Source organism: Pseudidiomarina tainanensis, from assembly GCF_900115255.1.
GTDB classification, from domain to species: Bacteria; Pseudomonadota; Gammaproteobacteria; order Enterobacterales; family Alteromonadaceae; genus Pseudidiomarina; species Pseudidiomarina tainanensis.
The window spans coordinates 288,358-346,028 of the sequence record NZ_FOYU01000002.1; the positions used below are offsets into that span (position 1 = coordinate 288,358).

54 protein-coding genes and 1 pseudogene (2 of these 55 only partly in view) are annotated in these 57,671 nt (G+C 49.1%); 32 read left to right on the forward strand and 23 right to left on the reverse strand.

Going from position 1 to position 57,671, the window contains the following annotated elements; all coding sequences use genetic code 11:
- The 8 genes from BM292_RS08190 to BM292_RS08225 all read left to right on the forward strand — a co-directional run.
- Positions 1-95: the end of a type IV pilus secretin PilQ gene (locus BM292_RS08190; RefSeq protein ID WP_245751889.1), read on the forward strand. The gene continues 2,086 nt to the left of window position 1, outside the view; 95 of the gene's 2,181 nt are visible here — the last part of the coding sequence; the start codon falls outside the window, past its left edge; its stop codon occupies positions 93-95.
- 124 nt (positions 96-219) lie between these two features.
- Complete coding sequence (gene aroK, locus BM292_RS08195) at positions 220-738, forward strand: shikimate kinase AroK (RefSeq protein WP_092857446.1); 519 nt, start codon at positions 220-222, stop codon at positions 736-738.
- 30 nt (positions 739-768) lie between these two features.
- Positions 769-1,872, forward strand: coding sequence for a 3-dehydroquinate synthase (gene aroB, locus BM292_RS08200; RefSeq protein ID WP_092857448.1), 1,104 nt, complete (start codon positions 769-771; stop codon positions 1,870-1,872).
- A 7-nt stretch (positions 1,873-1,879) separates the two neighbouring features.
- Positions 1,880-2,752: a Dam family site-specific DNA-(adenine-N6)-methyltransferase gene (locus BM292_RS08205; RefSeq protein WP_177203821.1), complete on the forward strand. Its 873-nt coding sequence runs from the start codon at positions 1,880-1,882 to the stop codon at positions 2,750-2,752.
- The gene (locus tag BM292_RS08210) at positions 2,749-3,195 is read left to right on the forward strand and encodes a GNAT family N-acetyltransferase (protein WP_092857452.1); all 447 of its coding nucleotides are present in this window, start codon (positions 2,749-2,751) and stop codon (positions 3,193-3,195) included. Before BM292_RS08205 ends, BM292_RS08210 begins: the two co-directional genes overlap by 4 nt.
- Positions 3,192-3,872: a class I SAM-dependent methyltransferase gene (locus BM292_RS08215; RefSeq protein WP_092857454.1), complete on the forward strand. Its 681-nt coding sequence runs from the start codon at positions 3,192-3,194 to the stop codon at positions 3,870-3,872. The genes BM292_RS08210 and BM292_RS08215 overlap by 4 nt, the downstream gene beginning before the upstream one ends.
- Positions 3,865-4,347 carry a peroxiredoxin gene (locus BM292_RS08220; RefSeq protein WP_092857456.1) on the forward strand — a complete coding sequence of 161 codons (483 nt, stop codon included), beginning with the start codon at positions 3,865-3,867 and terminating at the stop codon, positions 4,345-4,347. The genes BM292_RS08215 and BM292_RS08220 overlap by 8 nt, the downstream gene beginning before the upstream one ends.
- Before the next feature lie 4 nt (positions 4,348-4,351).
- Complete coding sequence (locus tag BM292_RS08225) at positions 4,352-5,542, forward strand: BaiN/RdsA family NAD(P)/FAD-dependent oxidoreductase (protein ID WP_092857458.1); 1,191 nt, start codon at positions 4,352-4,354, stop codon at positions 5,540-5,542.
- On the opposite strand, the gene dbpA is transcribed toward BM292_RS08225, so the two are convergent.
- The 7 genes from dbpA to BM292_RS08260 form a co-directional block, all read right to left on the reverse strand.
- Positions 5,539-6,930, reverse strand: coding sequence for an ATP-dependent RNA helicase DbpA (gene dbpA, locus BM292_RS08230; RefSeq protein WP_092857460.1), 1,392 nt, complete (start codon positions 6,928-6,930; stop codon positions 5,539-5,541). The genes BM292_RS08225 and dbpA overlap by 4 nt on opposite strands.
- A 191-nt stretch (positions 6,931-7,121) precedes the next feature.
- The gene (locus tag BM292_RS08235) at positions 7,122-7,850 is read right to left on the reverse strand and encodes a DsbA family protein (protein WP_177203822.1); all 729 of its coding nucleotides are present in this window, start codon (positions 7,848-7,850) and stop codon (positions 7,122-7,124) included.
- The gene (locus tag BM292_RS08240; protein WP_092857464.1) at positions 7,847-8,356 is read right to left on the reverse strand and encodes a protein disulfide oxidoreductase; all 510 of its coding nucleotides are present in this window, start codon (positions 8,354-8,356) and stop codon (positions 7,847-7,849) included. The genes BM292_RS08235 and BM292_RS08240 overlap by 4 nt, the downstream gene beginning before the upstream one ends.
- Entirely contained in the window at positions 8,356-10,425 is a 2,070-nt protein-coding gene (locus BM292_RS08245; protein WP_092857466.1) for a protein-disulfide reductase DsbD family protein, read from the reverse strand. The genes BM292_RS08240 and BM292_RS08245 overlap by 1 nt, the downstream gene beginning before the upstream one ends.
- 78 nt (positions 10,426-10,503) lie before the next feature.
- Positions 10,504-10,863, reverse strand: coding sequence for a hypothetical protein (locus BM292_RS08250; protein ID WP_092857468.1), 360 nt, complete (start codon positions 10,861-10,863; stop codon positions 10,504-10,506).
- A gap of 51 nt (positions 10,864-10,914) precedes the next feature.
- Complete coding sequence (locus tag BM292_RS08255; protein ID WP_092857470.1) at positions 10,915-11,685, reverse strand: SDR family NAD(P)-dependent oxidoreductase; 771 nt, start codon at positions 11,683-11,685, stop codon at positions 10,915-10,917.
- Positions 11,686-11,782: 97 nt separating this feature from the next.
- Positions 11,783-12,340 carry a TMEM165/GDT1 family protein gene (locus BM292_RS08260; RefSeq protein WP_092857472.1) on the reverse strand — a complete coding sequence of 186 codons (558 nt, stop codon included), beginning with the start codon at positions 12,338-12,340 and terminating at the stop codon, positions 11,783-11,785.
- A 161-nt stretch (positions 12,341-12,501) separates the two neighbouring features.
- Between BM292_RS08260 and BM292_RS08265 the strand changes: the two genes are divergently transcribed.
- Positions 12,502-13,092, forward strand: coding sequence for a hypothetical protein (locus BM292_RS08265; protein WP_092857474.1), 591 nt, complete (start codon positions 12,502-12,504; stop codon positions 13,090-13,092).
- 77 nt (positions 13,093-13,169) lie between these two features.
- On the forward strand, positions 13,170-14,084 hold the full coding sequence (locus BM292_RS08270) for a surface lipoprotein assembly modifier (protein ID WP_092857476.1): 915 nt from the start codon (positions 13,170-13,172) through the stop codon (positions 14,082-14,084).
- Positions 14,085-14,107: 23 nt separating this feature from the next.
- Here the strand turns inward: BM292_RS08270 and BM292_RS08275 are convergent, their stop codons facing one another.
- Entirely contained in the window at positions 14,108-15,460 is a 1,353-nt protein-coding gene (locus BM292_RS08275; protein ID WP_092857478.1) for a S8 family serine peptidase, read from the reverse strand.
- A 154-nt stretch (positions 15,461-15,614) separates the two neighbouring features.
- On the opposite strand from BM292_RS08275, the gene BM292_RS08280 reads away from it, so the two are divergent.
- The 4 genes from BM292_RS08280 (at position 15,615) to fnr (ending at position 18,240) form a co-directional block, all read left to right on the forward strand.
- Entirely contained in the window at positions 15,615-16,151 is a 537-nt protein-coding gene (locus tag BM292_RS08280; protein ID WP_092857480.1) for an RNA polymerase sigma factor, read from the forward strand.
- Positions 16,141-16,875: a hypothetical protein gene (locus BM292_RS08285; protein WP_092857483.1), complete on the forward strand. Its 735-nt coding sequence runs from the start codon at positions 16,141-16,143 to the stop codon at positions 16,873-16,875. The genes BM292_RS08280 and BM292_RS08285 overlap by 11 nt, the downstream gene beginning before the upstream one ends.
- A gap of 18 nt (positions 16,876-16,893) precedes the next feature.
- Entirely contained in the window at positions 16,894-17,415 is a 522-nt protein-coding gene (locus tag BM292_RS08290) for a CC0125/CC1285 family lipoprotein (protein ID WP_092857485.1), read from the forward strand.
- A 120-nt stretch (positions 17,416-17,535) separates the two neighbouring features.
- Positions 17,536-18,240, forward strand: coding sequence for a fumarate/nitrate reduction transcriptional regulator Fnr (gene fnr / locus BM292_RS08295; protein WP_233340246.1), 705 nt, complete (start codon positions 17,536-17,538; stop codon positions 18,238-18,240).
- Positions 18,241-18,250: 10 nt separating this feature from the next.
- On the opposite strand, the gene BM292_RS08300 is transcribed toward fnr, so the two are convergent.
- Positions 18,251-18,790 carry a hemerythrin domain-containing protein gene (locus tag BM292_RS08300; RefSeq protein WP_233340247.1) on the reverse strand — a complete coding sequence of 180 codons (540 nt, stop codon included), beginning with the start codon at positions 18,788-18,790 and terminating at the stop codon, positions 18,251-18,253.
- Positions 18,791-18,969: 179 nt separating this feature from the next.
- Between BM292_RS08300 and norR the strand changes: the two genes are divergently transcribed.
- Both norR and BM292_RS08310 read left to right on the forward strand, forming a co-directional pair.
- On the forward strand, positions 18,970-20,526 hold the full coding sequence (gene norR / locus BM292_RS08305; protein ID WP_092857487.1) for a nitric oxide reductase transcriptional regulator NorR: 1,557 nt from the start codon (positions 18,970-18,972) through the stop codon (positions 20,524-20,526).
- A 46-nt stretch (positions 20,527-20,572) separates the two neighbouring features.
- A complete protein-coding gene (locus tag BM292_RS08310) occupies positions 20,573-20,968 on the forward strand; it encodes a YbaN family protein (protein WP_092857489.1) in 396 nt (131 codons plus the stop codon).
- Here the strand turns inward: BM292_RS08310 and BM292_RS08315 are convergent.
- Genes BM292_RS08315 through ubiU form a run of 3 tightly spaced genes read right to left on the reverse strand, consistent with a single transcriptional unit; the run spans position 20,965 to position 24,085 of the window.
- The gene (locus BM292_RS08315) at positions 20,965-22,173 is read right to left on the reverse strand and encodes an NnrS family protein (RefSeq protein WP_092857491.1); all 1,209 of its coding nucleotides are present in this window, start codon (positions 22,171-22,173) and stop codon (positions 20,965-20,967) included. The genes BM292_RS08310 and BM292_RS08315 overlap by 4 nt on opposite strands.
- A gap of 35 nt (positions 22,174-22,208) precedes the next feature.
- Positions 22,209-23,087 carry a U32 family peptidase gene (locus tag BM292_RS08320; protein ID WP_092857493.1) on the reverse strand — a complete coding sequence of 293 codons (879 nt, stop codon included), beginning with the start codon at positions 23,085-23,087 and terminating at the stop codon, positions 22,209-22,211.
- 2 nt (positions 23,088-23,089) lie between these two features.
- Complete coding sequence (gene ubiU, locus BM292_RS08325) at positions 23,090-24,085, reverse strand: ubiquinone anaerobic biosynthesis protein UbiU (protein ID WP_092857495.1); 996 nt, start codon at positions 24,083-24,085, stop codon at positions 23,090-23,092.
- A 126-nt stretch (positions 24,086-24,211) separates the two neighbouring features.
- On the opposite strand from ubiU, the gene ubiT reads away from it, so the two are divergent.
- Positions 24,212-24,679 (forward strand): ubiquinone anaerobic biosynthesis accessory factor UbiT, encoded by a 468-nt coding sequence (gene ubiT / locus BM292_RS08330; protein ID WP_165383921.1) that lies wholly within the window; start codon positions 24,212-24,214, stop codon positions 24,677-24,679.
- A gap of 116 nt (positions 24,680-24,795) precedes the next feature.
- Positions 24,796-26,175: an oxygen-independent coproporphyrinogen III oxidase gene (hemN, locus tag BM292_RS08335; protein WP_092857499.1), complete on the forward strand. Its 1,380-nt coding sequence runs from the start codon at positions 24,796-24,798 to the stop codon at positions 26,173-26,175.
- A 35-nt stretch (positions 26,176-26,210) separates the two neighbouring features.
- Here hemN and nrdD read toward each other — a convergent pair whose 3' ends face one another.
- Both nrdD and nrdG read right to left on the reverse strand, forming a co-directional pair.
- The gene (nrdD, locus tag BM292_RS08340) at positions 26,211-28,046 is read right to left on the reverse strand and encodes an anaerobic ribonucleoside-triphosphate reductase (protein WP_092857501.1); all 1,836 of its coding nucleotides are present in this window, start codon (positions 28,044-28,046) and stop codon (positions 26,211-26,213) included.
- A gap of 33 nt (positions 28,047-28,079) precedes the next feature.
- Entirely contained in the window at positions 28,080-28,532 is a 453-nt protein-coding gene (gene nrdG / locus BM292_RS08345) for an anaerobic ribonucleoside-triphosphate reductase activating protein (RefSeq protein WP_092857503.1), read from the reverse strand.
- A gap of 402 nt (positions 28,533-28,934) precedes the next feature.
- Here nrdG and BM292_RS08350 point away from each other — a divergent pair, with 402 nt between their 5' ends.
- Positions 28,935-31,211: a nitric-oxide reductase large subunit gene (locus BM292_RS08350; RefSeq protein ID WP_092857505.1), complete on the forward strand. Its 2,277-nt coding sequence runs from the start codon at positions 28,935-28,937 to the stop codon at positions 31,209-31,211.
- Between the two features lie 83 nt (positions 31,212-31,294).
- Here the strand turns inward: BM292_RS08350 and tmpT are convergent, their stop codons facing one another.
- Positions 31,295-31,939: a thiopurine S-methyltransferase gene (gene tmpT, locus BM292_RS08355; RefSeq protein ID WP_092857507.1), complete on the reverse strand. Its 645-nt coding sequence runs from the start codon at positions 31,937-31,939 to the stop codon at positions 31,295-31,297.
- Positions 31,940-32,020: 81 nt separating this feature from the next.
- Between tmpT and BM292_RS08360 the strand changes: the two genes are divergently transcribed.
- Entirely contained in the window at positions 32,021-33,826 is a 1,806-nt protein-coding gene (locus BM292_RS08360; RefSeq protein ID WP_092857509.1) for an ATP-binding protein, read from the forward strand.
- Between the two features lie 2 nt (positions 33,827-33,828).
- On the opposite strand, the gene BM292_RS08365 is transcribed toward BM292_RS08360, so the two are convergent.
- The gene (locus BM292_RS08365; protein WP_092857511.1) at positions 33,829-35,139 is read right to left on the reverse strand and encodes an MFS transporter; all 1,311 of its coding nucleotides are present in this window, start codon (positions 35,137-35,139) and stop codon (positions 33,829-33,831) included.
- A gap of 223 nt (positions 35,140-35,362) precedes the next feature.
- Between BM292_RS08365 and narL the strand changes: the two genes are divergently transcribed.
- The 5 genes and pseudogenes from narL to BM292_RS08390 all read left to right on the forward strand — a co-directional run bounded on the left by narL (position 35,363) and on the right by BM292_RS08390 (position 39,942).
- The gene (gene narL, locus BM292_RS08370; RefSeq protein WP_092857513.1) at positions 35,363-36,007 is read left to right on the forward strand and encodes a two-component system response regulator NarL; all 645 of its coding nucleotides are present in this window, start codon (positions 35,363-35,365) and stop codon (positions 36,005-36,007) included.
- 78 nt (positions 36,008-36,085) lie between these two features.
- Entirely contained in the window at positions 36,086-37,675 is a 1,590-nt protein-coding gene (locus tag BM292_RS08375; protein WP_092857515.1) for a thiamine pyrophosphate-binding protein, read from the forward strand.
- A gap of 65 nt (positions 37,676-37,740) precedes the next feature.
- On the forward strand, positions 37,741-39,084 hold the full coding sequence (gene trhP / locus BM292_RS08380) for a prephenate-dependent tRNA uridine(34) hydroxylase TrhP (RefSeq protein WP_092857517.1): 1,344 nt from the start codon (positions 37,741-37,743) through the stop codon (positions 39,082-39,084).
- A pseudogene (locus tag BM292_RS08385) lies at positions 39,068-39,244 on the forward strand (YfhL family 4Fe-4S dicluster ferredoxin); the annotation flags it as partial. The gene trhP and the pseudogene BM292_RS08385, both read left to right, overlap by 17 nt.
- Before the next feature lie 113 nt (positions 39,245-39,357).
- On the forward strand, positions 39,358-39,942 hold the full coding sequence (locus BM292_RS08390; protein ID WP_092857521.1) for a hypothetical protein: 585 nt from the start codon (positions 39,358-39,360) through the stop codon (positions 39,940-39,942).
- 344 nt (positions 39,943-40,286) lie between these two features.
- Here the strand turns inward: BM292_RS08390 and BM292_RS08395 are convergent, their stop codons facing one another.
- Entirely contained in the window at positions 40,287-40,553 is a 267-nt protein-coding gene (locus BM292_RS08395) for a hypothetical protein (protein ID WP_092857523.1), read from the reverse strand.
- Between the two features lie 208 nt (positions 40,554-40,761).
- Here BM292_RS08395 and katG point away from each other — a divergent pair, with 208 nt between their 5' ends.
- Both katG and BM292_RS08405 read left to right on the forward strand, forming a co-directional pair.
- Positions 40,762-42,918: a catalase/peroxidase HPI gene (gene katG / locus BM292_RS08400; protein ID WP_092857525.1), complete on the forward strand. Its 2,157-nt coding sequence runs from the start codon at positions 40,762-40,764 to the stop codon at positions 42,916-42,918.
- Between the two features lie 117 nt (positions 42,919-43,035).
- Entirely contained in the window at positions 43,036-44,166 is a 1,131-nt protein-coding gene (locus BM292_RS08405) for a GGDEF domain-containing protein (RefSeq protein ID WP_092857527.1), read from the forward strand.
- A 20-nt stretch (positions 44,167-44,186) separates the two neighbouring features.
- On the opposite strand, the gene BM292_RS08410 is transcribed toward BM292_RS08405, so the two are convergent.
- A complete protein-coding gene (locus BM292_RS08410; protein WP_092857529.1) occupies positions 44,187-45,023 on the reverse strand; it encodes a LysR family transcriptional regulator in 837 nt (278 codons plus the stop codon).
- A 207-nt stretch (positions 45,024-45,230) separates the two neighbouring features.
- On the opposite strand from BM292_RS08410, the gene BM292_RS08415 reads away from it, so the two are divergent.
- The 3 genes from BM292_RS08415 to BM292_RS08425 are packed head-to-tail and all read left to right on the forward strand — an operon-like array spanning position 45,231 to position 49,675.
- Positions 45,231-46,406 carry an acyl-CoA dehydrogenase gene (locus BM292_RS08415; protein ID WP_092857531.1) on the forward strand — a complete coding sequence of 392 codons (1,176 nt, stop codon included), beginning with the start codon at positions 45,231-45,233 and terminating at the stop codon, positions 46,404-46,406.
- A 27-nt stretch (positions 46,407-46,433) separates the two neighbouring features.
- Positions 46,434-48,629 (forward strand): thiamine pyrophosphate-dependent enzyme, encoded by a 2,196-nt coding sequence (locus BM292_RS08420; RefSeq protein WP_092857533.1) that lies wholly within the window; start codon positions 46,434-46,436, stop codon positions 48,627-48,629.
- Complete coding sequence (locus BM292_RS08425; RefSeq protein ID WP_092857535.1) at positions 48,629-49,675, forward strand: malonyl CoA-ACP transacylase; 1,047 nt, start codon at positions 48,629-48,631, stop codon at positions 49,673-49,675. The genes BM292_RS08420 and BM292_RS08425 overlap by 1 nt, the downstream gene beginning before the upstream one ends.
- Here BM292_RS08425 and BM292_RS08430 read toward each other — a convergent pair.
- From BM292_RS08430 to BM292_RS08440, 3 genes are read right to left on the reverse strand one after another with little or no spacing between them, the layout of a single operon-like run.
- Positions 49,635-50,450, reverse strand: a complete 816-nt coding sequence (locus BM292_RS08430) for a mechanosensitive ion channel family protein (protein ID WP_092857537.1) — start codon at positions 50,448-50,450, stop codon at positions 49,635-49,637. The two genes, BM292_RS08425 and BM292_RS08430, sit on opposite strands and share 41 nt — an antisense overlap.
- Positions 50,451-50,478: 28 nt before the next feature.
- Positions 50,479-51,462, reverse strand: a complete 984-nt coding sequence (locus BM292_RS08435; RefSeq protein ID WP_092857539.1) for a hypothetical protein — start codon at positions 51,460-51,462, stop codon at positions 50,479-50,481.
- A 29-nt stretch (positions 51,463-51,491) separates the two neighbouring features.
- Positions 51,492-52,469: a Vgb family protein gene (locus tag BM292_RS08440; protein ID WP_092857541.1), complete on the reverse strand. Its 978-nt coding sequence runs from the start codon at positions 52,467-52,469 to the stop codon at positions 51,492-51,494.
- Positions 52,470-52,622: 153 nt separating this feature from the next.
- Between BM292_RS08440 and BM292_RS08445 the strand changes: the two genes are divergently transcribed.
- Complete coding sequence (locus BM292_RS08445) at positions 52,623-53,249, forward strand: LysE family translocator (protein WP_092857543.1); 627 nt, start codon at positions 52,623-52,625, stop codon at positions 53,247-53,249.
- On the opposite strand, the gene recQ is transcribed toward BM292_RS08445, so the two are convergent.
- Positions 53,246-55,099, reverse strand: a complete 1,854-nt coding sequence (recQ, locus tag BM292_RS08450) for a DNA helicase RecQ (protein WP_407681430.1) — start codon at positions 55,097-55,099, stop codon at positions 53,246-53,248. The two genes, BM292_RS08445 and recQ, sit on opposite strands and share 4 nt — an antisense overlap.
- 108 nt (positions 55,100-55,207) lie before the next feature.
- Between recQ and rarD the strand changes: the two genes are divergently transcribed.
- Complete coding sequence (rarD, locus tag BM292_RS08455; protein ID WP_092857608.1) at positions 55,208-56,107, forward strand: EamA family transporter RarD; 900 nt, start codon at positions 55,208-55,210, stop codon at positions 56,105-56,107.
- Here the strand turns inward: rarD and uvrD are convergent.
- On the reverse strand, positions 56,083-57,671 hold the 3' portion of the coding sequence (uvrD, locus tag BM292_RS08460; RefSeq protein ID WP_092857545.1) for a DNA helicase II. It continues 607 nt past the right edge of the window; only the last 1,589 of its 2,196 coding nucleotides appear in the window; its start codon lies beyond the right edge, outside the window — the gene reads right to left on this strand; the stop codon is at positions 56,083-56,085. The two genes, rarD and uvrD, sit on opposite strands and share 25 nt — an antisense overlap.

Consider the following 57,671-nt stretch of genomic DNA (forward strand, 5'->3'; position numbering starts at 1 on the left):
ACGTTGGCGTTTTGTTCCGTACTGATAGCCAAGTTAACGAAAAGCGTGAACTGTTAATTTTCGTCACACCACGAATTGTAACGAATACGCCGTAAACCTTGCTTATGGAGCTGTGACTTGCGATAATCGCGCATCTTTTTGGTTGGGTTAAGGAAGGTCTTGAGACACTCCGGATTCCGTGAGTCACAGCTAGTTAAATAAGTGAAGTAACACATCAATATGGCTGAAAAACGTAACATTTTCTTAGTGGGCCCTATGGGCGCTGGTAAAAGCACAATCGGGCGACAATTAGCCCGCCAACTTCATCTCGAATTTTTTGATTCTGACACCGAAATCGAACGCCGCACTGGCGCCGATATTGCTTGGGTGTTCGAGTTAGAAGGCGAAGAAGGTTTTCGCTTACGCGAAGAAAAAGTTATTGAAGAACTGACTGAAAATACCGGTATTGTACTCGCGACCGGTGGTGGCTCTATCTTGAGCAAAGAAAGCCGCAACCGCTTATCCGCTCGCGGTGTGGTTGTGTATTTACAAACCACTATCGAAAAGCAACTGGCCCGCACCCAGCGTGACAAGCGTCGGCCATTAATTGCCGAAGCGGACAACCCACGCGAAGTGCTCGAGAACCTCGCTGAGTTACGTAATCCACTGTATGAAGAAATTGCTGATATTGTCGTGCGCACAGACGAACAAAGTACCAAGTTAGTGATTGATCAAATTATTGAAAAAGTTGGTTTATAAACTACTCGACGATTAAATCCGGAGGCGCTCATGCAGAACACCACACAGCAAATCATCGTGGGTTTAGATGAGCGCAGCTATCCGATTGATATTGGCGCTGGCTTGCTCGCACGTACGCCATTATTCGAACATCTACCGCAACAAATTTTACTCCTCTCGAATACCGTTGTTGACCCATTGTATGGCGACCAAGTGCGCGCTCAATTAAGGCACCACACCGTGGTGACACATCTGATTGAAGACGGTGAGATCGCTAAAAGTTTTGCCAATTATGCAGCCGTTATGGACACTTTGATTAGGCATAATTTTAATCGCGACTGCGCGATTATTGCGCTTGGCGGCGGTGTGGTTGGTGATCTTGCTGGATTCGTAGCAGCAACCTATCAACGTGGTGTTGGGTTTTACCAAATCCCGACCACTTTATTGGCACAAGTCGACTCATCCGTCGGCGGCAAAACGGCTATCAATCATCCTGGCGGCAAGAACCTCATTGGCGCGTTTTATCAGCCGCAAGCGGTGTTAATTGACACCCACTGCTTGAGTACACTGAACGACCGTGATTATGCCTGTGGCTTAGCCGAGGTGGTGAAGTACGGTATTATCGCCGACGCTGATTTTTTTGCTTGGTTAGAAGCGCATCAAAGAGAACTGAACCAGCGCGATGCCGCAGCCCTAACGTACGCCATTCAACGCAGCTGCGAAATCAAAGCTGACGTTGTTGCCGCCGATGAACGTGAGCAATCCGTGCGAGCATTACTCAATCTTGGTCACACCTTTGGACATGCTATTGAAGCGGCACACTTCGAGAACTGGAAGCATGGTGAAGCAGTGGCAGCCGGCACCGTGATTGCCGCCTATTTCATGCATCAACAGAATCGGCTGAGCAGTCACGATTTTACCCGTATCGAAACCCTATTAAGACAACTCAACTTACCTGTGCGCGCACCAGAAATGCCATTAGAGCGCTGGCAGACGTTTATGCAACGTGATAAAAAAGTACAAGCGGGTGTGGTTCGGTTAGTGTTACCTACAGCTATCGGAAAAGCCTGCCTTGAGCCGTGGTCAGACTGGCAAGCTATCGGCAAAGCAATTGCCGCGATGAGCCATTCTGACGCACGTAGCCCTTTATTATAATGAGCCAATGAGCATGACGAAGCAGCGCGCCTTTCTGAAGTGGGCAGGCGGTAAATATAATCTGATTGAATCAATTACCGCGGTACTGCCAGACGGTAATAAGCTGATTGAGCCCTTTGTTGGTGCTGGTTCGGTGTTCCTGAATACCGACTACCCAAAGTACTTGCTCAACGATGTGAATCCCGACTTAATTACGTTGTTTAAGTTTGTGAAACGTCGTCCGAAACGTTTTATTGAAGATGCTCGCAAGCTCTTCAGTGTCGCGAATAATTCACCTGAAGCCTACTATGCGCTGCGGCAGCAATTTAATAGTAGTAGTGACCCGTACGAGCGTTCATTATTGTTTTTATACCTGAATCGACATGGTTATAACGGACTGTGTCGCTACAATTTTTCCGGGCAATTTAACGTTCCATTTGGGCAATATCAGCGTCCTTACTTTCCGCAAGCCGAAATTGAGTTCTTTGCCGAAAAGGCGCAGCAAGCCACCTTCACCTGCATGAGCTTCGAGCAAGTATTTCGACGCGCACGCAAAGGCGACGTGGTGTATTGCGATCCACCCTATGCACCGCTGAGTTTAACCGCTAATTTCACAAGTTATGCCTGTGGTGGCTTTGGTATTGATGATCAGACCGAATTAGCACGCCGCGCCGAACATACAGCCAGAAAGCGTGGCATACCTGTGGTCATCAGCAACCATGACACTGAATTTACCCGCCTGTTATATAAAAAAGCTGAACTAGAGAGCTTACAAGTGGCGCGATTTATCAGCCCGAAAGGCGATAGCCGCGGCAAGGTTGCTGAACTACTCGCGCTGTATGACAACAAGCGTAATAACGTTGTCACATTGACCCCTGAACTACGGAAGCGGTTACGATGAATTGGCATTTAAAAGCATTTGCTAAGCTCAACACCACCGAGCTGTACGACATCATGCAACGGCGTGAACAGGTGTTTGTGGTTGAACAGACCTGCCCCTATTTAGATGCCGACGGCAGTGATAGCCACGCGCTGCATTTGTGGGCCAATGACGGTCAACAAACCGTTGTAGCTTATGCGCGTATTTTCTTGGGTAAAGACGGCGATGGTTATTCGCGCATTGGCCGCGTGCTCACTGCGCAATCCGTGCGTCGCTCAGGGCTTGGTCGTGAACTCATGCAACGCGCTCTCGAAGTCTGCCATACCTACACGCCAAACTTATCGATTCGCTTGGGGGCGCAAGTGTATTTGCGCGCGTTCTACGAAAGTTTCGGTTTTGTCGCGATTAGCGATGAGTACTTAGAAGACGATATTCCCCATATTGATATGGAACGTCAGCCATGAGCGTAGGCTCATCCGACAACGCTTTTGTGCTTGAACAAAGTGCGGACGGGTTACAACTGCGCTGGCTCGAACAGCCGAAAATGCATCCGTTACGAATTGATTTTTTGGCTGGTAAAGCGGCCTTTCGGGCGGCGCAAGCACGCATTAAAGACGAAGCAATTGCGCGCGCATGCGGCTTGCACAAAATTAAAAATCCAAGCATCTTAGACGCAACCGCGGGACTAGGTCGTGATGCTCAGGTATTAGCTCAATTAGGCGCAACCGTGGGCTTAAATGAACGTCATCCGATAGTGAAGCAGTTACTTGCAGATGCCTTAAACCGACTGCATCAAGCCATACCAGAGTGGCGGCATCGACTATACTTGGTAGACGTGAGTAGCTTAGATGAGATTGCAGACGACAGCTTTGACGTGGTTTATTTAGACCCGATGTACCCCAAAGGTGATCGCAAAGCCAAAGCAGCCGTAAAGAAAGACATGCAAATGTTTCAACAATTAGTTGGCGCCGACGAAGACGCCGATGCGTTGTTGCAACCTGCGCTACGAATAGCTCGTCAGCGAGTGGTGGTGAAGCGACCGCAACACGCTGATTTTCTCGCCGGTGTTTCACCGCATGCCCAAGTGGTCAGCAAGAAACACCGCTTTGATTTATATTTCCCGGAGCAACATCATGATTAAAACCAATGACCGAATTCCTGCAGGCACGTTAACCGCACTTGGCGAAGTGGGTATGCAACAATTCAATCCAGCTGAGTTGTTTGCCAAAGGCACACACATTTTATTTGCGGTACCCGGCGCATTTACTCCAACCTGCTCGGAAAAGCACTTACCAAGCTTTGTCAAACACGCGAATGATTTGCGCGCACAAGGCGTACAAACCATCGCTTGTGTTGCGGTAAACGATGCTTTTGTCATGAAAGCTTGGGGTAAAGCCCTGAACGTTGATGACAGCGTGATGCTACTGGCTGATGGCGATGCGTCTTATCACCAGCAATTGGGCCTTATCAAAGAAACTGGTAGTTTCGGCGGCACCCGCGCGGAGCGTTATGCGATGGTTATTACCGACGGTGTGATCACACATTTGTTCGTTGAAGACGAGAAAACTTACGGCGTGAGTAGCGCTGAACACGTACTCGAAGCACTGCAAGGTTAATGCCGTGTCGCAGTCTGCCGTACATGATGTGATTGTGATTGGGGCCGGTGCTGCTGGCCTGCATTGTGCGGCAACTGCAGCAAAGCGTGGTCGACGGGTTCTGGTGCTCGATCACGCCAAGCAAGCTGGTAAAAAAATATTAATCTCCGGCGGCGGGCGCTGCAATTTCACCAATATGTACGCTAGCCCCGAAAACTACCTCTCGGAAAATCCGCACTTTTGTAAATCGGCACTCAGCCGTTATACCCAATGGGATTTTATTGGCTTAGTTAACGATTATGGCATTGCCTACCACGAGAAAACGCTCGGCCAACTTTTTTGTGACGATAGCGCCAAAGATATCGTCAATATGCTGGTGAAAGAGTGCAGCAAAAATGGCGCACATGTGCAATTACGCACCGAAGTTCTGAGTGTTGAACACACCGCTGATGGCTATGTGGTGAAAACTTCCCAAGGGCTGCTGCAAGCCGAAAAAATCGTTGTGGCTTGCGGTGGATTATCGATGCCTAAGCTAGGCGCTACCCCGCTCGGTTATCAACTGGCGGAACAATTTGGTCACCGCGTAGTGCCGGTGCGTGCTGGGCTCGTGCCGTTTACCCTGCATGATGCTGATAAACAACGCTATGCTGAACTTTCTGGGCTCAGTGTTGATGTGGTTGCGAGTAATGACCGAGCCAGCTTCAAAGAAGCGATGTTGTTTACTCATCGCGGAGTGTCCGGCCCATCCATGCTACAAATTTCATCCTACTGGCTACCCGGCGAAAGTATTGCCGTGAATTTATTGCCGCAAGACGATGTATTTACTGCCCTGAGCGAACTGCGCCAAAGCCGTCCACGCATGAGTTTACGCACCGCTATTCAAGAGTGGTTCCCGAAGCGCTTAGCTTTAACTCTCTGTGAGCAATATCAGTGGCCGGATAAAAACCTCGCCGATTGCAATAATGCGCTCCTACAAAGTGTTGCCGATACCCTTCACCAATGGCCCTTGAAGCCAAATGGCACGGAGGGCTACCGTACTGCTGAGGTCACTCTCGGTGGCGTTGATACCAACGAAGTGAGCTCGAAAACCATGGAGAGCCGCTTACAACCTGGCCTATTTTTCATTGGTGAAGTGCTCGACGTCACTGGCTGGTTGGGCGGCTATAACTTCCAATGGGCGTGGTCAAGCGGCTGGGTTTGCGGCGAGAGCGTTTAAAGTGCGCGAGCGCGAAAGCGTTTGCCTTTGATTTTGTCGTTGTTGATCAGGTTCAAAGCGTGCTTTGCGGCACTGCTTGCGACGGTTACAAATGCCCAACTGCTTTGTACCTTGATCTTGCCGATTTGCTGAACAGTTAATTTGTTGTCACGAGTCAGTGCACCAACGATATCGCCTGGGCGCAATTTATCTTTTTTGCCGCCGCTGAGTTGCAAGGTCACCCAGTCCGATTGCAGTGGTTTACTGCTTGATGGTGCGGTGGGTAGCGCTTGCAAACGAATCGGCTCGGCGAAATCATCTTCCAACAGACGTAACTTGTAATCATCTTGCGCACCCACAAGCGTTACTGCAAGCCCTTCAGCGCCAGCACGACCGGTACGGCCAATGCGATGCGTGTGAGTGTCGAGATCATGGGCGATGTTGACGCTGATCACCATATCCAACTCGGCAATATCGAGCCCACGCGCGGCAACATCGGTTGCCACTAAAACACGTGCGCTACCATGACTAAATTGCACCATGGTTTGATCGCGGTCTTTTTGTTCCAAATCACCATGTAACGCGAGGGCGCTAAACCCTTTCCCGATTAATTTATCGGTAATACGCTGGGCTTCCGCTTTGGTATTACAAAAAACGATGCAGTTTTGCGGCTGTTGGCTCAGCAGAATTTGCTGCACGGCATAAGCCGAATCGGTGTCATCCAGTTGATAAAACACTTGGCTGATTTTTGCCTGCGTTGGGGTTTCAGCAACTTTCAGTAACTGCGCCTGCTTGCTCACTTGTTGTGTCAGTTGAACGATGCTGTTGGGATAGGTTGCACTAAACAGTAAATTTTGACGCGTCGACGGCGTTTTCGCCACAATCGCTCGGAGTTCATCCTGAAAACCCATCTCGAGCATTCTATCGGCTTCATCAAGCACTAATGTTTGTAACTTGGCAAAGTTCAGTCGATTCTGGTTGAGATGATCAAGAACACGCCCTGGCGTGCCGACTAAAATGTGCGCGCCATGCTCTAGCGAGGCGATTTGGAAGCGGGTTGGAACTCCGCCACACAATGTCAGAACTTTCACGTTCGCCATGTTCTTTGCCAATTTACGAATGGACTCCGCCACCTGCTCTGCCAGCTCACGCGTCGGGCACAACACTAATGCTTGCGGAGCAAATTCGGTGACGTCTAATTTTGCGAGTATTGCTAAGGCAAAAGCAGCAGTCTTTCCCGAACCGGTTTGCGCCTGCACCACCACGTCATCGCCGCCTAGCATGAGCGGTAAGCTGCTTGCTTGCACCGGTGTCATTTGTTCGTAGCCGGCTTCGTTTAAACTTTTAAGCAACGCTTCAGCAAGGCCTACTTCGGCAAAATTTGATGCGGCTGGTAAGGATTTCGACATGGTGGGGTTCTTCTTCATTGGAGAGCGAGGCGCAAGTATAACAGAGATGTGGGCTGACCATTGCTAGATTTCTTGAATTGCCTCCGCAGCTTCGGGTAGCCGCAGTGTATTTTTGCGAACTTGGCGCCCCTGCCATATCAACAAGGGCGCCAACACGATTAACGACAGTTTCTGTAGCATAAATCTCAACGTTATTGTGCGAGTGTTTGCTGCACAATCTGCTTCAGCTCACTATATTCAATGTAGCCTGGAATGGTTTGTCCACCCACCATGATGGCTGGCGTACCACGCAATTGGAAATCAGCGAAGGCACGATAGTTGCGTTCAATCACCGTCGGTGTCGCTTTTGGGCTATCTAACTGCGAACGTGTACCGGTTTTTCGCGCAATTTGCTCCAACGATTTGCCGGTATGTAAGCCATTCTTTTTATAAAGAAGGTCATGTACTTCGGCAAATTGCTCCGGTTGGTTCTGCCACACATTTAAAGCAAAGTTAGCTGGATTTAAATTGCCGCCTTGCACGCTTTGTTGACGCAGTGGCACCAGCACGTTGATCACTTTCACTTGCGGAAATTCTTCCACGAGCTTCTGCAAATGTGGTTCTAAGCGTTTGCAATATGGACAATCATAGTCGGTAAAGACAATCACCGGTACGGTGCCATTTTCGTTACCAAACCATGGGTGTGCGTCATCATTATCAAGTAACCATTGCCCATGATCACGTTGCGCTTGTTCAGCAGTTTTTTTACTCGAAATATATTGCTGCAAACTATTCAACACGCTTGGGATCACTTCTGGATTTTGCTCAAGCAGTTCATTAATTTGATCCAGTTGCTGCGCTTGAGTCGATGGTTGTTGTGCGTTGCTCGCAGCACTCACAATCAAAAACAACGACAAAATAGTGCTTAAAAGGTACTTCATAACTTCTCCAATTTTTGCATCCATTGCGCCCAAGTTAGACGCAACCATAAACCGACTGGCGTCGAAGCACCAGTGGTGTAAGAAACAATTTCGCCATTAGCAATGATAACAACCGTCGGGGTCGCATTAATTTGCCAACGACGCGCTAATTCACCCGTGTTGTCATTCACGGTTTCAAATTGATAGTCATGGTGTTGCAAATAGCTAGTTAGCCGCGCGTCATTGCCCGAGCGAATGGCCACGCTCAACACGGCATGATCGTCCGCAAGCCAGTTAATGGACGGTGATACCCAATCACATACTGGGCACCAGATGGCCCAGAAGTACAGCATCACCGGCTGCTCATAACTACGAGCCAGAACATCGTGTTGCTGTTGCTCAATAGTCACGACACTGAGCGCATCAATCGGACCTGACGGCAGACCACGACTACGCCAACTATCCACTGCAAAACTGATGGCAATGAATATGGCGAGATAAATAGCGAGTTGCTTGAGAAATTTCATCAACGGGCCTGCTCAATTGCTGCTAACACAGCGTTATCTGTGAGTATCACTGGCAACGCTATGCCGTTCGGTGCGCCTGGTCCATAAACTTGATTAAACGGCACACCATAACGGTTATAGCTACGCAGATAATCCGTGATTTGCTCACTAGGGCGAGTCCAATCGCCTTGCATGAGTAAGACATCGTCGGCGCGTAACGCACTAGCAACCGGCTCTTGCAACAACACCCCTATTTTGTTGGCCTTACAGGTTACACACCAATCAGCTGTCACATCCACAAACACCACTTGTCCTTGAGCGACTGCACGCGCAATTGCATTTGGCTCAAGCGGTTGCCACGCATGCTCTTGTAGCTGCGTTGGCTGACTTGTCCAACTGCTGATGAGCAAACCAAACCCGCTCAGTAACATAGCGCCAGCGATAGCACCGATGACACCAGCTCGCCCAAAACGACGATAGGCTAACATCAACGCCAATAACACCAAGGCGGCGACAATGAATGTAAACGTGGTGGCACTGACATGATTGCCAAGCAAACTAATTAACCATGCGGTGGTGAGCAACAGCAACAACGCAAAAATCCGATTGACCCACTTCAACCAAGGCCCCGGTTTCGGTAGTTTCATCGCGACGCTTGGCCATAGTGCAACCGCCAACCACGGTAGGGCCATACCAACACCTAATGCGATAAAAATCATCAATAGTTGTAAGTTAGATGTGGCCAGGGCAAAGGCAACGGCTGTGCCGAGAAATGGTGCAGTGCAGGGTGTCGCCAGTAAGGTTGCGAACATACCTTGAATGAAATGTCCCAATGTGGATTGATCACCGCGGGTGGCGACCCATTGTTGCATGCCTTGCGGAAGCTGAATTGTCCATAAACCGCTCACTGACAACGCAAACAAGCCGATGACGATTGCCATACCACCAATAAAATAAGGGTTCTGGAACTGGATGCCCCAGCCAATCGCGTGACCACCAAGCTTTAATAACATCAACATGATAGCCAGAAGCACAAATGACGTGATGATACCAAGCGCCGAGGCAATAAATTGACGGCGAACCTGACTTCGTTCACGCTCGGCAACCATCACCGACTGTAGCTTTAAGCCCAGTACTGGCAACACGCATGGCATGATATTCAAAATTAGCCCGCCCAGTAACGCCAGCGGAACCATCAACCACCAGCCTGTGGCGGTTGTTGATGAGCTGACGCTGCCGGCATGCGCCGTTGCACTAAGTTCTGCCCGAATTAGCTCATCGGCGATTGTCACCTGTAGCGGCTCACCGGCTAGTTCGGGCTGTTCCAGCCAATGCGAAATTGCAAACCGCGCGGTCAGCTCATTGCCCTGATGGTGTTGCTCTAATAACTCGATGGTTAGATCCGCATAATCCTCGCGCAAACTATCCACAAAAATCCGCGGCTGTCGCCATTGCGCGGTATTTTTAACGGTAACCGCTAATTGCTGTTGCGACGCCGACCAGACCATGTCAGCGACACTGAGCTGCGGGTGATCTCGATGCGGCAGGGCACTTTGCGCCTGCTCGTAAGCAAACATCGCATCCATATCAGCAGTAAGCTCACTTGGCGTGAAGTTTAATGCCAAAGGGAAGTCCGAGATCACGCAAATATTAGTACAGCTGGCTAAGGTTAGGAGCCCTTGCAGCGCAACGGGTTGTTGCCAATTTTCCACACTAATTTGCAATGGAAAGTTGATATCACCTTGATAGCCGACGGTTTCGATTTCTTGCACATCAAAACGCTCAGGTACCGGGAAGCGCCAAGCAATGTCGGTGATATTGACGGAATCGTTCTGCCAAGCCAACTGCGGTGGCACACCGCCCTCGCCTGGCGTACGCCAATAGGTTTTCCAATTCTCGGCAAGCCGCACCTGCAGCAGTGCCGCAACTTGACGTTGTTCCGGATCGGTTTTGCCTGATATTAGCAAGCGCACTTGAACAGGAGGATGTTCTTCGAGTTGAATCCAGTCGGTCGCCACTTGGGCCTGAGCACTACTACTCAGTAACCAGAGCAACAGTGTCGCCAACCAGATTTTTAAATTATTTATCATAAACTTATCTCATGTATTCATGATTATTTATCACACATTCAGCAATGTGCAATCACACAGTTTTAAACCATGCCGGTGTTACTCATTGAATACACAAAATAGAAGGTGGGGTCGGCGTCGCCGATAACTGGGCGGCGCCTGCGCAAATCCAACAAATAGCTGACGAATAATAACCAGTAAAATCACGCCCACAAACAGCGAAAGCGCCGTGCCGCCATCTAATATATTGAGATGCGCCTGTTGCAGTAATTGCGAGGAGCTATCGCACTCAGCAACCACCACCGTATCGCCAGCAGCACTGATTTGGGTGTCATGTTGAGCTTGTGGACACCCTGCAGGGACCCAGCTACTTTGTTGACCCCAACACAAAAACAGCACGCAAAACACCGCCATTAAGGCGGCATAAGCACGTTTTTTGTCAGCACCAAATCTCAACATAACTGTATTTTCTAATATCCAATATCTAAGAGCTAATATCGTCTTGGCTTTTTAACTGGCGCCCATGCCGCCGTCGACGCGATATTGGCAACCCGTAATAAAACTACTGTCATCAGACGCCAAAAACAACACTAAGTTCGCCACGTCCATCGGTTCGCCATAATGCTGCATTGGAATGATTTGTTCAAATTGGCTTTGCACTTCTTTACCATGGCCAGGGTTCATGGTTTCTTCAATAGCTCGCATCATTCGTGTATGAATGGGCGATGGATGCACGGAGTTAACGCGCACGCCAAATGGTCCAGCTTCTAATGCGGCTGACTTGGTCAAACCAACCACGGCATGTTTTGACGCCACATACGGACTCATATTGCCAAAGCCATCGAGACCCGCTACCGACGACATATTAATAATACTGCCAGACTTCGCTTTGAGCATATGCGGCAAAGCGTACTTCATGCCAAGAAATACGCCGCGAGCATTCACTGCCATCACGCGGTCAAAATGTTCGGTTGCTTGCTCATGCACAGCAGCGGGTTTGCATTCAATGCCGGCGTTATTGACCAGAACATCAATGCGCGAGAAATGCGCTAGGGTTGCTTGGATAAACTTCTGTACGTCGGATTCATTCGATACATCAGCGGCGACGCTAAACACACGGTCGGCATGACCCAGCTCTTTTTCCGCGACATCTAGGTCAGACTGCTTTAAGTCGACAAGGCAAACTTTCGCACCTTCGCGCAAAAATAATGCCGCAGTCGCAAGACCTATGCCTGCGGCACCACCAGTAATAATGGCAACTTTATCTTCAAGACGGGGCATCGCACACCTCCAATTTTCTTTCAATGTGCGATCAACTATAGATTAAATCTTGGTCAGTTTTGTGATCATGGTTAAGTTTTTTTACAACCGTAGTGAATCACCAAAACAGAGCAACGATACCGAGAAGAATGAACACCGCTGAAGCGATATAGCGAGCGAGATCAAGCGGCAGTTTCTGCATGAGTTTTCCACCGAGCAATACAATCGGCACATTTGCAACCATCATGCCCAAGGTGGTTCCCATGGTAACCGCCATCACACTGGTGTATTGCGCGCCAAGGACAATGGTTGCCACCTGGGTTTTGTCGCCAATTTCAGCAATAAAAAACAATATCGTGGTAGCGATAAATGCCCCATATTTACGCACCTCATTGTGTTCATCGTTGTCTGGCTTATCAGGAATTAGCACCCACAAACCCACGGCAATAAAACAGGCCGCAACAATGTAAGTCGCAATATTTTCAGGCAATACACCAACAATCCAACTGCCGAACCAAGCCGATACAAAGTGATTCAAAACGGTGGCCACAAAGATTCCCGCAATAATCGACCATTTGTGACGATAGCGCGCGGCTAAAAACAGGCTGAGTAATTGCGTTTTATCGCCAATTTCAGCAAGAGCGACGGTCACCGTCGAAGTAAGAAATGCGTCCAAAATATGCTCCTTGTAGGCAGGGGCGCATTTTATCGGTAACGAGAAATATCATCAACACAACATTTGCTGGCGCTTTGCACTGCCTTTACAAAAGACTACGGAATAATGCGCGGTCTCCTGCCGTTATCGAAGTGTCATTACGACATAACGGAGGAATCATTATGAAAACCGTATTTAACTTAAACGTAATCGCTTTATCACTCGCTTTAACTTCAGGTGCGGCTTTCGCACAAGATGCCTCGCTCAGCGCAAATGCTTCTGTTGCTGCGCAGCAATCAACTTCGGTAGAGGCTGAAAACAATCGCGCAGAGGCCGATACTCAAGTTTCTGCCAATGCAAACGCAAATGCTTCGGCGCAAATGCCACAACCTGCTATGGATAGCGACTCGTCAACCGAAGAAGAACAACCGGATGACGAGCAAACGGAAGAAGCTTCTGAAACCAGTGGTGAATTGCTAGCTGAAAGTGAACAAGACCTATCAAGTCAAGCCGATGCATCACTTGAAACTGTTAATGGCTTGCAATCTGACGTTGTTAACACAGTCGATGCAACTGCAAACGTTGCACAACAGACGGCTGGCGCTGTCACTGCAACGGTTAATGACACAGTTTCATCAACTGTTTCAGGTGCAATCGAGACAGCTTCTGAAGCTGCCGTTACCGATAGCGTGAATGACACCATTAACAGCTCTGTGGAATCGACTGTTGATGCTGCGGTACGCAATACCATTCGCGGCAACATTGGTAACTAATATAGGTAAACCTGATTGACCCTGAAGACATGGAGCTAGCCCCGCGCTAGCTCCATATTTTACTCGGAGGAATCACCATGAAAACATCAACGTTTGTTTTTAGCCTTGCCGCCGCGGGCTTACTGCCAAGTACTGGGCTCGCCGAAGAGCCAGATTTTAGCTGGCAGGGTAAGCTCGAAGCGGGGTATTTATACGATAGTAACGTCACGGTGCGTGAACTCGATACTGCAACCAATAAATCCGACCAAGCAGCCCAACTCAACGGCAGTCTCTCGCTGAAATGGAATCCGTGGGCCAGCTTAAACGTTAATACCGGCATTACCCACAGCGAAACGCTCTATCAATCGCAAGATGAATTTGATTTGGCCATCACCACCATTTCTGGCGATTTGTCATATGACTTCAACGCACTCACCGTGGGCGTAAGTCGTCATGATGCTCAGGCTGATCTGGCTGAGCAGGCGTTTATGGATTATCAGCAAGACGCACTTTATCTTGCTCGATTGTGGGGAACGCGTTGGTATACCCGCATTGCATTACAAGACATCGACAAGTCATTTAATCAGGTGCCCGATCGCAATGCGACCGCTCAGGCTATGACCGGCGATGTGTATTGGTTCACGCCTTCGGCCAAGACTTTCGTGATGTTCGGTTATACCTACCATGATGAAACAGCCACCAACCCTGAGCTCAGTTACCAAGAGCCGCAGTACCGACTGACTTGGCAATCACAAGCCGCAGGCTGGGGTGGCGAACATACCTGGCAAGTTCATCTGCAGTGGCAACAACGTGACTACGTGGCCCCAATGCAGCTGCTTGATGGTGCTGCACGTGAGGAGCAACGTTTGACCGTGCGCGCGAAGTGGGATATTCCGCTGGTTTCGGCATTTAAGCTAACGCCAACCATTGAGTATGTTGATAACCAATCTAACTTCGCCGATGTGGACTATAACGAGACCCTCGCTGAGTTGAAGTTGAGCTATGCGTTCTAATTCAACTTTTGTATTTGGACGTTTCATTCGGCAGTTAAGAGCCCGAAACCGAACACTGAATCACGACCTTTAGTACCAAGATCAATCACCCGTTGCTGAAGTGCCTGTCGCACTTCAGCGACATTTTGCAGTTTATTTTCATGCCAAATACACGCAGCCGCTGCGCTCACCGCTGGCGCGGCCATCGAGGTGCCCGTTTCATAGCCAACCTGACCATCACGTCGCGCTGTCTTAACCTGCACACCACGTGCCGCAAACTCAACAAACTCACCTTGATTCGCCCACCGATAAATGGCGCCGTGACCATCAACTGCAGTCACCGCGATCACCTCGTCATAAGCGGCCGGATAGCTCGCAGGTGCTGCAGGTCCATCATTACCCGCTGCCGCAACGAGCAATATATTTTGTTCAGAAAGACGCTTTACCGCCTGCTCTAACAAAGGGTTGCCGGGCCCCGTCAATGACATGTTGATCACACGAACCTGTTGTTCAGCCAACCAGTTCAACGCTTCTAACAACGGTAACAACGCAGCGCCTTGTTGCAAGGCATTATGGCGATGAAAAATGGCTGCGCTATAAAGTTTCGCCTGAGGCACTAAGCTCATGTAGTCTTCATGTGAACCAACAAGTAAGCCGGCTACAGCAGTGCCATGTGCAGTAGGCTGCGCAATACCATTCGCTAGAAAATCCTTTTGCACAATGGTATGGCTCGCAAAGGCCGGATGCGCGGTGTCGACGGCCGTATCAATCATACCAATCGTCACCGGGGTTTCACACCAGCGCTGCTGAGCAGCTTGCTCAGTGTCTGCCGTAGCAGCCGAGCCTTGGGTGTCATAAACATAATGGCGCGCTAACGATGCCGCTTCGGCATCGGGTAATTCACGACGCAACAGCTCTTCATCATTGAACTCCGCCGGCACTTTAAACCGCAATACCGTCATGCCAACTGCGCCGAGTTCTTGCTTTGCAAGCAGCTCAGAACCCAATTTTTGAAGTACTTGCTCGGCTTCTGCTGAGGCTACGACGAGCCATTCGCGCTCCAACACACGCGTGCCATCGTCGAGTGTGACCTCAGTAAATAACTCTTGGTTGTTGGCGCCAAGTACCGGTAGTCGATTCATGGTGTCATTGGCGACTGTCACGACCCCTTGATGAAGGTTTTGCAGCGTTTCAGGTAAGCGCTGCTGCACATTATCTTGAACGCGCTGTTGCACTTGGTTACGCACACGATCGGTTGTGCGTTGAACATCCTGAAGTACCGGCTGTACTGGATTATCAAGCACTTGTGAAAACCCCGTCGTTGGTAAAATCAACGTTAACAAGGTAAAGAGAAGGCTTCGTTTGGTGAAATGACGTGCTAGTTTAATAGTCATCATGTTGTACCTCGTGCTGCGTAACAAGTGTGTACACCATTAACGGTTTCTAGCAAAAAAAATTCCGTTCTCATGGAATAAATGTGCGACATGGCTCGTTACCAAATTAACACAGAATGAAACGAACGTTTTCAATTCAGTCAACTTGGATAGAACGATGACAACAGCAAACTTGAAACAACAAATCAGTTCAATATTGCCAGCTTTACGGCGCTTTGCCCTGTCGTTATGTGGCAATGTTGCCGACGCCGACGATTTACTCCAAACCACCGTTGAACGCCTACTAACACGTTCGGTCCCGGAGGATGCTGAGCTCATCGCATGGGCATTTAAAGTATGCCGTAATGCGTGGATTGATGAGCATCGTGCACGTAAAGTTCGTGAAAATGCCGTGCATCATGAGCAATTGCAGGAATCATCAAGCACGGACGACGCACAACGTATTCATGCTCAACTTGAATTACATCAAGTCGATGCGGCGTTAGAACAACTTCCGAACGAGCAACGTGAGGCCATTGCTTTGGTTGCCATACAAGGTTTGAGTTATCGCGAAGCCGCTGACATTCTTGAAGTACCTACCGGCACCATTATGAGTCGTTTGGCGCGCGCGCGCAGTAAATTAGCTGAATTATTGCAACACACACACGTCGATGACAGCGCTACTCGTCAAGGGGGAGCTCCATATGTTCATTAATGACGAGACGCTATCAGCATTCTTAGACAATGAACTCGACTCGGCTGAGGCAGAGGTTGTACGGGAACAGCTCGAACATGACGAAAAACTTGCTGAGCGCTTAGCGGCTCTCGCTATGACCGACTTACACGTTCGCGAACGAGTTGATGCACTGAATACTCAACCCATACCAGAGCGAATTTATAAATTGCTTGAAGAAACGAATGAGCCAACCAATGTCGTCTCATTGAGCCGCTGGAACGTGTTAAAAAACGCCGTGCAAGAGCATGTTGCCGTTGCCGCTAGCGTTGCTTTAATGATTGGTTTTGGCTTAGGTGTATGGACATTGACACCCACAACGGGCACACCCGATACGGCAATTGCCGCGGCTCTCGAGACACAGCCAAGTGGTAAACCCTATGCACTGGCTACCGACACGACGTTTACCGGTCAGCTCACCTTTGTCGATAACCAAGGTGATTATTGCCGTCAGTATGAAGTGACCCAGCAAACGACCAAAACTACCGGGATCCAGTGCCGCCGTAATGGCACTTGGCAACAAATAGCGAGTCTCGAAGTCGCCACTGATACACAGTCGGGCGGCTATCAGACAGCAACCAACAAACACATGCTGGACCCAGTTTTAGACCAAATAATGCGCTCGGCACCGTTAACGCCAGCGCAAGAACAAGAGACACTTAACGCTGCTTGGAACTCGAATTTAAAAAACGACCCGCAGCATTAAAACCAAAGGAGAACGACCATGAAAACACTCACTGTTATGTTGTTCACATTAGCAAGCCTTGTCCTTGTTGGTTGTAGTTCACAGCCTGATTACCGCAAAGCGGAGGGTTCTGGCTACGGATACCAAGAAACTAAAATTTCGGATACACAGTATCGCGTGAGTTTTAAAGCTCGCGGTTCCGATAAAACCAAAGCCATGGACTATGCTTTACTCCGCGCCGCTGAAGTGACCTTGGAGAATGGCTATGACTGGTTTGTGGTGACACACCGCGAAACACTCATTGACCGCGAGCGTGTGAGCCCTGAATCAAGTATTGGCTATACCAGTTCACACGATATGGTCACGCGCTGCGGTTTAATCTCGTGCACTACCACGCATTATCCACGCGACACGTACAGTGCCGGTATTCATATCGGTGGTCGTGAGTCGAGTGATATCGAGAGCATTGTTGAAATCAAACTGGGTAAAGGAACACGCCCAGATACCGATTACAGCTTCAATGCACTCGAAGTGAAGGAAAATCTCAGCCCTAAAAATTAGCCCGATCTACCCCTTGAGAGGGATCTCGAGGGTACTCCTTCAGCGCAAGGTTAATTCGCAACCAGACTGCGTATACTGCATGCATTGAAAATTGATTTTGATCTGCATCAGGAAAACGTTATGGCGAATATGACTTCACACATTCATTGTCAAAATTGCAGCATGGCAGCGTTATGTTTGCCATATCAACTCGACCAAGAAGGGATGGCACGCCTTGATACCATTATTCAGCGCCACAAACCGTTACATAAACGCGATGTGTTAGTAAACGCCGGCGCGCCACTGAAGTTTTTATATGCGGTTCGGAGTGGTTCACTAAAATCATACACGATTGATGATAATGGCGTTGAGCAAATCATTGACTTCCATTTACCGGGCGATTTGATTGGCTTCGACGCGCTTGCTAGAAGCGAACACCGAAGCTATACCCAAGCGCTTGAAACCAGCATGCTGTGCGAAATTCCCGTGAGCTCGCTCGATGATCTCGCGGAACAAATGCCAGGCTTACGCCGTCAAATGTGGCGCTTAATGAGCGGCGAGATTTTCACCAGCAAGCAATTGCTCGGCACACTCAACAATCGTTCTGCACAGCAACGTTTAGCGCATTTTTTGGTGACCCTTGCTGATCGCTTTAAAGAGCGTGGCTTATCAAGCCGTTCATTCCGACTCACCATGACTCGCGCTGACATCGGTAACTATCTGGGATTATCAGTCGAAACCATCAGCCGCATTCTATCTGCACTGCAGTTGGAGGGCGTGATTGATGTCCAGAACAAACTCGTCAATGTCATTGAGCCAACCCGCTTGCGCGAGCTGGCTCAGTAACTTGCACGGCCTATTGGCAACCGCCACAACAGTGGCCGTTGCCATGGTGGCCTTTAGTTGCTTCTTCAGCCTGCTTAAACAGCACACTGTTTTCAATCGCAATATGTTGGTGTAAGTCACTCACAAATTCGTTAATGCCTTCATACAACATAATCCAACTCCCGCAAGCGCCGCGCGGTGCATTGCACTGATTCGTAAGTTCTAAAAGCTGCGCAATCATTTGCTCATGTTGATCATGCTCTTCTTCCATAACCGCAATCGGACCTTTTGGATAAATGCCACCAGCCAACATAGGGAACAAAATTTGCTCTTCTTTCATCATGTGACTTTCAAGCTCTTGGTACATGGCTTGCAAATGTTCAGCTAAACCCGCTGGGCATTCGTTGTGGTCATTGTGCACATCTTCGATTTTACGCGCTAAGTTGATGAGATCAGGTAACTGCGCGCGATGCTTTTCATGAAAGTGTTCAATCATGAATTCAGTGAGTGCTTTTTTCGGCATGGCTTGATAAACGGCAAGAGCTTCACTGTGAACGGTTTGGGTAGTCATAACGTCTCCTAGCTAAAATTTTCCGCTGCAAGCAGCGTCATTCATAGTATTTACCCCTTAACTGGTGCAATTTTGGTGCCAAAACTACCCACTTTGATTTATATCGAGTTTTTATCCGCAATGGTAAATTAAACCCAATAAAGTTCGGGTCATTCCGGCCTAAAAGGGTTGTTTTTACCATGCATGATGTCTCTTTATTGGAAACGTTAATTGCCGACTTAGTGACCGATTTACCAGCGGTCATTCGGCTCGAAAAAGTTGTCAAAACACTGCGCACCCACTTCAACTGTGGCGCTGTGGTGATACTCAAACATGACCAAGATATGTTGCGTCCTATTGCAAGTATCGGGCTCGCCCGCGAAGCGCTAGGTCGGCGATTTTTAGTCCCCCAACACCCGCGCCTCGAACGCATTTTAAGTAGTCGTGAAACGGTTCGGTTTGAGCCAGACAGTAGCTTGCCTGATCCGTATGATGGATTAATTGAAGACAGCCCAGATGGGCACCTTGCAGTGCACGATTGCATGGGTATTAGCTTGTATATTGAAGGTAAATGTTGGGGCGTCCTGACACTGGATGCGCTTACCCCAGGCACGTTCGATAATAACACCATGCAAGCCTTGCAACGCGCCAGCTTACTGGTAGAAGCGGCCATTCGTATGGGGCTGATTGAGCAAAATATTCGGGCCTTGCGTAACAATCGCCGCGATAGTGAATACTCACTTACCAGTAACAGCAACGATGGCCAAGAAATTATTGGCCGCAGTGCGGCATTGATGACCGTGTTACAAGAATTAGAAGTGGTTGCTGGTTCTGATTTACCGGTACTGTTACTGGGTGAAACGGGTGTCGGTAAAGAGCTTTTTGCGCGCCAACTCCATCGTTTATCACCACGCAACCACAAGCCGTTGGTTTATGTAAACTGCGCGGCGTTACCAGAAACCTTAGCTGAAAGTGAGCTGTTTGGGCATACCCGCGGAGCCTATTCAGGTGCGACCGGGGAACGTGCCGGACGTTTCGATAGTGCCGATGGTGGTACGATCTTTTTAGACGAAGTCGGTGAGTTACCGCTAGCGATTCAAGCCAAGTTGTTGCGCGTTTTACAAAATGGTGAAATTCAGCGCTTGGGTAGCGATAGTTCACATAAAGTGAATGTTCGAATTGTGGCAGCGACGAATCGCGATTTGAAACAACAAATCAAGTCTGGCGACTTCCGCGCAGATTTATATCACCGTTTGTCGGTTTATCCGCTGCCGATTCCACCACTGCGTGAACGCCACGATGACATCGCCGTGCTGGCGGGACATTTTCTTGAGCTCAACCGCGCTCGCCTGGGTGTTCGGGCATTACGCCTATCACCAGCCGCCGAGCAAGCACTGCAACGCTATGACTGGCCAGGTAATGTGCGCGAACTGGAGCACACTATCAGCCGCGCCGCCATTAAAGCGTTAAGCTTGGGCGCTCGCCGCGATGACATTGTCAGCATTGATGCGCAATTACTGGATTTACCCACTGCTGTGGTGCCAGCAGTAGGCGCGCATGAGCTGCCATTACCGAAAACATCAGGCTCATTAGATGCTGGTGCATTAAACTTGAAAAATGCGGTACAAACGGTGCAACGAGAACTCATTCAACAAGCTCTCGAGCATACTGACTATAAATGGACACAAGCTGCCCGTATACTAGACCTTGATCCGAGCAACTTGCATAAGCTTGCCAGCCGCTTGGGGCTTAAATAGCAATAGTGCTCACATTTGGTTTAAGCAATTACGGATTCGGTATTCTATGAAGGTCATTTTGCGCATACTGCTGTGGCGCACGATAGCAATTTTGGCGTTACTGCTTGGGTTAATCGGCTTATTGTTGCCGATTATGCCAACGGTACCGTTTTTATTAGTCGCTGCATGGGCGGGTGGTAAAGGCTGGCCGGTCCTTGAGCAAAAATTGCTTTCTCACCCCAAATACGGTCCGCAGATAATCGCTTGGCGTAAGCACGGCGTAGTGAAACGTCAACCCAAAGTGATCGCCTCGGTGATGATGGGCGGTAGCGCCATTATGCTGAGCTTCAGCCCAGCACCGTTGGCGCTAAAGTTTGCCATCATTGGCATTATGGCGACTATCGCGTTTTGGCTCTGGCTACGTCCTGAATCCGCACCCGCCGATACAATCGATGCCGATTAACCCGGGCGCCCATCAGGCCGCGGCGTGATAAGAATGGGCAGATACACCACCACATAAATCGTATAGGCAATAATCCACGTTGCCGCCGCAAATACCAACCATGACATCGCTAAATCAGGGACCAACCAAGTCAGTACCACACGGGAAAGTGCCGCTGAAATAACCAAGAGGAATGCCAACGACATGATGGCTTTAGGCTGGAGTGGGCGACCACTATGACCCAAGGATACGCGTGCAATCATGGCCAAAATCATATTGCCCATAGCGCCGGCTGTTAATGCGTGCAAGGCGATCGAGTTGGTGATGCTGGTGATACCCAACTCACGCAAAGCAAACAATGCAAGGCCAACCGGAATAAACCAATAAGCGACGTGCAAGGACCACAGCAGTGGCACCCGTAGCGTGATCCAAATGCGCCAGCGCAAACAGCGAATACCTAAGGCAACGGCGCTAATTCCGTATAAAGCTGCCATGACACCATTCGGTAGCTGCGCGCTGAACAAAGTAATATTCAGGATAAAAATCAGCCACAAGCTGCCGAGCCCTATACGATCCAGCCACTCAATCGGTTGCGCTTTTTGGGTCATGGTGCCGTTGGCGGTGAACATCGGCAGTACTCGACCACCCACAATCGCCATCAATAACGTGACCAACCAAACTGCATTTTGACTTCCCAATTGCTGTATATCGAAACGTCCACTCACCAAGCCATAGTGCATCAATGCATTACAGAATGTGAGCAAGAACAACACCGGAACAAAGAATAGGTTACGCTGTTGTTTGACTCGAATAAGTGGGACCGCCAATAAAATCGCTGCCAACGGTAAAAACGATAAGTCCACCGCGGCAACTAACCAAGTTGGTAATCCCGCACCAAATAACATGAACAAGCGACCGCTTAACCACACCACGGTTAAAATACCCAGAGCCCGACCATGGGTGGCGCGTAACCCCGTCCAGTTTTGGACAGCGGTGAGTAGGAAGCCCACAATAATTGCTGCGACGAAGCCAAAGATCATTTCATGGGCATGCCAAAACATCACTTGCCCGTATACCGGCAACGACACTTGACCACTGAGTACCAGTATCCACAACAACATCGCGATGGCACTGAAGCTAGCGCCCAGCAAGAACATGGGACGAAAAGCTTGGCGCAATAACGGCCACATTTTTTGTTCAACCTGTAAATCGGTAATTTGTAACATGAGCTCTCCCTATTTGATCGAGCGTTAAGCGAATATTAATCGAGCTGTTGCACAAGTCCTGCCAGCGCTAACCAATAACCATTGCTATCATTTTTATCCAACCGCTGTGGTGCACCACCTGCCACGTTAGCGCGAAATTTCTCGAGCCAGTCAAAAGTTCCAACTAACTGCGGACTTAACCGCACAACATCCACCAAGCCATCCATATTCGGGAGTTGGTTGACCAAGTTATAACGGCTGCCTGATTGCGTTTGAATACCATTCAGCACAAACACCTGTTGGCCTTCTTGACTGGTGACCGGACGCCCTTCTGGATAGTTGATGCAAACCAGTTCGCATTGATCTTTGGGGCGATTTTCAGAGCGCGCGGTAAAACAGCGTCCGGACCACGCCAGCGGCATGTGCCCTAACGCAAAGACTTCCACTTCAAAGCAGTCGCGCACATCGTGCACCATGGGCTGCTCCAATAGTTTTGCCAACCACTCGCGCGACAACTCAACGGGCATCACCCAGCGGCTCATGCCTAGGCTCATTAATTTGCGTAATGTATGTTGGTTGTAGCAGTTAATGGCGGCTCCCGCAACGAAGGGTACTTTGTGTTCTTGTAGATAGGGAATGGCGCCAACATCATTCGCTTCCACCAAGAATTCACCGTTGTCGCAGTACTTGCGTAGCTCACGTAATTCCGACGGCGCCTCGAGTAACGTCATGGTTGACAGGCAAACCTGCTTACCCGCTTCGCGCAACATATGCGCTATTGCCATGTAATCTTCAAACTTCAGCTCACGTCGTTTGCTACAAACGGTTTCGCCAAGGTAAACGATATCCACAGATGAGTCTGCGGCCTGTTGATAAAAATTTTCGACCACTTGTTTGGGCCAAAAATATTGAATTGCTCCAAGAGAAAATTTCATCGTTATTTCCATTTTCGGTGGTAGGCACCGAGGGTCGTTTGGCTCCCTTCTGATAGCCCAGCTAAAACATGATCCCATTGCTCTTGCACGGCAAACTGCTCTGGATTTGCCATCACGGCATCAATGGCTTGACGCCAAACTTGGGTGATTTGTGCAACATATGCAGGGCTACGTTGACGCCCTTCGATTTTCAGTGACGCAATACCCTCTTTATATAACTCAGGTAGTAGACTTAGCGTGTTCAGACTGGTTGGCTCTTCTAAGGCATGGTAAGTATCATCACCTACTTTGAACCGGCCTTTACATAGCGTTGGATAACCCGCGGTTTCGTTTGGCGCAAAACGGTCAATCAAAATATTATTCAGGCGTGACTCTAACGTGCCATCGTCCGCTTCATCCCAACGCACGTACTTCGCCGGTGAGCAAGCACCAGCAGTGTTAGGCGATTCGCCCGTCATGTACGAACTTAAATAACAACGCCCTTCAGCCATAATGCATAAGCTGCCAAATGCGAAAACTTCAAGCTCGATATCGGTGGTGCGCGCAATTGCTCGCACTTGGTTCATCGACAGCACGCGCGGCAATACCACTCGGCTGACACCAAACTGTTTATAAAACTCTATAGCGGCGGCGTTGGTAGCGGAAGCTTGCACCGATAAATGCAACTCAACTTTCGGGTAGCGATCGGCGGCATACGCCAAGACCGCCATATCGGCGAGAATCAAAACATCGGCGCCAGCTTTAACGGCCATATCCACAGCTCGACGCCAATTTTCAAAAGTATCCGCATGCGCGAACGTATTAATCGCAACATGAAGCTTCTTACCGTGCTGGTGTACATATCGCGCCGCTTCGGTTAACCCCGCTTGATCAAGGTTTAACCCAGCAAAGTGCCGCGCATTGGTTTCGTCTTTGAGGCCGACATACACCGCATCGGCGCCGTGCTCAATCGCCGCTTTTAAAGCTGGCATGCTGCCAGCCGGACACAGAAGTTCCATAATTATTGATCCCGTCGATAAACATGCATTCGTAATGAGTATTATAATCCGATGAAAATTTTCCGGGACATTAATGGACGGCAACTTATGGTTATCCCAAAAGTAGTAGATCACTGGCAGCAGCTAATGAGAGGTTTGAATAGCGCTCTGCACATTGTACCCAAACCCTTGTCAGAACAAGTGCTTGGGGCAATTTTGAACCACGTATTAAAGCCAGAGTTACAACACCAAAAACTCCAATTTTTAGTGGGTCAATGGGTACAAATTGAAGTTCCTGATCTCAGCTTAGTATTTTATGTCACCGCCATCGCGAGCCCGCACACCATGCGTCTGAAAGTAACGGTAAAACCGCAACAAGCAGCTGTTACGATGCGCGGAAATAGCGCCTCGCTGGTATTGCTGATGAGTGGTCAAGTGGACCCTGACACCCTGTTTTTCCGGCGCAAATTACTTATCAAAGGCGACACTGAACTCGGCTTATCGGTGAAAAATTTACTCGATACAATTGAGCTCGAGGGGCGTCTGCCGAGCACGCTATATCGAGCCACCCAAGAAACCGCTAGCCTGATTTTAGCAAAGCCCGAATTGCGCTAACTGCCGCGACAATTAGCGGTCCTTATACCCCTTCAGATGTATCAAATTTTTGATCCGCATCATATAAACTGCGCTCAGATATTCATCAGTAAGGGGTTTCCCCACGGGGTGTTCGCATGACTAACCACGCAAACCAAATTGTTTGGAGCCAAGAGCTCATCGACAAATACAATATCAACGGACCACGTTATACGTCGTATCCAACGGCCTTGGCGCTGCATAATCAATTCCCGTTGAGCACCATGGAGCGCACGCTTGCTAACGCCCCTGATGAGTTGAGTTTATATATTCATTTACCGTTCTGTATAAAGCTTTGCTATTACTGTGGTTGCAACAAAGTCATCACCCGCCACCAGCATAAAGCCGACATTTATTTGGACTACCTAGCGAAAGAAATGGCGATGTACAGCGCTTTGTTGGGTCACCGTAAGTTTGAGTCGGTACATATGGGCGGCGGTACGCCAACATTCTTAAGCGAAACCCAACTGTCACGCTTGATGGACTTATTGCATGAGCACTTTCGCTTTACCGACAATGCGGAATGGTCCATTGAGATTGATCCGCGCAGTTGTAGCGACGACAAGCTGCGGCATTTGCGCCAACTAGGTTTCGACCGCGTGAGTTATGGCGTACAAGATTTTGATACGAAAGTGCAAATTGCCATTAACCGCGTGCAAGACACCGACATGATCAAACACCAAGTGGCACTGAGCAAGGAGCTTGGCTTCCGTTCAATTAATCTGGATTTAATCTATGGCCTGCCGTATCAGCGTCCTGAAACCTTCGCGGCATCGATTGACCAAGTGATTGAACTTAATCCCGACCGCGTGTCACTGTTCAGCTACGCGCATTTGCCATCGCGCTTTGCTGGGCAGCGTAAAATAGACGAATCAAGTTTGCCAACGGCTCCTATTAAGCTGGAATTACTGCAGTTAGGTATCACCAAATTTACCGCAGCGGGCTATCAGTTCATTGGCATGGACCACTTCGCCAAAACGGACGATACCCTGGCGCAAGCGCAACAACGTGGCGAATTACAACGTAACTTCCAGGGCTACACCACGTCTGGACAAGATGCCTTGCTGGGTATCGGTGCTTCGTCCATCAGTCAAATTGATGGGGTGCTGTGGCAAAACGTGAAAGAGCTACCGTCGTATTACAAGGCAATTGATAGCGGCACGTTGCCGATTGTGAAAGGATTTGAGTTAAACGACGATGACCGCTTACGCGCGGCGTTAATTTCACAAGTTATTTGCCATTTTGATCTCGACATTGAGGCATTCGCAAAAGAATGGAAGATCGACGATTTTTGGTCTTACTTCGCCGATGCGAAGCGAAAATTGGCACCATTCGTAGAAGATAGTTTGGTTGAATTAAACGACCAGCGCTTGACCGTGACCCCATTAGGTCGCTTATGGGTGCGTAGTATCTGTGCCTGTTTTGATGCGTACTTGGATGATGCTGCAACCGCGCCACGTTACTCCAAAGTGGTGTAACGTAGCGCTTATTTGAGCGTTGATTTGAAGCAAGCCTAACTGGCTTGCTTCAGCGCATTTGCGTGCGCACGCGCCCCAGCAATACTGGTGTCCTGCTGTTTACGGTGATAATGACGCACTTGATGTTCTTTACGACGCCCTTGGCTAAATGAGGATACTCGCTTCAAATAACCGATCACGCGAGTACCGTAATCCACATCTTCTGAGCCACATGATGAACACTCACATAACGTCCGTTTGTCGATGTGCTCGCACTCATTACAGATGGTAATTTTGACGTTGATGCAGAAGTAGTTGCAACCGGTGGTAGCGGCAATATTGAGCATCGATAAATAACCGTCTTCCGTTAGTTTTTCATCGAGGTTCAAGTGTAGCGCAGAGCCACCATCTAAGAACTCAATCAACTCATTGCCGTGCATCACGAATTTATCCAGTGAATTGGTTTGCTCATCTTCCACCACATAGAAGTAGGAGTTGTAGCAATCACGCGGGACAAAGTAGCCGTCTTCACGGTCCCACTTCGCATTTTTCACGCCAAGATTCTCAGCTGGGACAAACTCGGTGTTGAACATGTAACCGTATTCTTGCTTCGCCCGTTTGTTGGCATCGTAAATCACTTTCAAATGACGCTGCACGAATTCAATGTATTCGCGGTTATTACTGGCCACTAAACCTTGTGACTCGGCCGCTTCGACCATGCCATTGATGCCAATGGTTAAGAACTGTTTGTCCAGCGAGATAAAGCCCGCGTCATATACGGTGAGCAAGCCTGCAGCTTTGTACTCTTCCATGATGCGACGGTACGCCACTTGGTATTTATGAATTTTTTCAATTTCGGTATTGAGGTCACGGCCGTCTTGCACTAAGCGGTTCATATTGATGGTAATTACATTAATCGAGCCAGTGGCAACGCCGCCTGCCCCCAGGGTATAGCTAAAAGTGTTGTCGGCAATCTCACTGCGCAAACGGCAGCATGAAGCAAGAGAGTCAGCGTTTGGCGATAAGTAGACAAAGAACGAGTTACCGTCGGCAAGCTCATGTGCAATATGACGGGCAAATTGTTGGTCTTTGCATTGGCCATTGTCAGTTAACATGGCCACGGTCACCACAGGGAACGTCAGAATCGTTTTCTTGCGCTCTTCGTTAAACCAATGCAAGAAGAAGTCTTGCAGTTTGCTGACAGATTCCCAACTGCTTTTGCTAAAATCAGGGAACACGAAGTCACCGAACATACTGTCAAAGTAGTGTTGGTCGTACACAGAAATATTCCAGAATACACTTTGATAACCGCGTGCCGCCGCCGGCTGGTTCAACGCGTAAACCACATGTTGTAGGTGATTTTCGATTTCGTGACGGTGAGTTTCTAGGTAATTATCCCCGTAGTCGCGGCGCGCAAAATGGTCGAAGTACGCCAAAAATTCAACCGTCGCAACGGCGCCAGCAAACTGTGAACTCACCGCAAAAACGAAATTGACAAAGGTACCGCAGAAGCTTTCGAGATGCTTCGGAGCTTTTGATTCTCCGCCTAGCTTCGTCAAACCATCGCGTAAAAACGGATACATGGTGACCGACACACAGTACGGCTTCAAACTGGTTTCGTCATGGACGTAAATTTCGTGATCTTCAATTTGACGAATATATTCTTGGGCGAGATCAGCGCCGAACAACTCACCAATTTTCGAGCTCACTTGTTTGCGGTTTACTTGCACGAAAAAGTCCTTCATCAATTCCGCTTCAAGGGTCGCAATATTTTTCTGGGTAACGTTCGCATTGGCATCCATTTTTGAACCATCCGCAGCATTTTGGGCAGCCAAATACTGCTTGATGAAATCCATTTTCGCGTCAACTTGTTCTGGGTGTAAGCGCAGCATTGTTCTTCTCCATGTTTTTATTGATGTATCCGGTTACGTCGTGATAAACCGGCAATTCAGTAGTTGTTGATTGCGTAAGTCATAAAACTTCTGGTTGGTGGTGGGGCTATCTAAACCACCTAGCTCAGCAATCCACGGCCCCGTTTTGAGGTAGGTCAATTGTTGTTTAAGCGCCAGCGACACATCGTCATAACCGGTGTATAAACAAGTTTTGAGACCGGCATCTCGGCTTAATTTAAGCAATTCAATCAATGCTTCTGGCTGCCATTCACCGCCGAGAAACAAAACGCAGGTAATCAGGTTGCGATACTGTGCCAAACGCGCCGCGAAGTAGTCGGTAGTGAGCGCCTCGCCACTACCTACTGGCCAACTGTCGACGCTGTGGCACCCTTTGCATCCCACTGGACAGCCGGTGATGGTATAGGCAAGGGAAACCTCTCCAGGAACCTCCTGAAATACCACCTGTTCAGCACTGTATCGCAACATGAAATACCTATATATTGTGTAAGGCTATTATTAAATAACTATATATTGTGTTTCAGCATAGTCTCGGCGCACAATGCTGCTTTGATCCAGATCAATAAAAACTACCTCCAATGGGTATACCCCAAACATTCCTTTAATTTACCTCTTTAGCTCAATTTCTAATGGACGAAGGCTTTGCCATTCTATACGCGGGTAATTTCTACCGACGCGGTTGAAATGACCGCTGACGAATTGGGTTGATTTAACCCAGTAGATTTGAATAACCGTGCTATTTCAGTGAGATAAAACTTGGCACGGGGCTTGCTAGACAATCGACGTGTGCGCAACCCATTCGTAACACAGCGCAAACGTGATTAAAGGGAGAATCAACAATGCAACAACATCAACAGCCGGAGGTGCCACATGGCCGGTTATAAAAAATTATGGTGGATACTGATTGCCATTTTGGCAATTACCTTTGGTGTCCTCGGTTATTTCGGTAAAGAAGTTTACCGTGTCGCTCCGCCTATTCCGGATCAAGTGGTGACCGAATCGGGTCAAGTACTGATGACGGAAGAGACGATCCTTGATGGTCAAACTGCTTGGCAGTCGGTCGGTGGTATGCAATTGGGCTCAATTTGGGGTCATGGCGCCTATCAAGCACCGGACTGGACAGCTGACTGGTTGCACCGCGAATTGTTAGCCTGGTTAGAAATATCTGCGCAAAACCAATATGGTCAAAGCTATGAAAGCTTAACTGCGGCACAACAGAACGCGCTGCAGTTTGAGTTGAAACAAACCTATCGTAACCCACAATACAATGCGGCAACCGATACGCTGACCGTTGATGCGGTGCGAGCTGAAGCCATTGCACAAACCGCTGAATACTACAGCCGTTTGTTCAGCGATGACTTGTCACTGCGTAGTACCCGTGAAAGCTATGCCATGAAAGAAAACACATTACCAAGCGCAGAGCGTCGCGAAGTAATGACTCAGTTTTTCTTCTGGACTGCGTGGGCAGCGGCAACCGAGCGTCCTGATAGTGACGTCACTTATACCAACAACTGGCCACACGAGCCGTTAATTGATAACAAACCAAGTGCAGAAAATATCATTTGGTCTTTGGTTTCAATTATCTTATTGATCGCCGGTGTTGGTGGCTTGATTTGGGCTTGGGCGTTCTTGCGTGACCATGACGAAGAAGAGCCTGAAGCACCGAAAAAAGATCCAATTAGCTTGGTTAACTTAACACCGTCACAAAAAGCACTGGGTAAATACCTGTTCTTGGTCATGGCGCTGTTTATTGTGCAAATTTTCCTCGGTGGTTTCACCGCCCACTATACCGTTGAAGGCCAAGAGTTCTATGGCATCAACGTATCGCAGTGGTTCCCATACTCACTGGTACGTACCTGGCACATTCAGGCCGCACTATTCTGGATTGCAACTGGCTTTTTGGCTGCAGGTTTGTTCCTTGCTCCGATTATCAACGGTGGCAAAGATCCGAAATACCAAAAACTCGGTGTCGATATCTTGTTCTGGGCATTGGTTGTGGTTGTCGCTGGTTCATTCATCGGTAACTACTTAGCTATCGCGCAAATCATGCCTGAAAACCTTAACTTCTGGTTGGGTCACCAAGGCTATGAGTACGTCGACTTAGGCCGTCTCTGGCAGATTGGTAAGTTCACCGGTATCGTGTTCTGGTTAGGTTTAATGTTGCGTGGTGTTGTCGGCGCCTTCAAACAGCCTGGTGACAAAAACTTACTGGCGCTATTAACTGCTTCAGTGGTTGCGATTGGCTTGTTCTACGGCGCTGGTTTCTTCTACGGCGAGCGTACTCACATTTCAATCATGGAATACTGGCGCTGGTGGATTGTTCACCTGTGGGTAGAAGGCTTCTTCGAAGTATTTGCAACCGCAGCGTTAGCATTCATCTTCCATAGCATGGGCTTAGTGTCACGTCGTATGGCTACTGCCGCTTCATTGGCTTCAGCATCATTGTTCATGTTAGGTGGCGTACCAGGTACTTTCCACCACTTGTACTTCTCAGGTACAACAACTCCAATTATGGCTGTCGGCGCGACTTTCTCAGCGCTTGAAGTTGTACCATTGGTTGTACTTGGTTACGAAGCTTGGGAAAACTGGAGCTTACAGAAACGTGCTGATTGGATGCAACGCATTAAGTGGCCTCTGATGTGCTTCGTTGCGGTTGCGTTCTGGAACTTCTTGGGTGCTGGCGTATTGGGCTTCATGATTAACCCACCGATTGCGCTGTATTACATCCAAGGCTTGAACACTACGCCAACTCACGCTCACGCAGCATTGTTTGGGGTGTACGGTTTCTTAGCAATTGGCTTCGTACTACTTATCTTGCGCTACATTCGTCCGAACTTCGCATTCAACGATAAGATCATGAAAACCGCCTTCTGGTGGATGAACATTGGTCTGTGCATGATGCTGTTCACTAGTTTGTTGCCTATTGGCTTCATCCAGTTCTTTGCATCGGCATCTGAAGGCTTGTGGTACGCACGTAGCGAAGAGTTCATGCAACAGCCATTGCTTGAGAGCTTACGTTGGATTCGTACTGTCGGTGACGTGGTGTTTATCATCGGTGGTCTTGCAGTGGCTTATCAGGTTGTCATTGGCCTGTTCGGCAAACAGCAAGAAGCTGAAGTGGACGCAAAACCGGTCACTGTGAAGTAACAACTTGTGTTGTTGTCCGTGGTAATTCCACGGTGATGTTAGCCCGAGGCCTCCCAACCGTCTCGGGCTTTTTTTTGCCTGCTCTAATCGACAGCCTTCGGCGACAAAATATAACCACGCTCAGTGACATTGGCATCGCCGCCTAGTGTAAATCCCGGTAGCAATGGCAATATTTCAATCGCATAACTCGCCTTATAGCTTGCCATTATTTCGTCGGTAGAAACCGCAAACGGCGGGCCCTTCCAATAACCATCGGGATATTCAACCATCACTAACAGGCCTTTTGCTGTAGCGGGCAAAATCTCTTGCAGATGGGCCGCGTACTTAGCGCGCATGGTTGGTGGCAAGGCGACCATAGCGGCACGATCATACCATGCCGATATCGCATGCAAATGAGCTTCGGTTAGCTCGAAAAAATCACCTTGATAAATGCACAAGCCCTCCGCCCGATAAGCAACCAAAGGGCCTTCTTTTTCGGCTTGGTAGGGTATGTTGTGCTCCGCAAAAAACTCTTTGATCGCCATCTCACTGAGCTCAATACCAATCACCCGATAACCTTGCTCAAGTAACCAGTGCATATCCAGCGACTTCCCGCACAACGGGAGAAATACCGTCGTGCCAGGCGTTGCCACTTGGTGGATGTTTGCCGTTAACAATGGATGTACATCGTGACGGTGAAAGCCGATTTCGCGCTTCTGCCACCGCTCATGCCAAAACTCATGTTCCATGCCCAACTCCGTATTCGCACATTAGTAGGTTTGGCGTTAAACTATACAGTCGCAAGTGCAAACCGCAACAACGCAGGTGTTATGAATAAGTTCTCTATTGTTACTCGAATTGGTATTGCTTTGAGCGCCATGGTGGGTTTAACCATCTTAACGCTATTAGCCTCGTATTGGCTGTCTGAAAAAGCCGACCATGATGCGCTAGCGATTAACGTTGCCGGTTCGTTGCGTTACCAAGCCTATCAGTACAGCTGGCATATTATGCACTCGCCCGAAAAAGCGGAAGCAGTGGCGCAAGCTTTGAGCGAAAGCTGGAATCATAATGTATTTAATCGCTTCCAACATGAGCAAAGTGCTCTAACGGACTTATATCGCGCCACGCAGGAAAGCTGGCAAAACTTTCAACAGCGCGTTGACAGCGGCGAGATACCAGCGAATCGACTTATGACTGAAATTGAGCCGCAAATTGATCAAATCAATGCGTTTGTGACGGCTATTCAGCAAGATGCCGAAACCCGAATTCGTTCGATTCGCTCTATTCAAGTACTGAGCTTATTCGCCAGTATTGGTCTGGCCTTTGTGATTTTCTATTGGTTACGCACGCGGGTGCGCTACCCACTTGAGGTATTAACGCAGGCGGCGCGGCGTATTGGTCAAGGTGATTTCACCGCGCGAGTGAAGCATCCGATGAAAGACGAGCTCGGTGTGCTCGCTGGTACCTTAAATAAAATGAATGAAGCCATTGGCTTTATGTATGGCAATCTTGAAAAACGCGTCGACGAACAAACCAAAGCCATTCAAAAATCAAACATACGTCTACAGTTTTTATATGACACCGCGCGCATGATTATTGAGCATTCACCTGGCTATCACGATTTTACGGAGATTGTGAACGGCTTGAAGCGCGCATCCGAAGTGGATGATATTGAGCTCTGTTTGATTACCGAAGCGGGTAATAAGCCATACTTACAAGTTCAACCGATTGGCGCACCGTTTGACCCTTGTGAGGGCGTGGATTGTAGCCAATGCGTGAATGCTGGTGCCGGCGTTTCAATCCAAGATAATCAACGGATTTATCGCTTTGCTATTGAACGCGAAGATCACAGCTATGGCGTATTAGTTGCCCGTTGTCCGCTGTCGGAACAACTCAATGATTGGCAGCAACAGTTGATTCAGTCTGTTGCCGACCAACTTGCCGTCGCCTTAAGCTTGAAGCAAGAAGAAGAGCAAGTGCGCCGTTTAGCGCTCATTCAAGAGCGCACCGTGATTGCGCGCGAGCTACATGACTCGTTGGCGCAAGCTTTGTCCTATTTGAAAATTCAGGTCACGCGACTAAACAAAGCCATTGAGAAAGACAACCGCGAAGTGATTGAAGATGTCGCTGAAGAGTTGAAAGAGGGCTTAAATGCGGCATATCGTCAGTTACGCGAGTTATTAACAACGTTCCGTTTGAAAGTCGACGGTGCTGGTTTACTGCATGCGTTGCAAACCACCATGAAGCAGTTTGGCGAACAGTCGGATATTGCCTTCCGCTTAGACTACCAGTTAGAGAACACCCCGCTCGTGCCCCACGAGGAAATTCATCTGCTGCAGATTATTCGTGAGGCCTGTCAAAATACCATTCACCATAGTCAGGGTTCAGATGTGGTGGTGCGGTTATCGCAAGATAATCAGGAAAAAATTCACTTGAGTATTGAAGATAATGGCATTGGTATCCCAGAAAACGCAGAAAAACTGAACCACTACGGCCTAGCGATTATGCAGGAACGGAGTCGTCACTTAGGTGGAAAAATCTCAATTCAGCGGCGCGAGGTCGGTGGTACTGGTGTGTATTTTGAATTTACCCCGCAATATATTTTAGAGCGGCAAAGCGAGCCATATCCGGCATAAGTTTACGGATTGTAAAACTCACTGTTGTTGCGCAAATACATGATGCTAACGAGCACTGCACACAACAGATAGAAAGCCGCGAACACAAACAACGCAATAGCTGGGGTGGCGTGAGTACTGTTGATGTACCAAAGCGCTGGAATATATGCGGCTCCTGCGGTTGCCACCGCCGTGAGCCAACGCAATGCCAGTGGCAGTTGCTCTAGCGGCAAGACCACACTCACACTACGAAAAATTGCGCTACTGGCTGCGCCGGTCGCAATAAAAATTATCAAAAATACAAGTAAGTAACCCAGAAACCACTGCTCTGGCATCGCGCTTTGGCTGGCTTGGTAGGTTATCGCGCCAGCGACAATACAACTTACCGCCAGCACCAGCGCACACCAGAGCGTGACCTTGGCACCGCCAAACAAATCAGCTAGCCAGCCGCCAAAGGGTCGCGCCAACACACCAAGCAGTGGGCCTATCCAGGCATAAGTTAAAGCACTCGGAGCATAAGTGGCACTGAAGGTTTGCAAGCTCAACGGAAAGGTAATGGTGAAACCAATAAACGAACCAAATGCCATGACATAAAACAATGTCATCAACCAAGTATGTTTGTTGCGCAAAATAGCCCGGTAATGCGTTCGATTCGTCAGCGTACCAAGTGGCGGCGCTTGTTCTACCAATGAATGTCGTGCAACCTGCCAAGTAATAGTGGCGAGTGCAATGGCAGCAATAATCAACCAGCCGATATTCGCTAAATAAAGCGGCGCACCTGGCGCAATAACGCCTACGATGTCGCCGCTTCCGTGCGCTGTAAACCAAGGTGACGCCCCAAATAAATTGAGACTCGAAAGAAACGGTAACGCCGCTTGTGCAATGACGATTCCGACACCGGCGATACCGGCATTGACGGCAAGTGTCCAACCAAGACCCGTTTGGTCAATTTTGTCATTGCGGGTAAAAGCAATGAACTGCGCGCCGCCAAAACCGCAGGCGGCAGCCAGCCATTGCAACGCGGTATATGAAATTGGTGGATGCATAAGCAACCAAATCATGGCGATGGCGGGCAGCAATAAGGCGGCGGTGCTCAAGTAAATGAAGCGCGCTTGCATGGCTCGCTCGCCCAGCCAGAAGAAGACAAAATGGCAAACTGTTGCGCTGAACCCAGAAATTGCCAGCAACCGATAAAGTTGTGCAAAATCAAATCCAGCATCAACCGTAAACAGTTGCACCACGAGCACACTGAGACTCATCCACAACGTCATGCCAACAATCAAATTGATTGCTGTTGGCTTGTCGATTGTCGATGATGTGCGCACTGTATTCACGGGCAGCTCCTAGTATTTTTCATGCTATGAACTATGCGTGATGCAACGCAATACAACAATTCAGCGAGAGTGATAAGCGGGCAACGCAGAAGAGGCAACTGAAACTACCTCTAAGGGGATAGTTTGCGCTAATCTGTACTTTGTGGCACAACATTGTGTAACAATACGTACTTTAGAATACTGACCAAACGCAATAAAAAGTGACACAAACAAGGAGCTTGTCATGTCTGACACCCCCGCTAGCATCATGCTTGTGGATGATCATCCACTGCTACGCAAGGGTTTGAAACAACTCATTTCACTTGAAGATGGCCTTGAGGTTGTCGCTGAGTGTAGCAACGGCGCAGACGCGTTGGTAAAAGCCGAAGAGCTAGACCCTGATTTGATTATCCTGGATTTAAATATGCAGGGTATGGATGGCTTGGAAACACTCAAGCGCATGCGTGATAATGGCGTGACCTCGCGCATTGTTATGCTCACCGTTTCAGATGCTGATGAAGATGTTGTCACGGCCATTACCAACGGTGCCGATGGTTATCTCTTGAAAGACATGGATCCAGAACTATTGCTTGATCAAATCCAACGCGCCATTGAAGGCAAAATGGTGCTGAGTGAAGCAATTACAGAGGTACTGGCCACAGCATTGCGCCGTCCATCTGCGCCAACCGCCAGTAAACTGGACGGGTTGACCAACCGTGAACGCGAAATTCTTGAGTTAATCGCTAAGGGCATGAGTAACAAAGTGATTGCCCGAGAACTCGATATTTCTGATGGCACTGTGAAAGTACACGTGAAGCATTTATTGAAAAAATTAGGCTTACGCTCGCGTGTTGAAGCAGCGGTGTGGATGGTGAACCAAGACCAGTAAGCTTATTGATACACATCAAAACTTTGCCGCATGAATCAGCCCACACTTGTGGGCTGATTTTGTTTGGGAGGTTTGGTGATGCAACTAGGTAAGCTACTAACGCAGTCCTTGCGCGAATGCGGCGTGAACGAACTGTTTGGCATTCCTGGGGATTTTATTCTGCCATTGCTGCAGCAATTACAGGACCAACCCGACGCCCTGCCGTTTTATTATTTAACGCATGAGCCAGCTGCAGTCTACGCTGCCGATGCTGCTGCGCGTTGTGCTAATCGACCGGCCGCCATCGCTCTAACCTACGGTGCCGGTGCACTGAATGGTGTCAATGCCGTGGCACAAGCCTACGAAGAATATGTACCGCTGATCATTATCGCCGGCTACCCGAGTGCCAAAGAAATTGCCTCAGGTTTACAAATTCATCACCAAGCGAAAACCATCGATTCACAGCGCACCGTATTTAGTGAAATAACCTGCGCGCAAGTTCGTCTCGACAATCCAGCGACGGTGGCAGAGCAGCTGCAACATGTCATCCACCAGTGCCAACAACAATCGCGCCCAGTACTTATTGAAGTGCCACGTGATGCGGTCGATTTTAAAATTGCGCCAGTGAAAGTGAACGCTCACCCCACCCCAAAAGTGATTGATGAAATTGGCTATCAGCAGTTAGTCCGCGCGCTAAGTACGGCGCGACGTCCAGTCATTTTGAGCGGTGTGAACGTGCGTCGTAGTGGTGCGCAGTTGGCCTTAGAAAGACTGGCAGAGCAGTTCAATATTCCGCTGGTGACCACGTTGTTGGGGCGCGCCAGCGTGGATCCAGAACATAGTTGCTATGGGGGTGTGTTTTGCGGTGCCAGTAATACCCGTGCGCACCAACTGCTCGATGATGCTGATTTGATACTTGCAATGGGCGTGATATATACCGACAGTAATTTTAGCGCGCATCAGCGACTCATTCGTTCACAGCACTTTTACCGAGTTAACTTCCCAGAGCAGCCCTTGAAGTTATTTTGCACACGTCTTGCAAGTGAGCCACTACCCTTATTTGAGCACCGCGATTTAACCCCAATCAAGCAGCCGGAACCAGACCACTTTGGTGCGGATACCGTCGTTCGTGAAATTCATCAGCAACTGAGCCGCCAGCGAGCAATTGTCCCCATTATCAGTGATGTCGGTGATTGCTTGTTTGCCTCGTTACAAGCCTCGCCATCCAAGTTTTTGGCACCCGCTTATTATGCGTCGATGGGTTACGCGATTCCGGCGGCTCTTGGGGTGTATGTTACCAGCCAGCGTCGACCGGTGGTGTTGGTTGGTGATGGCGCTTTCTTAATGACGGGATTGGAGCTTGCGCATAGTTTACGTTATGGCTGCCGCCCAATTGTCGTGCTATTTAACAATCACAAGTGGGACATGATTGCTACGTTTGCACCAACCCTGAAAGCCACGGCGTTGCAACATTGGCAATTTCCGCAACTGGCGGAATCCATGGGGATTCACAGCTTACGCGCACACGACCAGCAAAGTTTTGCGGCCGCCTTTGCACAGGCTTGGGCTGACCCTGATCGAGCGCATTTAATTGATGTGTGGTTGCCGGAAAATAGTCGTACTGCGCGCCTGCAGCAATTTGCGCAAACCTTGACGACGATCAACAAAACCGGTGCTAGCGAGGTATAAACTACCCAGCCAAAATTTTAACGTCCGTTTCGACCACAACCGACTGCAGTTTACACAAGGGTGTTATGTCATCACATCAATCTGGACCTGAATTATTGAGCCCCGCCGGCAGCCTGAAAGCCATGCGCTTAGCATTTGCGTATGGAGCCGATGCTGTTTATGCCGGCCAACCACGTTATAGCTTGCGCGTGCGCAACAACGAATTCGATTTACCGCGCTTGGAACAAGGTATTAACGAGGCTCACGCACTCGGCAAAAAGTTTTATGTGGTGGTCAATATTGCGCCGCATAATGCGAAGTTAGTTTCGTTTGTGGAAGATATGGCACCGGTTGTGGCATTAAAACCGGACGCTCTGATTGTTTCTGATCCTGGCATTGTCATGTTGCTCCGTCAGCACCATCCCGAACAGGCACTGCATTTGAGTGTGCAAGCCAACACCGTCAATTGGGCAGCGGTGCAGTTTTGGCAGCAACAAGGTATTGAACGGGTGATTTTGTCACGCGAACTCGAAGTTCGCGAAATCGCTGAGATCCGCGAAAAATGTCCAGATATGGAAATTGAAGTGTTTGTGCACGGCGCCTTATGTATGGCGTACTCCGGCCGTTGCTTACTCTCTGGTTACTTTAATAAACGTGACCCGAACCAAGGCGCATGTACGAACTCGTGTCGCTGGCCGTATCAGGTTCATGATGCCGCCGAAGACGCCGTTGGTCAGTTCAATCCGATTGATACGCCCGTGTTACTCACCGAACCACAGCGCCCTGGCGAATACATGCTGATGGACGAAGATTTGCACGGCACTTACATCATGAACTCCAAAGATTTACGCGGTATTGAACACGTTGAGGCGCTCACCCGTATGGGCGTGCACTCGTTAAAAATTGAAGGGCGCACGAAATCGCCATATTACGTTGCCCGTACCGCGCAAATTTATCGTCAAGCGATTGATGACGCAGTGGCTGGCAAACCCTTCAACCGAGGCTTGCTAACAGAACTCGAAGGTATGGCGAACCGCGGCTTTACCGAAGGCTTTCTGCGCCGTCATGTGCCCAGCGACACACAAAACTACGACACCAGCCATAGCCTTGGCGAACAACTGTTGGTAGGTGAAGTGCTTTCTACTAAAGGCGCTAACGCTTATGTGGATGTCAAAAATGCTTTTGCGGTTGGTGACACACTCATTCTGATGAAGCCATCAGGAAATGTGATCTTTACGCTGGACGAGATGCGCGACGCACAAAATGAACCATTGTTGCGCGCGGCTGGCGCCGGCCGTCAGGTTCATGTGCAACTACCGATTGCGCTCACGGATGATGATGCCCAGTTCAGTATGTTGATAAAACTTGGTGAGACGAAAACGCAACAAACCATTCCTGTCGTGGAGGTGACCAATGCCTGTAGTCATTGATAGCGATTGTATTAATTGCGATATGTGTGTTCCTGAATGCCCGAATGATGCCATTGCCATGGGCAAAGAACACTATGTTGTGGACGTGAATAAATGTACCGAGTGCGTCGGCTTCTACGACGAACCCGCCTGCATTCCAGTGTGTCCGATTGAGTGCATGACGCTCGTTGTCGTAAGTTAATTATAATTAACTCACACTATTCTATAAGTAGCTTGAGTTTCCAGAACACTAGACTAGTATTTGATTAACTTATTTAAGTTTAAGGAGTTAACATGGAAGTCTCAAATCGGAAACTAGTAATCGGTTGTTTACTGTTTACATTGCTCTTTTCAAGACCAGTATTCGCTGACGAAGCAGATGAAATTGAAGGCATATCTCTCGGATGTCAAGTAACATCTGTATTCATTGGCGGAGCATTAGTCAATGCAGGTTTAAGGATGTACAACTTATCTCAAAGTGTTTCCAGCGGCATAGCTGCCGTATCTGGTGCATTTGGCCCAAACGTTTTAGATGAAGTCTGCGATGCGACCGCCGAGGAAATGCTCCGATACGCACGGAGTCATGCTCCGATTGATTACGATTCCTATATAAGCGAAAACTGTAATGGTGATCCTTTTGGATGCACAGACCCGAGTCTTATCGTAAATTCTAACAGCTGTTCTACTTATGTTTTATGCCCGGATTCTCCCCTGAACTGTTCGTCCTTTATTGTTTGCATTGACCCGATGCTTGGAGAAAACGGCTTTTCTACTAACGACTTGATCGCCGCGACTAATTATCTATCAACTTCTTGGTTACAAGGGTTTTGGCATTCACCAAATTCCGAGGGCGGAAAGCAAGCGTGGGAAATCAACTAAAACTGTAAGTAAAGGGCAGATTATTATGTTTACTTACTATGAACTTTCAAAGCTATTCGCCTTAGGAGTAATCTTTGGGTATTTCCTTTATCGGAAGATGAGTAGACAAACTCTCAATAAACCATGTACATACACTAAGGGAAGTCTTGTTTATTGGCGAACCTTTGGCGAGATACTCCTAGGGGTGACTGTCGGCCTCGGAGCTTTTTCTATAATTTTTCAAGAGCTGCGAAGCATGACATCCTATCAACCAGTGTCGCTATATCGGCTTCTAGCTGAAGGAATAATATTATCCTTTTTCATTTTTGCGTCAGCAGTTATGCTTTTTCACATATCGCGAATTTTTAATACGACAAACAAGCGCTGAGGTGGTTCTGCCAAAATGCGGGAGGTTGCTTCATGGTGCGGCGACCTACGCTGATTTCGCACATGCACTGATGATTGATGCGCGCACGCGGTAACGGTAGCACAACCTCTGCATCGCCCAATAACTGGCCTTTGAGCCCCCACAATTGCTGATAGCCATCTTGTTCATGCAGAACAAGATGTGATGTTGGGTGCAGACCAATTTGCTGTTTCTGGCGGGTGGCGCAAGATTGACCACTGCGCATGGCGGGCAGCTTGTTGATAGGCTTGGCGTAATGAGGTCATGAGACTGTCTCTTATTCTTGAAATACTGGGCTATTAAACCGAGTTTCATCGAAAAAAGCTATTACGTTGGTCGTTTTTATTTACTTTGACTAGACTCATTATAAGCGTAGGGTAGAGTCATTATCATTGAGACGTGATGATGCTAACGAATTGAAACGAGGAGTTTTTATGAGTGACAATGCAGGCAAATGCCCAGTCATGCATGGCGGCAACACCGCTTCGGGCAAATCAAATATGGACTGGTGGCCAAATGCTCTCAATTTGGACATTCTTCATCAGCACGATCGCAAAACAAACCCTTTAGATCCTGATTTCAAATATTCTGAAGCGTTGAAACAGCTCGACGTGGAAGCACTGAAAAATGATTTAAAAGCTCTGATGACCGATAGCCAAGAGTGGTGGCCTGCAGATTGGGGACACTACGGTGGCTTAATGATTCGGATGGCTTGGCACGCAGCGGGCTCGTACCGTATTGCCGACGGTCGCGGTGGCGGTGGCACCGGCAATCAACGTTTTGCGCCATTAAATTCGTGGCCAGACAACGTTAATCTCGATAAAGCACGTCGCTTGTTATGGCCAATTAAAAAGAAATACGGCAACAAAATCAGCTGGGCTGACTTAATCATTTTAGCCGGCACGATGGCCTATGAATCAATGGGCTTGCCCGCTTATGGATTTGCCTTTGGTCGTGAAGACATTTGGCACCCGGAAAAAGACATTTACTGGGGTTCAGAAACCGAATGGCTAGGTAAAACCCGCTACGAAAAAGACGATAGCAAGACATTAGAAAACCCTCTTGCAGCAGTGCAAATGGGTTTAATTTACGTGAACCCAGAAGGTGTTGACGGCAATCCAGATCCGCTACGCACCGCACAAGACGTGCGTGAAACCTTTTTGCGCATGGCCATGAATGACGAAGAAACAGTCGCATTGACTGCGGGCGGTCACACCGTGGGTAAATGCCATGGTAACGGCAAAGCTGAAAACTTAGGTCCTGATCCAGAAGCCGCCGATGTTTATGAACAAGGTTTAGGTTGGAATAACACCAAAACTCGTGGCATTGGCCGTGATACTGTCACCAGTGGCATTGAAGGCGCGTGGACGACACACCCAACCAAATGGGATAACGGTTATTTCTACTTGTTATTCACTTACGACTGGGAACTGAAAAAGAGCCCAGCGGGTGCTTGGCAGTGGGAACCAATTAACATCAAAGAGGAAGACAAGCCGGTTGATGTTGAAGACCCGTCAATTCGCCATAACCCAATTATGACCGATGCCGATATGGCGATGAAGATGGACCCAGAGTATCGCAAGATTTCTGAGCGTTTCTATAACGACCCAGAGTATTTCTCAAAGGTATTTGCACGTGCTTGGTACAAGTTGACTCACCGTGACATGGGGCCATTGGCGCGCTATTTAGGCCCAGATGTGCCAAATGAAGAATTACTTTGGCAAGACCCAATTCCTGCGGGCAACACAGACTATGACGTTGCTGTCGTGAAAGCGAAAATTGCTGAAACTGGGCTATCGATTGCTGAGCTTGCCGCTACCGCGTGGGATAGCGCACGGACGTTCCGCGGTTCCGATTTACGTGGCGGTGCCAACGGTGCGCGCATTCGTTTAGCGCCTCAGAAAGATTGGGAAGGCAACGAGCCCGCACGTCTTGCGAAAGTACTCAGCAAGCTTGAACCGATTGCCAAAGCGACCGGCGCCAGCATTGCTGATGTGATTGTTCTTGGTGGTAACTATGCTGTTGAACAGGCAGCGAAAAATGCCGGTTTCAACATTGACGTACCGTTTACACCTGGTCGTGGCGATGCCACCGACGAGCAAACCGATGTGGACTCGTTCGAGCCGCTTGAACCAATTCACGACGGCTTCCGCAATTGGCTGAAGAAAAACTACACCGTGCAACCAGAAGAGTTATTGCTCGATCGCGCCCAGTTAATGGGGCTAACCGCGCCAGAAATGACAGTGCTTATGGGCGGTATGCGAGTGCTCGGCACCAACTATGGTGACAGCAAGCATGGGGTCTTTACTGACCGGGTTGGTAGCTTAACCAATGACTTTTTCGTCACGTTAACGGATATGCGTTACAAGTGGGAACCAACCGGTCGTAACAGCTACGCAATTAAAGACCGCAAAACCAATGAAACAAAATATACCGCATCGCGGGTTGATTTGGTGTTTGGTTCAAACTCGATATTGCGCTCATATGCCGAGCTGTACGCTCAAGACGATTCACAGGAAAAATTTGTGAAAGACTTCGTTAAAGCGTGGGTCAAAGTCATGAATGCAGACCGGTTTGATATCGCGTCTTAATAAACCTTCACATTCACGCTCTGTTCGTTCAACAGAGCGTGAATGTAAGTTCGATTGTGCGAAACAGACGAACAGGCTATTCTGGGTTCAGTTTGTTGTTAACCCCGAGAGAAGCATGTGTTCATTCATCTGCCGACATTAATTATTACGACGATTATTTTAAATGGTGTACTCGGAACAACACTGCTCGCAATTCATCGTGCCATCCCGTCCCAAAAGAGCTTCAAGACATGGGCGCTCGCTTGCTTCTTATTTGCGTTGGCAAACATTTTAACTGCCCTACGAGGCACTCTTGAGCAACCTTGGCTCACCATTTTTGTGGCCGATCTATTGATCATCAGCGTGCCATTACTCGCATTACATGGCATGCGGCAATACCGACAACAAACAGCTATTGCGCCCACGAGTATCATTCTGACGTTAACCGGTAGCGCCGTTGTATTGGTCGTTGCTCAAGCTTTCGCATCGATTGCACAAGCAATCACCGCTATCATCTGTGGTTTGATTTACCTATTTGCCGCCAACTATCTTCGCCATATTCGACCTACACCACGTGTCATGCGACACTTATTAATGGGTCTGTTTGGGGTGCATGGCTTGTTGATGTTAATGATGGCGGGCACATCATTACAGCACATTGATACGCATCAAAATTTATTAACCTCTTTACTCATGGCGCACTTAATCATGACGACCATGACAACGTTGCTGTTTCCTGTCCTCGCGTTTTCCCATAATGAACGTCAGCTTCTAAAGATTGCGCATTTAGATGAACTGACGGAGTTATTTAATCGGCGTGCGTTTTTTGAACAAGGTGCGCTACTTCTCGCACAAAATAAGCAACTGGAAAAACCGTCCTGTATCTTGATGATCGATCTCGACCATTTCAAATCGATTAATGACAAGTTTGGTCACGCAGCAGGAGATGCTTGCTTACGACACGTTGCTGACATTATCCGCAATCACATGCGCGAGCGAGACGTTGCTGCGCGTATTGGCGGTGAAGAATTTGCCGTGGCATTGGCAGATGTTGATCGTCAGCAAGCAGAAATGGTAAGCCAGCGTCTGGTTGAACGTATTGCTGCGCAACCATTTCTTTTCGAAGGTAACAGTATTGAACTGACTGTTAGCCTTGGCGGCATTTTGAGTACGCATAGCCGACGCGCGCTAAATGACTTGCTTAACGACGCTGACGCGGCGCTTTATGCCGCGAAAGCGAGTGGCCGAAACCAATTCAAATTTGCATGAGTGATTTGCGCGAATTCCGCTTAGCTTTGTTGTTGGCAAAGCAGCCGTAACCAATCTAATGCCGGTTGCCCCGCTTTTGAGCGCGGATAGGCCAAACCAATCGTGCGCTGTAATGTCACGTCTTGCAAAGGGCGTAAAACGACATCTTGGCGTTCGTGCAGCACATCAAAGTCCGGAACCAACGCGACTCCAACGCCCGCAGAAACTAAGCCCAGTGCATATTCAATCGTGTGAATGTCTGCGCGGATATCTGGCTGGATACCATTGCGAATAAGTTCCGGATAAAACTGCGACCAGGCATCGCACGGTGTCCGCTTGATCAAGGCGAGTCCATCAAAGTCTTCCAGTTGCAAACTTTGCTTCAGTGCTAACGGGTGGCCTGCTGGCAACGCAATCAAAAAATGGTCAGTCCATATCGGCAAAAACTGTTCGCCCGCTTTGAGCATTTTCGGCGTGATAATTCGCGCATCCGCTTCATCATCTGGCTCAACTAAGTGTAGCTCAAGCCCTTCAACTCCAGCGCTGAATTCACGTAGCAATTGACTCATCCGCTCCACGCCCAGCGCACGAATCAGCCCCAACCGAAATTGCACCCGTTTCACACTGTGCCGAAACGACGCCTTAAGCGACTGCATTTGACTCAGCAGGCGCCCTGCATGGCCATACAAGCGCTCACCATCTTCGGTCGGCGTGACGCCTCGCGATTGTCTGATAAACAGCACGGCGCCCAACTCATCTTCGAGTTGCTGCAACGCCGCTGACAAGCTGGGTTGCGCGACATGACAGGCGCGCGCAGCTGCACTAATGCTGCCGTTTTCGTACACCGCCACGAAGTAATTTAGTTGTCGTAAATCCATAGGTAAAAGCTATAGCTGGTTTAGTTTTTATATGATTTAACTTTACAACAAACAGGAGTAAAGTGAGAACAAATAAAAAAGCGTTGTTCGTTATTCGTGCGCTTCGCTGTTCGTCCGCTGCGCTATTCGAAGAGTGCGAAGCACGGACGAACAGTGAGTGAAACGAACGTACGAACAACGAATCACGTATTTAACAGAGGATTTCTCATGGCTCGTTTTCCTTTTGACTGGCAAGACCCATTCCAATTTTCATCCATGCTGAGCGAAGAAGAACGCATGATTCGCGATACCGCCCATCAGTACTGTCAAGAAAAGCTGATGACTCGAGTGCTCACCGCCAACCGCGAAGAGCGTTTTGACCGTGAAATCATGAACGAACTCGGCGAGCTCGGCTTGTTGGGCGCGACGTTGCCAGAAAAATACGGCTGTGCAGAAGTCAACCATGTTTGTTATGGCTTGATTGCGCGTGAAGTTGAGCGTGTGGATAGTGGCTATCGTAGTGCCATGAGTGTGCAATCGAGCTTAGTGATGCACCCAATTTATGCCTACGGCACCGAAGAGCAACGCATGAAATACTTGCCGAAATTGGCAAGCGGTGAGTGGGTTGGTTGCTTTGGTTTGACCGAGCCAGATGCCGGTTCTGACCCTGCTAGTATGCGCACTACGGCGAAAAAAGTTGACGGCGGCTATGTGCTCAAAGGCAGCAAGATGTGGATCACCAACTCGCCGATTGCCGATGTATTCGTGGTGTGGGCGAAGCTTGATGGTGAAATTCGCGGCTTCGTGCTGGAAAAAGGTATGAAAGGATTGTCGGCGCCGAAAATCGAAGGCAAATTCTCACTGCGCGCGTCGATTACGGGTGAAATTGTGATGGATAACGTCGAAGTGCCTGAAGATGCTTTGCTACCGAATGTCAGCGGCCTGAAAGGTCCATTCGGTTGCTTGAACAAAGCGCGTTACGGTATTGCATGGGGCGCATTAGGTGCCGCTGAGTTTTGTTGGCATGCGGCGCGTCAATACACGCTTGACCGTCAGCAATTCAACCGTCCACTGGCAGCAACCCAGCTTATTCAGAAGAAGTTAGCTGATATGCAAACTGAGATTACCATTGGTTTGTTGAGCTGCCTGCAAGCTGGCCGTTTGATGGATTTAGACCAGTTACCACCAGAAACGATTTCACTCATTAAGCGCAACTCATGTGGTAAAGCGTTGGATATCGCTCGCGTTGCCCGCGATATGCACGGCGGAAACGGTATCGCTGATGAGTACCATGTGATTCGTCACGTAATGAACCTTGAAGCGGTAAATACCTACGAAGGCACGCACGATGTTCACGCGTTAATTTTGGGTCGCGCTCAAACTGGTTTACAAGCATTCGGTTAAACCCACTCGGTCGCAGGAGGTTTCCCTATGGCTGCAGCAATGCACCCGTGGCTGGTGGAGTTTATCCAGCGTATTGATGACCGTCGCTTACCCCCGGCGCATGCCGCCGGAGGAGTTTTAAGCGATGCAGACTTATTTGATTTATTCGAGTCGCAACTCGACAGCCGTTTACTGGATTTACAATCACGGTTGATGCAAGCGGCTGGGCAAAGCTTTTACACCATTGGTAGTGCCGGCCACGAAGGCAACGCTGCCGTCGCCAAAGCATTACGCGTTACTGACCCAGCATTTTTGCACTACCGCAGTGGCGCATTCTTTATTCAGCGCGCCAAGCAATCGCCTGGAAGCACACCGTTATACGACATGATGCTCAGCTTTGCGGCCTCGGCCGATGAGCCGATTGCCGGCGGTCGCCATAAAGTACTCGGCAGCTTGCATTTAAACGTGCCGCCACAAACCAGCACCATTGCCTCACACGTGCCCAAAGCCATGGGTACTGCTTTTGCGATTGGCTTATCGAAGCGCTTAAACCATCAAGGCACATGGCCACATGACGCGATTGCGATGTGCAGTTTTGGGGATGCCTCAGCTAACCACTCGACTGCACTCGGCGCCATTAACTCGGCCAGCTGGGCAGCGTACCAGCAAATCCCAATGCCGCTGCTGTTGGTGTGTGAAGACAATGGATTGGGTATTTCCACGCATACACCCAAAGGCTGGATACAGCAGCAACTGAGTCAACGTCCGTCGTTGAAATATTTCTTTGCTGATGGCAGTAACTTAGCCGAAACCTATTTAGTCGCGCGCGAAGCAGCCGATTATGTGCGACAAAAACGTAAACCTGCGGTCCTGCATTTACGCACCGTACGCTTATTCGGGCATGCCGGTGCTGATGCGGAAGTGGCGTATCGAAGCAAACAAGAAATTGCGCTCGACAGCGAACGTGACCCATTGCTACACAGCTGTGCAGCATTGATTAGCCGAGGATTACTCGATCACCAACAGTTGATTGCTTATGTGCAACAGCAGCAGCAACGTATTGCGCGTATTGCAACACAAGCATCACAGCAGCCGAAGCTAGAAACCGCAGAACAAGTAATGGCGTCGATTGTACCGCCGCGGCGCAAAGGTGACTTCCCCGTGCCGGTAAGCGGTGAACAACGCGCTAACTTATTTAAGTGGGACAAGCACAATGCTGGGAAACCACAGCATCTGGCAAAACTGATTAACTTAGCCCTGCACGATTTGATGGCGCAACACCAAAACATCGTCATGTGTGGTGAGGATATTGCCAAGAAAGGCGGCGTGTATCACGTCACGCAACACTTGATGGAAGCCTTTGGTCCGAATCGGGTACTGAATACGGTACTGGATGAACAGAGTATTCTCGGGCTAGCGATTGGTATGGCGCAGCAAGGCTTTATCGCGATGCCAGAAATTCAGTTCTTGGCTTATGTGCATAACGCCGAAGACCAAATCCGCGGTGAGGCCGCAACGCTGTCATTCTTCTCCAATGGTCAGTACACCAACCCGATGGTAATTCGAATTGCCGGGTTGGCGTATCAACGCGGCTTTGGCGGACACTTCCATAATGACAATTCGTTTGCGGTATTCCGCGATATTCCGGGCGTGATTTTACTGTGTCCATCGAATGGTCGTGATGGCGCCTTACTGATGCGTCAGGCCGTTGATTTAGCCGCACGTGAGCAACGTGTCGTCATCATGCTCGAACCCATTGCGCTCTATATGACCCGAGACTTACATCAAGAAGGTGACGGCGGCTGGTTAAATGAGTATCCAGACCCGCAAGAACCAACACCAGCATTGGGCGAGCCTTCTATTCACGGTGACGGTGAAGAGCTTGCGATTATCTCTTACGGTAATGGCTATTACTTAAGCCGTCAGGCTGCGGCGAAACTGGCCGACCAAGGCCGTAAGGTTCGCGTGCTTGATATTCGCTGCTTAGTTCCGCTCCATGTGGATAAAATCATTGATGCACTGGCTGGCTGTAAAAAAGTTCTTATTGTGGACGAATGTCGCCGTCGTGGCTCACTGAGCGAGGAGTTATTCACAGCGCTGCATGAAACCAAGCCGGGTTTGTTCACTGTTTCGCGTCTGAACGCCGAAGATAGTTTTATTCCGTTGGGTAAAGCGGCTTATAGCGTGTTGCCGTCAACCGAGCAAATCATTGACCAAGCGAACCAATTGTTGGAGGCAAACTAATGGCTCATGAACGCAAAACAGCATTGGTTGTTTGCCCAGGTCGTGGCACTTACAACAAGCCGGAACTTGGTTCAATTTTGACGAACATCGGCGAAAACAAGCCTGAATTAACTCAATTATTGCATCAGATCGACGACGTTCGCACCCAGTTAGGGCAGCCAACGGTGACCGAGCTTGATCAAGCGCCACTATTTAAAACCTCGCTGCATCAGAAACCTGAGAATGCCGCCGCATTAATTTATGCCGGTGGTTACCTTGATTACCTTGCAATCGACGACCAGCGCTTCGAAGTTGTTGGTATTACGGGTAACTCCATGGGTTGGTATACCGCCATGGCAAGTGCTGGTTGTTGGGATATCGAAACCAGCGCACGGTTGGTAACCAGCATGGCGCAGTTAACCGCTGGTGGCGAAGGTGCGCAATTTATCTATCCGATTGTGGATGCTGATTGGCGGCCGCACCAAGGTTATATCGATGCCGTCAATGAACAACTCGCACGCTTCCCCGACGAGTTGAAAATGTCGATTCGCTATGGAGGCTATGCGGTGCTTGCCGGCTCTGAGACGGCCTGCACCGAGGCGGTTCGAGCGTTACCTCGGGTTGATGATCGGTTCCCGATGATTTTACCCGGTCACGCCGCATTCCATACCCAATTTATGAACGAAGCGTCGCAGCAAGCCCTTGAATTATGGCCAACCGCGGCATTTCGGGCGCCACAAGTACCACTAATTGATGGTCGTGGTCATATTTGGTCACCGCATGTGGTGGATAAAGCCGCTTTGCATCAATACACGCTAGGGCATCAAGTCACGCAAACCTATGATTTTACCCGTGCAATTCAAACGGCGGTGAAAGAGTTTGCGCCTGACCATATTATCTTATTAGGGCCTGGCGCTGGATTAGGTGGTGCCGTTGCCCAAGCGTTAATTGAAATGAACTGGCAAGGGCTGAACAACAAAGCCGAATTTGCAGCGCGCCAGCAAGCTGACGCGCCGTATGTGCTGGCTATGGGTTTACCGGAACAGCGTGCTCTGGTGACAGGTTAGCAAACTTAACTTCGATAGCGCGTAGGCGAGCTTTGCCGCGCGCTGTTAAATCCGTCATAAATTGAAACTGTTGACGTGGGTCAATCGGATACGCTTTTAAACGATAATGCGTGCCCCATGGCTGTTCGCTAATAACGACAGTAATTGGCTGTTTTAATTGCACATAAGGACTAGTTAAGGCCACATCTTCCAACAATTGCTTCACTTGATGCGCGTCGTGATCGGCCGTTAAGTAAAAGCTCGTCACGCACATCAGACTCGGTCCACCGTTATTGGCATTATGAATCAAGCCAGTCCACAGTTTTAAATGTGGCACAAACACCACCGTATCATCGGGTGTAACTAACTCCACCGCCCGCATACCGATATGTTTCACTTCGCCATAGGTGCCATCCACCTCAATCCAATCGCCCGGGCGATAAGGCAACTCGTAAACGGCAACAATGCCGGCAATTAAGCTGCTGACGTAGTCTTTCATCGCGAAGCCGATTGCTAGCCCTGCCGCACCTAATATCGCAATCATGTTCTGGACCGTGGTTTCAATTACCATCGGCACAATCCAAATCGTCGCCAAAACAAACACAACGACGCGTAAGGTTGGAATCATGGCTAATACAAACAACCGTTGTTTGCCATGTAAGTGCTCAGCAAGCCACGGAAATAACTTCTGGCTCAGCCAAATAATGGCAACCGAAACCGCAATCACCAATGCAATTTCGATCACCGCATCGCTGGTGACGGTTTTAAACAGACCGATGATTTTTTCTGTTTCCATACTGTGGTCCTAGTGTTTGCGTCTGTTGTTAAAATGCATCGACATAAAAACCGCGACTTTTAAGAAAATCGCGGACCGCTAAGTAACCATAAACGGTTACTTGCCATTGTTCTTCGTTATAACTAATCAGTCTTGCTTGTTGTAATTGCAATAACTGCACGTCTAGCTGAGCTGCCGCAATAGTTGGTAAAAGTCGCTGCAGGGCTGCACCGCTCAGGCTTCTGTGTAACAACAGGGAATACAAAACAAATGCGGTTTCGTCGCCACAGTCAGGTGGCATACTCGGCAAATCGTGATCATCATTTTGTTCGACGGCCCACAGTGCCAGTGCTAAGCCAACATTACCGAGAGCACGAGCGGCCAAAGCTTTGAGTTTTTTCTCATCAGCTTGAATACCGACTTGTCGCAATAACGCTTCGTTGGCAGCTGCAAAGCAGTAGACATTAGGAAGATGCACCGGCCATGCGCGTTGCAAAAATGCAAAGCTCCAGCTATCGCAGACCACCAGACCTTGCCCCAACTCGCCACGCATCAGCTTGGGTAACAACGTGCGAACAAAGGCCATGCCGTCTGTACGGCGCTGCCAGTAGTTGGCAAGATCATCAATCAGCCACTGCTCGGTCGCTTGGTCTTGCCACCAGGCATCGATATCAACGCCACTTAGCTGAGCTTCTGCAGGCGCCGTTAACTTATTCCAATGGTGCCGCTGAGCCCATTCACGGGCAATGGCAGCTGTGCCACTAAATGGCGGACTAATTAAAAACTTTATGCCAGCGTCACCCTCAGCACGCCATTCGCCAAGCGCATCTTCGAGCGCATCGGCACCAGCTTTTAAATCAAACTCGCGATACCCCGGAAAATCCGCTTGCTCTTCATCGTCAGCGGCTTCATCAGATTGCGGGAATAAATTTCGAATGTGCTGGAATAGCTGCTGTACGCGGGTGCTCGCAGGTGCATCTGGCCGCTCAAATTCGGCCAGACGAATCACCCGCCAGTGATTGTCAGATGACATAAAATCCGTGTCCTTGTATTACTAACGCCCTATTCATAGTAGGTGATAGTAGCACGCCCGACGGTATTTGCATCAGTACCAAACCAAAGTGCGCGGCTATCTGGATCGTAGACCATGTGGCGAATGGTGCCGCCACCACTTTCTACCTCAAATGGTTTGGTGAACGTTTCGCTGACCGAATCAAAACCGACGATACGATTTGGCTGAACACCGGTTTCAGCAGCCCATACATACCCGCGGTTATCAACCGCCATGGCGTAGGGCATCGCGCGAACGCCGGCTGGCATCGGCCATTCTTTAATTTCATCTGTGGCTGGGTTCCAACGTCCTAAATAGCCGCCAGCATAATCGACATACCAAAAATGGCCGTGTGCATCGACACCTAAGCGACGCGGACGGTTATTATCACGCGGCAGCTGAATCTCTTTAATTTCGTTGTTGTCATCAAGTGTTACGAGTTTATTCGTGCCAAACAACGTGGCCCATGGTTTACCCTGAAACACCACAAGACCATATGGCCGAGCATTTTTGGTCGGCACATCCCATAATGTGATGTTGTTGGTTTTGGCATCCATGTGGCCAATTTGATTCGCTCCTTGAGTGCTAAACCAAATATCGCCATTCATATCGAACTCCATGGTATGCACGTCGCGACGCCCTTTACCCGGCAACGGATATTGCGTGATTTCGTAGGTATCACGATCAATCTTGCCTATATGTGCACCTTTGTTGCCTGCATACCAAGCACCGCGATCGTCCACAATAATATTGTGTGGCCCTGCACCTTCCGGCAAATCAATACGCTTCATCTCACCGGTTTGCGGGTTTAGTACTGCGGCGTAATCTGAGCGCTGCCCAACAAACCAGACTTCATCTTCAGCGGCAACATAGGGGTCGCGCGGCCGCGAATTTTCCCATGGCACCTGCCATTCGGTGATTTCGAGTGTGGCATTAGCTGGTTCGGCCGGTGCGCCACTGAGCATCAGTGCTAACGTCATTGATAACATTACAACCTCCACTTCGATATTCGCTATTAGATATTGGATATTAGTAATTACTAAACAGCTTAGCCGAAATTAACGAAGAATTGATCGCATGTGACTCCGTGCCTTTGCTAATATCTAATATCTAATATCTAATATCTTTCTATGGCTTTTCTTATGTTTGAGATCTTTATCGCTGTCTTATTCTTTGCTTTCTCAACGACCATAACACCGGGTCCGAACAACGTCATGATCATGTCATCCGGTATGAACTATGGCGTTAAGGCTAGCATGCCGCACTTTTTAGGCATTTGTTTTGGCTTCCCCCTGATGGTGTTGCTGGTGGGGTTGGGTTTTGGCGTGATTTTTGATCGGTTCCCAAATTTACATCAGCTCATTAAAGTTCTCGGCGTGCTCTATTTGTTGTGGTTAGCTTGGCACATTGGTACTGCTGAGCCGCAAGCCATTAAAAAGGGCGAGAAAAAGCCGTTTACGTTTTGGCAGGCGGCATTATTTCAATGGGTGAATGCAAAGGCTTGGGTGATGGCTTCAGGCGCCGTCGCGGCGTTCACCACAGTGCATGGTTCGCCGTTACTCGAAGTATTAGCAATCACTTTGGCATTTTTGCTGATGGCGTTTCCGTGCGTAGGTGTGTGGTTAGTGTTTGGTTCGTTACTGCGCAAGATTTTGACTAATCCCATCATGCAGCGTCTATTCAATATCACCATGGCACTTATTTTAGTGTTATCGATTGTGCCTGTAGTGATGGAGTTATGGCGATATTACTTTGCGCCAGCAGTTTAAAAGCTGCTAATCGGTTCATCGTCGGCGTCTAAATAGGCAGTAATTGCGGCGATGAACTCTTGCCCGTAACGCTCAAGTTTTTTCTGTCCTACGCCAGTAATAGCGAGCATCGCCGTTTCATCGGTTGGATAACTGACTGCCATTTCAACCAAGCTGGTGTCGTTGAACACCACAAATGGCGGGACTTCTTCAGCATCTGCAATAGCTTTACGAAGCGCGCGCAAGCGGCGGAACAATACTTTGTCATAATCGCCACGGTCGGCTACACGAGGTTTACTCACCACCAGGTTAATGCGCGGCTCTGCTAGTTGTAATGCAACTTCACCACGCAACACGGGCCGTGCGGCGTCGGTCAGTTGTAACACACCAAATTGCTGCACGTTTTGAATCACTAAACCACGATGGATGAGCTGGCGAACCACACCTAACCAATATTCATGGCTTTGCTCGGCGCCAATACCATAGGTGGATAGCTTGTCGTGACCTAACTCCACCAAGCGTTGCGACTTACTGCCCCGCAATACATCAATCACATGATTCACACCAAAACGTTGGCCCACGCGATAAACGCAAGACAACACTTTCTGCGCATCCACAGTGCCATCATATTGGCGTGGCGGATCAAGACAGATGTCGCAGTTGCCACAGGGCTTGTCACGATATTCATTGAAGTAGTTCAGTAACACTAAGCGGCGGCAGGTCTGCGCTTCACTCATAGCTTGCATGGCGGCAAACTTATGCAGCTCAATACGGCGACGATCTTCATCGGGATGATCGTGAATGATAGATTTTATCCAGGCCGCATCAGATGGGTCATAGAGCAATACTGCTTCCGCTGCTAAGCCGTCACGGCCAGCGCGACCTGTTTCTTGATAGTAACCTTCGACACTGCGCGGCACATCAAAGTGCACGACAAAACGCACGTTAGGTTTGTTGATACCCATGCCAAAGGCGACGGTGGCTACCACCACATCGATATCATCGCGAACAAAGCCACGTAGCACGGTCTCACGTTGCTGGTGCTCCATGCCGGCATGATAACCCGCCGCTCGTAAGCCTTCGCGCTGTAACTTCTCCGCCAGCTCTTCAACTTTTTTACGACTACCACAGTAGACAATGCCCGAAGCTCCGCGCTGTTTTTTAATGTAGTCGGTGACTTGCTTGTACGGTTTATATTTTTCTTCAACCACATAGCGAATATTGGGCCGATCAAACGAGCCTTTATAGACCACTGGGTCATGCAAGTGCAGGCGACTGATAATATCGGCTTCGGTGGCAGCATCGGCGGTTGCCGTTAATGCCATAAACGGTACATTCGGCAAGGTCTCGCGCAATTGCCCAAGCTGCCCGTATTCAGGCCGGAAATCGTGCCCCCACTGCGAAATGCAATGCGCTTCATCAATCGCCACTAAGGTCACCGGCCATTGTTGTAGCAAACGAATAAAGAAACCTTGCATGGCACGCTCGGGGCTGACATAAAGTAACCGAATTTGGTTACTATTGAGCTGCTGCATGATGTCGCTGTTTTGCTCTGGGGTTAAACCGTTATTCAATGCGGCTGCCGCAACCCCCATGGTTTGCAGTGCTTCGACTTGGTCTTGCATCAAACTGATCAACGGCGAAATCACCACGGTTAATCCGTCTGAGTGCAATGCGGGTAATTGATAACAGAGTGACTTCCCGCCACCAGTTGGCATTAATACCAACGCATCGCGTTGCTGTTGCACGGCCTCAATTACCTGCAATTGGCCTTCGCGAAATGCGGTATAGCCAAACACATCGGCAAGAAGTTGTGACAGTGCGGACTCAGACAAAACAGCGTCTCCAATTGACGGCAAGCTCGTATTCACTCTATTGTATGCATCCCGCTTGCGAAGCTCCACCAACGATCGCGTAAATCCGTGATATTCTGTCGGTGAGTGCTGATTTTTCGTACAATTCAATGTGAGATGCTCGACATGACTGATGATGCCGCCCGCAGCCGCCAAGGTGTGTTCTTTGCTATTGCCGCTTATACCATGTGGGGCGTTGCACCGATTTACTTTAAATGGCTGCAAGAAGTCCCGGCGCTTGAAATTTTAAGCCACCGAATCATCTGGTCATTTGTCTTGGTGTTCATCCTAATAATGGCGCTGCGCCGCGGTAATCGATTAAAGCCAGTGCTACAAAATAAACAACAAATGGCGCGGCTCACTCTTGCCACTTGCTTGCTCGGCGGTAACTGGTTTTTGTTTATTTGGGCAATTAATAACAACCATATTCTCGATGCCAGTCTCGGCTATTACATTAATCCGCTATTAAACGTCGCCATTGGCATGGCGTTCTTTGCTGAACGGATGCGCAAGATGCAGCTGGTTGCCATTGCGCTGGCGGTGGTCGGTGTTTTAATTCAGGTGATTTCATTTGGTTCGGTGCCGTGGGTGGCGCTGGCACTTGCTTGTAGCTTTGCCATTTATGGTGCGATTCGTAAACGGTTACCGATAGATTCAATTACCGGACTGTGGTTAGAAACTTTGATATTAACCCCAGCGGTACTGGTCTACCTGGTATTCTTCGCCAGCTCGAGCGCCGCGGATATGACTCAGAATACTTGGCAAATTAATACCTTGTTAATTGCAGCTGGCGTGGTCACGACCGCACCACTGCTATGTTTTACCGCGGCGGCGCAGCGTATTCGTTATTCAACGCTCGGATTCTTTCAGTATATTGGCCCAAGCCTCATGTTTATTTTGGCGGTTTGGGTGTATGGCGAACCTCTCGCCGCAGACAAGCTCGTGACGTTCGCCATTATTTGGGTGGCACTAGCGCTTTACAGCATTGATACTCTGGTGCATCAACAACGCTCTAAACGCGCATAACCGACGACCAACCATTTACTACCCACATCGTCAAAATTCACCTGAATACGACTTTGTGGGCCAGTACCTTCATAGTTCAATACCGTACCTTCACCGAACTTGGTGTGGCGAACGCGTTGTCCTAGGCTATAGCCCGTTTGTTCAAACGCTTCGTGGCTGGCACCGCTGTGGAAACGACCTAGCGCATGCGATTGATGAGTGGTGCGCGACTGCAGACGCACATGGTGGAGCATTTCCGGTGGCATTTCCCCAACAAAACGACTCACTGTGCTGTGCTTTTCTTGCCCATAAATGCGGCGCGATTCAGCATAGCTGATCACCAATTTTTGCATGGCTCGCGTCATGCCGACGTAACACAAGCGACGTTCCTCCTCGAGCCGGCCACTCTCACCGAGCGACTGTTGCGATGGGAATAGCCCTTCTTCGACACCACTCATAAATACCAGCGGAAACTCCAAACCTTTAGCGCTGTGCAACGTCATTAACTGCACGGCATCTTGATGCTCATCAGCTTGCTCCTCACCCGATTCAAGTGCGGCATGAGCCAAGAAGGCATTCAGTGGTGTCATCTCATCTTCAATCACGCTATCGAGCGTGTTGAAGTTATCACAGGCGTTCACCAGCTCTTTTAAGTTCTCAACGCGCGTTTCTGCTTTTTCACCCTTTTCGGCTTGAAACATCGCCATTAAACCACTTTTTTTGATCGCAGTATCAACTTGGCGACCCAATGGATAGTCACTGGTTTCATCTTCTAAGCCGTCAATTAAATCCAAAAAGGCTTGTACAGCATTACCAGCACGGCCACTGAGAACTTTTTCTCGCACTAACTGTTTAGCGGCTTCCCACAACGGCAAGCCGCGCTCACGGGAGCCTTCTCGAATAATCCCTAGCGTTCGATCACCAATACCGCGCGTTGGCGTATTAATCACGCGCTCAAACGCAGCGTCGTCGTTGCGACTTGCAACTAAGCGCATATACGCTAAGGCATCTTTAACTTCCATGCGATCGAAGAAGCGTAGACCGCCATAGATGCGATAAGGAATACGGGCATGCAGTAAGGCTTCTTCAAGCACGCGCGACTGCGCGTTACTGCGATATAAAATCGCGACATCTTGTAAGGCGTTACCTTGTTCGTGCCACTGCTCTATGCGCCCTGCAATGTAGCGCGCTTCGTCCATTTCATTGAATGCTGCATACAAATCAATCGGCTCGCCGGCACTGCCGTCCGTCCACAACTCTTTGCCCAAACGGCCTTGGTTATTGGCAATCACTTCGTTGGCAGCAGTGAGAATATTGTTGGTCGAACGATAGTTTTGCTCGAGCCGAATCGTCAATACATTGGGGAAATCGCGCAAGAACTGCTGAATGTTTTCAACCCGTGCGCCACGCCAACCATAAATCGATTGGTCATCGTCACCAACGATAGTCACATGATTGGTTTCATCGTGGCCTTGCCCGACGCCTGACAATAACTTGATCCAGCCATATTGAATGGCGTTGGTATCTTGAAACTCATCTACCAAAATATGCCGGAAGCGGCGCTGATAATGTTCACGCACATGCT

What these genes read in the sequence shown, in the direction of transcription:
- aroK (WP_092857446.1), top strand. Translation starts at nt 220, where the DNA reads ATGGCTGAAAAACGTAACATTTTCTTAGTGGGCCCTATGGGCGCTGGT.
- aroB (WP_092857448.1), top strand. Translation starts at nt 769, where the DNA reads ATGCAGAACACCACACAGCAAATCATCGTGGGTTTAGATGAGCGCAGC.
- BM292_RS08205 (WP_177203821.1), top strand. Translation starts at nt 1,880, where the DNA reads ATGAGCATGACGAAGCAGCGCGCCTTTCTGAAGTGGGCAGGCGGTAAA.
- BM292_RS08210 (WP_092857452.1), top strand. Translation starts at nt 2,749, where the DNA reads ATGAATTGGCATTTAAAAGCATTTGCTAAGCTCAACACCACCGAGCTG.
- BM292_RS08215 (WP_092857454.1), top strand. Translation starts at nt 3,192, where the DNA reads ATGAGCGTAGGCTCATCCGACAACGCTTTTGTGCTTGAACAAAGTGCG.
- BM292_RS08220 (WP_092857456.1), top strand. Translation starts at nt 3,865, where the DNA reads ATGATTAAAACCAATGACCGAATTCCTGCAGGCACGTTAACCGCACTT.
- dbpA (WP_092857460.1), bottom strand. Translation starts at nt 6,930, where the DNA reads ATGTCGAAATCCTTACCAGCCGCATCAAATTTTGCCGAAGTAGGCCTT.
- BM292_RS08235 (WP_177203822.1), bottom strand. Translation starts at nt 7,850, where the DNA reads ATGAAGTACCTTTTAAGCACTATTTTGTCGTTGTTTTTGATTGTGAGT.
- BM292_RS08240 (WP_092857464.1), bottom strand. Translation starts at nt 8,356, where the DNA reads ATGAAATTTCTCAAGCAACTCGCTATTTATCTCGCCATATTCATTGCC.
- BM292_RS08245 (WP_092857466.1), bottom strand. Translation starts at nt 10,425, where the DNA reads ATGATAAATAATTTAAAAATCTGGTTGGCGACACTGTTGCTCTGGTTA.
- BM292_RS08250 (WP_092857468.1), bottom strand. Translation starts at nt 10,863, where the DNA reads ATGTTGAGATTTGGTGCTGACAAAAAACGTGCTTATGCCGCCTTAATG.
- BM292_RS08255 (WP_092857470.1), bottom strand. Translation starts at nt 11,685, where the DNA reads ATGCCCCGTCTTGAAGATAAAGTTGCCATTATTACTGGTGGTGCCGCA.
- BM292_RS08265 (WP_092857474.1), top strand. Translation starts at nt 12,502, where the DNA reads ATGAAAACCGTATTTAACTTAAACGTAATCGCTTTATCACTCGCTTTA.
- BM292_RS08270 (WP_092857476.1), top strand. Translation starts at nt 13,170, where the DNA reads ATGAAAACATCAACGTTTGTTTTTAGCCTTGCCGCCGCGGGCTTACTG.
- BM292_RS08275 (WP_092857478.1), bottom strand. Translation starts at nt 15,460, where the DNA reads ATGATGACTATTAAACTAGCACGTCATTTCACCAAACGAAGCCTTCTC.
- BM292_RS08280 (WP_092857480.1), top strand. Translation starts at nt 15,615, where the DNA reads ATGACAACAGCAAACTTGAAACAACAAATCAGTTCAATATTGCCAGCT.
- BM292_RS08285 (WP_092857483.1), top strand. Translation starts at nt 16,141, where the DNA reads ATGTTCATTAATGACGAGACGCTATCAGCATTCTTAGACAATGAACTC.
- BM292_RS08290 (WP_092857485.1), top strand. Translation starts at nt 16,894, where the DNA reads ATGAAAACACTCACTGTTATGTTGTTCACATTAGCAAGCCTTGTCCTT.
- fnr (WP_233340246.1), top strand. Translation starts at nt 17,536, where the DNA reads ATGGCGAATATGACTTCACACATTCATTGTCAAAATTGCAGCATGGCA.
- BM292_RS08300 (WP_233340247.1), bottom strand. Translation starts at nt 18,790, where the DNA reads ATGACTACCCAAACCGTTCACAGTGAAGCTCTTGCCGTTTATCAAGCC.
- norR (WP_092857487.1), top strand. Translation starts at nt 18,970, where the DNA reads ATGCATGATGTCTCTTTATTGGAAACGTTAATTGCCGACTTAGTGACC.
- BM292_RS08310 (WP_092857489.1), top strand. Translation starts at nt 20,573, where the DNA reads ATGAAGGTCATTTTGCGCATACTGCTGTGGCGCACGATAGCAATTTTG.
- BM292_RS08315 (WP_092857491.1), bottom strand. Translation starts at nt 22,173, where the DNA reads ATGTTACAAATTACCGATTTACAGGTTGAACAAAAAATGTGGCCGTTA.
- BM292_RS08320 (WP_092857493.1), bottom strand. Translation starts at nt 23,087, where the DNA reads ATGAAATTTTCTCTTGGAGCAATTCAATATTTTTGGCCCAAACAAGTG.
- ubiU (WP_092857495.1), bottom strand. Translation starts at nt 24,085, where the DNA reads ATGGAACTTCTGTGTCCGGCTGGCAGCATGCCAGCTTTAAAAGCGGCG.
- ubiT (WP_165383921.1), top strand. Translation starts at nt 24,212, where the DNA reads ATGAGAGGTTTGAATAGCGCTCTGCACATTGTACCCAAACCCTTGTCA.
- hemN (WP_092857499.1), top strand. Translation starts at nt 24,796, where the DNA reads ATGACTAACCACGCAAACCAAATTGTTTGGAGCCAAGAGCTCATCGAC.
- nrdD (WP_092857501.1), bottom strand. Translation starts at nt 28,046, where the DNA reads ATGCTGCGCTTACACCCAGAACAAGTTGACGCGAAAATGGATTTCATC.
- nrdG (WP_092857503.1), bottom strand. Translation starts at nt 28,532, where the DNA reads ATGTTGCGATACAGTGCTGAACAGGTGGTATTTCAGGAGGTTCCTGGA.
- BM292_RS08350 (WP_092857505.1), top strand. Translation starts at nt 28,935, where the DNA reads ATGGCCGGTTATAAAAAATTATGGTGGATACTGATTGCCATTTTGGCA.
- tmpT (WP_092857507.1), bottom strand. Translation starts at nt 31,939, where the DNA reads ATGGAACATGAGTTTTGGCATGAGCGGTGGCAGAAGCGCGAAATCGGC.
- BM292_RS08360 (WP_092857509.1), top strand. Translation starts at nt 32,021, where the DNA reads ATGAATAAGTTCTCTATTGTTACTCGAATTGGTATTGCTTTGAGCGCC.
- narL (WP_092857513.1), top strand. Translation starts at nt 35,363, where the DNA reads ATGTCTGACACCCCCGCTAGCATCATGCTTGTGGATGATCATCCACTG.
- BM292_RS08375 (WP_092857515.1), top strand. Translation starts at nt 36,086, where the DNA reads ATGCAACTAGGTAAGCTACTAACGCAGTCCTTGCGCGAATGCGGCGTG.
- trhP (WP_092857517.1), top strand. Translation starts at nt 37,741, where the DNA reads ATGTCATCACATCAATCTGGACCTGAATTATTGAGCCCCGCCGGCAGC.
- BM292_RS08390 (WP_092857521.1), top strand. Translation starts at nt 39,358, where the DNA reads ATGGAAGTCTCAAATCGGAAACTAGTAATCGGTTGTTTACTGTTTACA.
- BM292_RS08395 (WP_092857523.1), bottom strand. Translation starts at nt 40,553, where the DNA reads ATGCGCAGTGGTCAATCTTGCGCCACCCGCCAGAAACAGCAAATTGGT.
- katG (WP_092857525.1), top strand. Translation starts at nt 40,762, where the DNA reads ATGAGTGACAATGCAGGCAAATGCCCAGTCATGCATGGCGGCAACACC.
- BM292_RS08410 (WP_092857529.1), bottom strand. Translation starts at nt 45,023, where the DNA reads ATGGATTTACGACAACTAAATTACTTCGTGGCGGTGTACGAAAACGGC.
- BM292_RS08415 (WP_092857531.1), top strand. Translation starts at nt 45,231, where the DNA reads ATGGCTCGTTTTCCTTTTGACTGGCAAGACCCATTCCAATTTTCATCC.
- BM292_RS08420 (WP_092857533.1), top strand. Translation starts at nt 46,434, where the DNA reads ATGGCTGCAGCAATGCACCCGTGGCTGGTGGAGTTTATCCAGCGTATT.
- BM292_RS08425 (WP_092857535.1), top strand. Translation starts at nt 48,629, where the DNA reads ATGGCTCATGAACGCAAAACAGCATTGGTTGTTTGCCCAGGTCGTGGC.
- BM292_RS08430 (WP_092857537.1), bottom strand. Translation starts at nt 50,450, where the DNA reads ATGGAAACAGAAAAAATCATCGGTCTGTTTAAAACCGTCACCAGCGAT.
- BM292_RS08435 (WP_092857539.1), bottom strand. Translation starts at nt 51,462, where the DNA reads ATGTCATCTGACAATCACTGGCGGGTGATTCGTCTGGCCGAATTTGAG.
- BM292_RS08440 (WP_092857541.1), bottom strand. Translation starts at nt 52,469, where the DNA reads ATGTTATCAATGACGTTAGCACTGATGCTCAGTGGCGCACCGGCCGAA.
- BM292_RS08445 (WP_092857543.1), top strand. Translation starts at nt 52,623, where the DNA reads ATGTTTGAGATCTTTATCGCTGTCTTATTCTTTGCTTTCTCAACGACC.
- rarD (WP_092857608.1), top strand. Translation starts at nt 55,208, where the DNA reads ATGACTGATGATGCCGCCCGCAGCCGCCAAGGTGTGTTCTTTGCTATT.